This is a genomic window from Proteus sp. GOKU (assembly GCF_015475555.1).
Taxonomy (GTDB): Bacteria; Pseudomonadota; Gammaproteobacteria; order Enterobacterales; family Enterobacteriaceae; genus Proteus; species Proteus mirabilis_B.
Genome location: NZ_CP034105.1, coordinates 3,690,975 through 3,735,000, shown reverse-complemented (window position 1 = coordinate 3,735,000; position 44,026 = coordinate 3,690,975). Strand labels below are relative to the sequence as shown.

At 39.2% G+C, this 44,026-nt stretch carries 31 protein-coding genes, 2 rRNA genes and 2 pseudogenes (2 of these 35 only partly in view); 20 read left to right on the top strand and 15 right to left on the bottom strand.

All coding sequences use genetic code 11. From position 1 onward, the window contains the following. Window positions 1-1,029 (top strand): 23S ribosomal RNA (locus tag EHE21_RS17055) (it extends 1,874 nt beyond the left edge of the window). A 117-nt stretch (window positions 1,030-1,146) separates the two neighbouring features. Next, window positions 1,147-1,262 (top strand): 5S ribosomal RNA (gene rrf / locus EHE21_RS17050). Between the two features lie 116 nt (window positions 1,263-1,378). Here rrf and idi read toward each other — a convergent pair. Further along, window positions 1,379-1,915 (bottom strand): isopentenyl-diphosphate Delta-isomerase, encoded by a 537-nt coding sequence (gene idi / locus EHE21_RS17045; protein WP_088494403.1) that lies wholly within the window; start codon window positions 1,913-1,915, stop codon window positions 1,379-1,381. A 134-nt stretch (window positions 1,916-2,049) separates the two neighbouring features. After that, window positions 2,050-2,694 (bottom strand): epoxyqueuosine reductase QueH, encoded by a 645-nt coding sequence (locus EHE21_RS17040; protein WP_194951347.1) that lies wholly within the window; start codon window positions 2,692-2,694, stop codon window positions 2,050-2,052. A 252-nt stretch (window positions 2,695-2,946) separates the two neighbouring features. On the opposite strand from EHE21_RS17040, the gene EHE21_RS17035 reads away from it, so the two are divergent. Beyond that, window positions 2,947-4,050 (top strand): glycerol dehydrogenase, encoded by a 1,104-nt coding sequence (locus EHE21_RS17035; protein ID WP_194951346.1) that lies wholly within the window; start codon window positions 2,947-2,949, stop codon window positions 4,048-4,050. 56 nt (window positions 4,051-4,106) lie between these two features. On the opposite strand, the gene metA is transcribed toward EHE21_RS17035, so the two are convergent. After that, on the bottom strand, window positions 4,107-5,036 hold the full coding sequence (gene metA, locus EHE21_RS17030) for a homoserine O-acetyltransferase MetA (protein ID WP_194951345.1): 930 nt from the start codon (window positions 5,034-5,036) through the stop codon (window positions 4,107-4,109). Window positions 5,037-5,375: 339 nt separating this feature from the next. Between metA and aceB the strand changes: the two genes are divergently transcribed. The 3 genes from aceB (at window position 5,376) to aceK (ending at window position 10,128) form a co-directional block, all read left to right on the top strand. Then, window positions 5,376-6,968, top strand: a complete 1,593-nt coding sequence (aceB, locus tag EHE21_RS17025; protein ID WP_194951344.1) for a malate synthase A — start codon at window positions 5,376-5,378, stop codon at window positions 6,966-6,968. A gap of 72 nt (window positions 6,969-7,040) precedes the next feature. After that, window positions 7,041-8,348 (top strand): isocitrate lyase, encoded by a 1,308-nt coding sequence (gene aceA, locus EHE21_RS17020; RefSeq protein WP_072065199.1) that lies wholly within the window; start codon window positions 7,041-7,043, stop codon window positions 8,346-8,348. Window positions 8,349-8,418: 70 nt separating this feature from the next. Continuing rightward, window positions 8,419-10,128 (top strand): bifunctional isocitrate dehydrogenase kinase/phosphatase, encoded by a 1,710-nt coding sequence (gene aceK / locus EHE21_RS17015; RefSeq protein ID WP_416384070.1) that lies wholly within the window; start codon window positions 8,419-8,421, stop codon window positions 10,126-10,128. Window positions 10,129-10,217: 89 nt separating this feature from the next. Here aceK and EHE21_RS17010 read toward each other — a convergent pair whose 3' ends face one another. The 3 genes from EHE21_RS17010 to iclR form a co-directional block, all read right to left on the bottom strand. Continuing rightward, on the bottom strand, window positions 10,218-10,859 hold the full coding sequence (locus EHE21_RS17010) for a bifunctional 4-hydroxy-2-oxoglutarate aldolase/2-dehydro-3-deoxy-phosphogluconate aldolase (RefSeq protein ID WP_194951342.1): 642 nt from the start codon (window positions 10,857-10,859) through the stop codon (window positions 10,218-10,220). Window positions 10,860-10,936: 77 nt separating this feature from the next. Then, entirely contained in the window at window positions 10,937-12,793 is a 1,857-nt protein-coding gene (edd, locus tag EHE21_RS17005; protein ID WP_194951341.1) for a phosphogluconate dehydratase, read from the bottom strand. Between the two features lie 305 nt (window positions 12,794-13,098). Beyond that, window positions 13,099-13,935, bottom strand: coding sequence for a glyoxylate bypass operon transcriptional repressor IclR (iclR, locus tag EHE21_RS17000; protein ID WP_075673076.1), 837 nt, complete (start codon window positions 13,933-13,935; stop codon window positions 13,099-13,101). A gap of 255 nt (window positions 13,936-14,190) precedes the next feature. On the opposite strand from iclR, the gene metH reads away from it, so the two are divergent. Both metH and EHE21_RS16990 read left to right on the top strand, forming a co-directional pair. Further along, window positions 14,191-17,868, top strand: coding sequence for a methionine synthase (gene metH / locus EHE21_RS16995; RefSeq protein ID WP_194951340.1), 3,678 nt, complete (start codon window positions 14,191-14,193; stop codon window positions 17,866-17,868). Between the two features lie 132 nt (window positions 17,869-18,000). Next, window positions 18,001-18,579 (top strand): hypothetical protein, encoded by a 579-nt coding sequence (locus tag EHE21_RS16990; protein ID WP_228766708.1) that lies wholly within the window; start codon window positions 18,001-18,003, stop codon window positions 18,577-18,579. Window positions 18,580-18,646: 67 nt separating this feature from the next. Here the strand turns inward: EHE21_RS16990 and EHE21_RS16985 are convergent, their stop codons facing one another. Further along, entirely contained in the window at window positions 18,647-19,462 is an 816-nt protein-coding gene (locus EHE21_RS16985; protein ID WP_194951339.1) for a hypothetical protein, read from the bottom strand. Between the two features lie 150 nt (window positions 19,463-19,612). Continuing rightward, window positions 19,613-20,992 (bottom strand): lysine-sensitive aspartokinase 3, encoded by a 1,380-nt coding sequence (lysC, locus tag EHE21_RS16980; protein ID WP_194951338.1) that lies wholly within the window; start codon window positions 20,990-20,992, stop codon window positions 19,613-19,615. A 265-nt stretch (window positions 20,993-21,257) separates the two neighbouring features. Here lysC and pgi point away from each other — a divergent pair, with 265 nt between their 5' ends. The 3 genes from pgi to ubiA all read left to right on the top strand — a co-directional run bounded on the left by pgi (window position 21,258) and on the right by ubiA (window position 24,518). Next, entirely contained in the window at window positions 21,258-22,904 is a 1,647-nt protein-coding gene (pgi, locus tag EHE21_RS16975; protein ID WP_194951337.1) for a glucose-6-phosphate isomerase, read from the top strand. Between the two features lie 221 nt (window positions 22,905-23,125). Next, window positions 23,126-23,635, top strand: a complete 510-nt coding sequence (ubiC, locus tag EHE21_RS16970; RefSeq protein WP_165122233.1) for a chorismate lyase — start codon at window positions 23,126-23,128, stop codon at window positions 23,633-23,635. Window positions 23,636-23,663: 28 nt separating this feature from the next. Continuing rightward, the gene (gene ubiA, locus EHE21_RS16965; protein WP_194951336.1) at window positions 23,664-24,518 is read left to right on the top strand and encodes a 4-hydroxybenzoate octaprenyltransferase; all 855 of its coding nucleotides are present in this window, start codon (window positions 23,664-23,666) and stop codon (window positions 24,516-24,518) included. A 102-nt stretch (window positions 24,519-24,620) separates the two neighbouring features. Here the strand turns inward: ubiA and plsB are convergent, their stop codons facing one another. Beyond that, the gene (gene plsB / locus EHE21_RS16960) at window positions 24,621-27,104 is read right to left on the bottom strand and encodes a glycerol-3-phosphate 1-O-acyltransferase PlsB (protein ID WP_194951335.1); all 2,484 of its coding nucleotides are present in this window, start codon (window positions 27,102-27,104) and stop codon (window positions 24,621-24,623) included. Between the two features lie 130 nt (window positions 27,105-27,234). On the opposite strand from plsB, the gene EHE21_RS16955 reads away from it, so the two are divergent. The 4 genes and pseudogenes from EHE21_RS16955 (at window position 27,235) to EHE21_RS16940 (ending at window position 29,055) form a co-directional block, all read left to right on the top strand. Further along, complete coding sequence (locus EHE21_RS16955) at window positions 27,235-27,606, top strand: diacylglycerol kinase (RefSeq protein ID WP_006536373.1); 372 nt, start codon at window positions 27,235-27,237, stop codon at window positions 27,604-27,606. 127 nt (window positions 27,607-27,733) lie between these two features. Continuing rightward, complete coding sequence (lexA, locus tag EHE21_RS16950) at window positions 27,734-28,345, top strand: transcriptional repressor LexA (protein WP_023583074.1); 612 nt, start codon at window positions 27,734-27,736, stop codon at window positions 28,343-28,345. 160 nt (window positions 28,346-28,505) lie between these two features. After that, window positions 28,506-28,761: pseudogene (locus EHE21_RS16945) on the top strand (type II toxin-antitoxin system RelB/DinJ family antitoxin). Beyond that, window positions 28,751-29,055, top strand: a pseudogene (locus tag EHE21_RS16940) (type II toxin-antitoxin system RelE family toxin). Before EHE21_RS16945 ends, EHE21_RS16940 begins: the two co-directional pseudogenes overlap by 11 nt. Before the next feature lie 33 nt (window positions 29,056-29,088). Here the strand turns inward: EHE21_RS16940 and zur are convergent. Both zur and ssb1 read right to left on the bottom strand, forming a co-directional pair. Beyond that, window positions 29,089-29,619, bottom strand: coding sequence for a zinc uptake transcriptional repressor Zur (gene zur, locus EHE21_RS16935; RefSeq protein WP_088494416.1), 531 nt, complete (start codon window positions 29,617-29,619; stop codon window positions 29,089-29,091). A 361-nt stretch (window positions 29,620-29,980) separates the two neighbouring features. Further along, window positions 29,981-30,508, bottom strand: a complete 528-nt coding sequence (gene ssb1 / locus EHE21_RS16930) for a single-stranded DNA-binding protein SSB1 (protein WP_194951334.1) — start codon at window positions 30,506-30,508, stop codon at window positions 29,981-29,983. A gap of 252 nt (window positions 30,509-30,760) precedes the next feature. Between ssb1 and uvrA the strand changes: the two genes are divergently transcribed. The 3 genes from uvrA to EHE21_RS16915 all read left to right on the top strand — a co-directional run bounded on the left by uvrA (window position 30,761) and on the right by EHE21_RS16915 (window position 37,009). After that, window positions 30,761-33,595, top strand: a complete 2,835-nt coding sequence (uvrA, locus tag EHE21_RS16925) for an excinuclease ABC subunit UvrA (protein ID WP_088494418.1) — start codon at window positions 30,761-30,763, stop codon at window positions 33,593-33,595. A gap of 668 nt (window positions 33,596-34,263) precedes the next feature. Further along, window positions 34,264-35,595, top strand: a complete 1,332-nt coding sequence (locus EHE21_RS16920) for an amino acid permease (RefSeq protein WP_194951333.1) — start codon at window positions 34,264-34,266, stop codon at window positions 35,593-35,595. 64 nt (window positions 35,596-35,659) lie between these two features. Then, the gene (locus EHE21_RS16915) at window positions 35,660-37,009 is read left to right on the top strand and encodes a serine dehydratase subunit alpha family protein (RefSeq protein ID WP_088494420.1); all 1,350 of its coding nucleotides are present in this window, start codon (window positions 35,660-35,662) and stop codon (window positions 37,007-37,009) included. A gap of 105 nt (window positions 37,010-37,114) precedes the next feature. On the opposite strand, the gene EHE21_RS16910 is transcribed toward EHE21_RS16915, so the two are convergent. From EHE21_RS16910 to dnaB, 3 genes are read right to left on the bottom strand one after another with little or no spacing between them, the layout of a single operon-like run. Then, the gene (locus EHE21_RS16910) at window positions 37,115-38,311 is read right to left on the bottom strand and encodes an aromatic amino acid transaminase (protein ID WP_088494421.1); all 1,197 of its coding nucleotides are present in this window, start codon (window positions 38,309-38,311) and stop codon (window positions 37,115-37,117) included. A 53-nt stretch (window positions 38,312-38,364) separates the two neighbouring features. Beyond that, window positions 38,365-39,456, bottom strand: a complete 1,092-nt coding sequence (gene alr, locus EHE21_RS16905; protein ID WP_088494422.1) for an alanine racemase — start codon at window positions 39,454-39,456, stop codon at window positions 38,365-38,367. 40 nt (window positions 39,457-39,496) lie between these two features. Beyond that, a complete protein-coding gene (gene dnaB, locus EHE21_RS16900; RefSeq protein WP_036934568.1) occupies window positions 39,497-40,906 on the bottom strand; it encodes a replicative DNA helicase in 1,410 nt (469 codons plus the stop codon). Window positions 40,907-41,059: 153 nt separating this feature from the next. Here dnaB and EHE21_RS16895 point away from each other — a divergent pair, with 153 nt between their 5' ends. Next, the gene (locus tag EHE21_RS16895) at window positions 41,060-42,043 is read left to right on the top strand and encodes a quinone oxidoreductase (protein WP_194951332.1); all 984 of its coding nucleotides are present in this window, start codon (window positions 41,060-41,062) and stop codon (window positions 42,041-42,043) included. Between the two features lie 67 nt (window positions 42,044-42,110). Here EHE21_RS16895 and dusA read toward each other — a convergent pair whose 3' ends face one another. Next, a complete protein-coding gene (dusA, locus tag EHE21_RS16890) occupies window positions 42,111-43,049 on the bottom strand; it encodes a tRNA dihydrouridine(20/20a) synthase DusA (RefSeq protein WP_228766791.1) in 939 nt (312 codons plus the stop codon). Window positions 43,050-43,402: 353 nt separating this feature from the next. On the opposite strand from dusA, the gene EHE21_RS16885 reads away from it, so the two are divergent. Beyond that, window positions 43,403-44,026 carry the 5' portion of an AAA family ATPase gene (locus EHE21_RS16885; protein WP_194951330.1) on the top strand. 570 nt of this gene lie beyond the right edge of the window, so 624 of the gene's 1,194 nt are visible here — the first part of the coding sequence; it begins with the start codon at window positions 43,403-43,405; its stop codon lies beyond the right edge, outside the window.

The window sequence follows — 44,026 nt, the reverse complement described above, 5'->3', positions numbered from 1 at the left end:
AAGCTCTTGATCGAAGCCCCAGTAAACGGCGGCCGTAACTATAACGGTCCTAAGGTAGCGAAATTCCTTGTCGGGTAAGTTCCGACCTGCACGAATGGCGTAATGATGGCCAGGCTGTCTCCACCCGAGACTCAGTGAAATTGAACTCGCTGTGAAGATGCAGTGTACCCGCGGCAAGACGGAAAGACCCCGTGAACCTTTACTATAGCTTGACACTGAACATTGAGCCTTGATGTGTAGGATAGGTGGGAGACTATGAAGTGTGGACGCCAGTCTGCATGGAGTCAACCTTGAAATACCACCCTTTAACGTTTGATGTTCTAACCTAGGTCCATAATCTGGATCGGGGACCGTGTCTGGTGGGTAGTTTGACTGGGGCGGTCTCCTCCTAAAGAGTAACGGAGGAGCACGAAGGTTGGCTAAGCATGGTCGGACATCATGCGGTTAGTGCAAAGGCATAAGCCAGCTTGACTGTGAGAGTGACGGCTCGAGCAGGTACGAAAGTAGGTCTTAGTGATCCGGTGGTTCTGAATGGAAGGGCCATCGCTCAACGGATAAAAGGTACTCCGGGGATAACAGGCTGATACCGCCCAAGAGTTCATATCGACGGCGGTGTTTGGCACCTCGATGTCGGCTCATCACATCCTGGGGCTGAAGTAGGTCCCAAGGGTATGGCTGTTCGCCATTTAAAGTGGTACGCGAGCTGGGTTTAGAACGTCGTGAGACAGTTCGGTCCCTATCTGCCGTGGGCGTTGGAAGATTGAGAGGGGTTGCTCCTAGTACGAGAGGACCGGAGTGAACGCACCACTGGTGTTCGGGTTGTCATGCCAATGGCATTGCCCGGTAGCTAAGTGCGGAAGAGATAACCGCTGAAAGCATCTAAGCGGGAAACTTGCCTCGAGATGAGTCTTCCCTGTCACCTTGAGTGACCTAAAGGAACGTTTAAGACTAAGACGTTGATAGGCTGGGTGTGTAAGCGTAGCGATACGTTGAGCTAACCAGTACTAATGAACCGTGAGGCTTAACCTGACAACACCGAAGGTGTTTTGTCTGAGAGACGAACAGTAGATGAAGTAGGCTTGTTTAAGATTGAATATTGCTGGTTATGACGAGAAATCGATGTAACGGGTAATAAAACCGAATTTGCTTGGCGGCCATAGCGCAGCGGACCCACCTGAATCCATGCCGAACTCAGAAGTGAAACGTTGTAGCGCCGATGGTAGTGTGGGGTCTCCCCATGTGAGAGTAGGGAACTGCCAGGCATTAAATAAGACGAGAAAGCCAACCCAATGGGTTGGCTTTTTTGCGTTTGGTTTTTTTTATAGCTTAAAAAACACGAGTCGCTTGTTTTATATTTAGGCTGTTAATAAGATAATTGCTAAATAATACCTTGGCTCCAACGAGAAAATTGCTCAATTCCCATTCGATTTAATATATAACGAAACCAAACACTGTAATTTTGTGCATTCTCTTCAATATCTTGATAAAGAGAATCGAGAGAGATCCAGCGATAATTCATCACTTCATCTGGATTGCTATGTGGTAATTCGTTACTAAACCCAAGAAATAGGTGATCAAATTCATGCTCTATCAGATCATCTGTCACTTTTTCGTTATACAGAATGGTTCCAATAGATTGCATATCACATTTCATACCTAATTCTTCATCTAAACGACGATGAATGGCATCTGAAAGTAATTCGTTTGGAAGCGGGTGACTACAACATGTATTTGCCCATAACCCACCAGAGTGATATTTAGATATTGCACGTTGCTGAATAAGTAATTGCTGTTTTGAATTAAAAATAAATATTGAAAAGGCTCGATGTAAGGCGCCTACAATATGAGCTTCAAGCTTTGGCATTGTTCCCAGCTCATTATCATTTTTATCTACGAGAATGACAGCGTCTTCCACAAGAAATCACCTTAATAAAATAATATATTGTTATAGCGTGAATATAACATGACTGTATATCAAATAACGATTTATTGTGTTGTTCTTTTTATGGCATCACAGGAATGATGCCTAGAATAAAAGGAAAGGAAGATCTAAGGGGTATAATATTGAACACCAATCTTAATAAGTTCTCTACCTTGTGATTTGCGATGCTTATTTGTATCTCTTAATGAATAAATACAGCCGCAATATTCTTGTTGGTAAAATTGTTCGCGTTTACTTATTTCGATCATTCTGGCAGAGCCCCCTTTTTTACGCCAATTATAATCCCAATAAAGCATATTAGGATAAGGTGCTACGGCTCTTTCACCACAGCCATTTATCTGTTTCATATCTTTCCAACGAGAGATCCCAAGTGAACTGGAAATAACAGAAAAACCATTTTCAGCGGCATAAAGGGCTGTTCTTTCAAAGCGCATATCAAAACACATTGTGCATCGAATACCACGTTCAGGTTCTTTTTCCATTCCTTTCGCTCTTTCAAACCAATTATCAGTATCATAATCAGCATCAACAAAAGGAATATTATGTTTTTTAGCAAAACGAATATTCTCTTCCTTACGAATTAAATACTCTTTTTGGGGATGAATATTGGGGTTATAGAAAAAGATAGTGTAATCAATACCTGAAGCTTGTAATGCTTCCATGACCTCTCCAGAACAAGGGGCACAGCAAGAGTGTAGTAAAAGCTTATTTGCATTTGCAGGTAATGTGAGCTTTTCTCGTATAAGAGTCATCGATGATCCTAAATAGTATTATTTTAGTTGTAAAATGATGCCTTTATTATAGTAATAAATACGTAGATAATCTGCTTTTTTAAAATTATTTAAAAATAACTATTTGTTTTATATAAATTAAAAATAATAAACGAAAATGATTTAGGTAATGACTATCAGAGAGTTTACTAGATTCATATTATGATGAGAGGTAAGATGAAATACTAATTCTGCTACTGTTTGTAGCAAAATCTAAAATAAAGGAATTTAGTTATGTCATCTATATTACCTCGCTCTGTAACCTCGCCAAAAAAATTCTTTATTGGTAGCCAATTACTGTCTTCTGTCGGTAAATACGTAAAAGATTTTGGTGATAACGCATTTATTATTAGTGATGAGTTTTTTTTAGAAAAAGTAACTAAAGAAGCAGTTCCTTCTCTAAAAGAAAATGGCATTGTTTCACTGGTTGAAAAATTTAATTACGAATGTACTGAAGCGGAAGTTAATCGCCTAGGTAAAATTGCCGTTGAAAATAAAGCGAATGTTATTATTGGTATTGGGGGCGGTAAGACATTAGATGTGTCTAAAGCTGTTGCTTATTATCAGCACATTCCTGTTATTTTATTCCCAACTATCGCTTCAACTGATGCTCCTTGTACTGCATTGTCTGTGCTATATAAAGAAAATGGTGAGTTTGATAAATATTTATTCTTACCACAAAACCCTGATGTTGTTATCGCAGACACCGCGATTATCGCATCAGCACCACAACGCTTTTTCTCAGCAGGCGTTGGTGATGCACTAGCAACTTACTTTGAAGCACGTGCTTGTTATCAAGCTGACGGCTTAAATTTAGTCAATCAACGCCCATCGCGTACAGGTCTTGGTTTAGCACAACTTTGCTTTGAGATGTTAAGTGAAAATATTGATAAAGCTATGGATGCTATTCGCCATAAAATTACCACTCCTGCATTAGAGCAAACTATTGAAGCAACAATCTACTTAAGTGGTGTTGGCGCTGAAGCAGGTGGTTTAGCAGCTGCTCACGCAGTAAATAATGGTATGTCTGCAGTCGAGTCTTTACACCGTGTCCAACATGGTGAAAAAGTAGTATTCGGTTTATTAACTCAATTAGTGTTAGAAAATGCACCACAAGAAGAAATTGATGAAGTGATCCGTATTATTAAAGCGGCAGAATTACCACTGACACTTGAAGATATGGGCATGAAAGAATTCATTGAAAGCGAATGGCGTACTGTTGCTAAAATTGCCTGTGCTGAAGGTGACACTATGGGCAATATGCCAATGAAAGTGACTGAGGAAGATGTTTATAATGCAATGATTGCAGCTAACGCATTGGCTCATCGTTATAAATAATTCTTAGCTTGGCAAATGATTATCTTAAAACCCCAAATAGATTTTGGGGTTTTTCTTTAATCTAATGTTGGATTCATTTGGGCAAGATCGAACGGTGTTATCTGATAAACATAGTAGTTCAACCAATTAGCAAACAATAAATGCCCATGACTACGCCAAGAAGCGATAGGTTTTTTACTCGGATCATTATTAGGAAAATAGTTTTCTGGTAATTGAGGTTCTAGTCCTGCTTTAACATCACGATGATATTCATCTGCTAGTGTATTGGGATCGTATTCAGGGTGCCCCGTTGCAAAGACAACTCGCTTATCTTTTGATGCAAATAAATAAGCGCCAGCTTTTTCTGAAGTCGCAAGGATCTCCAAATCAGTATTATTTTGAATAAAGTCGATAGGAAAACCAGCATAACGAGAATGTGGAGCAAAGAAAGTCTCATCAAATCCGCGTGTTAACAGTGATAATGGTGAGCAAGTGTTATGACTATATACGCCTGAAATTTTTTGTTCTAGCGTATATTTAGGTAGGTCATATAAGATATTCAATCCAGCTTGAGCCGCCCAACAAATAAAGAGTGTAGAAGTAACATGCTCTTTAGCCCATGTAATCACTTCTTTTATTTCATCCCAATAAGCCACATCTTCAAATTCAACTAATCCTAAAGGTGCGCCAGTGACAATAAGACCATCGAAATTTTGCTCTTTAATTTGGTCAAAATCACAATAGAAAGTATCGAGATGCTCTACAGGCGTATTTTTAGGAATACGCGAGTCAATACGCAATAATTGAATATCAATTTGAAGAGGGCTATTCGAAAGCAATCGCAGAAATTGATTTTCTGTTTCTATTTTCTTTGGCATTAAATTAAGGATAAGCACTTTTAAAGGGCGAATGTCTTGAATACTCGCTCTACTGGATGTCATAACAAAGACATTCTCTTTTTGTAAACAACTGACTGCGGGTAGCTCATCGGGTACTCTAATTGGCATTTCAATAACCTCTAAAAACATCTAGACATCTAGAAGCCTAAATTTAGCTAATAACCTTTTGAATGTCGAGGTCTTCATGTTGTGTATGAAGAATATTCATATAAGAAAAAGCTATATAGCCAAAATCATCAAGCATTAACATTCCTTTTCTCTGTTTATTATCGATCTCTTCCAGATCCCTCGAGTTATTTTTGAAATTTTGATTTTTGTACAATAAAAAAACACCGATGTAATCACATTGTTAAAAATTATTTAAATAAAAATGGAATTCATTTTTGATTTTTGTAAAAACTGCATTAGTCTTAATCAGGTGTGCAAAAGCTTTTAGGGGAATGCAGAATGTCACAATCGTTAACTACAGAAGAATTAAATTTTACGCAATCTTTTGGTGAACAGGAAAAAGAGATATTAAATCATGATGTTAAATTGTTTTTGACTGATTTGGTAAATCACTTTTCAGATAGACGCCATGCTTTATTAGCTGAAAGGGATAGCTGGAAACACAGAGTTGATAATGGCGAGCTTCCTGATTTTATTTCGGAATCGGATTCCATTATAAAATCGGAATGGAAAGTTAATCCTATACCGAAAGATCTTCAAGACCGTCGTGTTGAAATAACGGGACCTGTTGATCGCAAAATGGTCATCAATGCATTAAATGCCAACGTAAAAGTCTTTATGGCAGATTTTGAAGATTCCTTAGCGCCTACATGGGATAAAGTGATCGATGGTCAAATCAATTTGCGTGATGCCGTAAAAGGCACTATTTCTTATACCAATGAACAAGGCAAATGTTATCAGCTTAAAGCGTCACCTGCGGTATTGATTGCCAGAGTAAGAGGTCTCCACCTTCCTGAAAAACATGTGTTATGGCAAGGCAAGCCTATCGCAGGGGGATTATTTGATTTTGCTCTGTATTTTTACCATAACCACAAAGCTTTATTAGAAAAAGGGAGTGGTCCTTATTTTTACATTCCTAAATTGCAAACATGGCAAGAGGCTAAATGGTGGAGTGATGTTTTTCATTTCACTGAAAAGCGCTTTGGTTTAGCAGTAGGAACCATTAAAGCCACGGTATTAATTGAAACTTTACCTGCTGTTTTCCAAATGGAAGAAATTCTATTCCATATGAAAGAGCATATTGTTGGACTTAACTGTGGTCGTTGGGATTATATTTTTAGTTATATCAAGACATTAAAAAATTATCCTGATCGTGTATTACCCGATAGACAAGGGATCACGATGACTCAACCTTTCTTAAGTGCTTATTCGCGTTTACTGATCCAGACTTGCCATAAACGTGGTGCTTTTGCGATGGGTGGAATGTCTGCGTTTATTCCAAGTCGAGATCCAGAGCAAAACGGCATTATTTTGAAAAAAGTATTTGATGATAAAGAGCTTGAAGCAACAAATGGCCATGATGGTACTTGGATTGCTCATCCTGGTCTTGCTGAAACAGTATTGTCTGCTTTTGATGCCGTATTAGGGGCTCGCTCAAATCAACTCGATGTACAACGTAATGAAAAAATAACAGCAGAAATGTTATTAGCACCTTGTACAGGTGAACGTACAGAAAAGGGCATGAGAGCTAATATCCGCGTTGCTGTGCAATATATCGAGGCTTGGATTTCGGGTAATGGTTGCGTACCTATCTATGGATTAATGGAAGATGCGGCAACAGCAGAAATATCGCGTACCTCTATTTGGCAATGGATCCGCCATCAGAAAACACTGTCTGATGGGCAAGTCGTGACTAAAGATCTCTTTCGTAACATGCTGAAAGAAGAGCTTGAAGTCATACGCCAAGAAGTCGGTGACACTCGTTTTGAAGAAGGTCGTTTTAAAGAAGCGGCTTCTTTGATGGATAAGATCACAACCCAAGATGAATTAGTCGATTTTCTAACTTTACCGGGTTACCAACTTTTAAATTAAAAAAGATACGTCAAAACGTATTTATAAACTGCAAACATCATCACTACTACCGTATTTATAGGAGCTGTTTTTATGACTATTAGTAGATCAGAGCAAATCGCCCAATTAGAGAAAGAGTGGGAACAACCTCGCTGGAAAGGCATTACCCGCCCTTATAGCGCTGAAGATGTCATTAAATTAAGAGGTTCGGTTAACCCAGAACATACCTTAGCAAGACGTGGCGCTCAAAGGCTTTGGTCATCATTAAATGGAAAATCGAAGAAAGGTTATGTTAATGCATTAGGTGCTTTAACGGGTGGACAAGCGTTGCAACAAGCAAAGGCAGGATTAGAGGCTGTTTATCTTTCAGGGTGGCAAGTGGCAGCTGATGCTAACACAGCAGCAAGTATGTACCCTGATCAATCTTTATATCCAGTCGATTCTGTTCCTAATGTTGTTCAGCGTATCAATAATACGTTTAGACGAGCTGATCAAATTCAGTGGTCAAATGGTATTGGTCCTCAACATAAAGATTATATTGATTTTTTCCTTCCCATTGTGGCTGATGCTGAAGCAGGTTTTGGTGGCGTATTAAATGCCTTTGAATTAATGAAAGCGATGATCGAAGCTGGAGCTGCGGGTGTTCACTTTGAAGATCAGCTAGCGGCAGTAAAAAAATGTGGGCATATGGGAGGAAAAGTATTAGTTCCAACCCAAGAAGCAGTACAAAAGCTGGTCGCTGCGCGTTTAGCGGCTGATGTGTCTGATGTGCCGACTCTGTTGGTTGCAAGAACAGATGCCGATGCTGCCGATCTTTTAACTTCAGATTGCGATCCTTATGATAGCTCGTTCTTAACTGGAGAACGTACACCTGAAGGTTTCTTCTGTACTCATGCGGGGATTGATCAAGCTATTAGTCGTGGTCTTGCTTATGCACCTTATGCCGATTTGGTGTGGTGTGAAACATCACTCCCGGATCTGAAAATGGCAGCGAAGTTTGCAGAAGCTATTCATGATAAATATCCCGGAAAAATGCTGGCTTATAACTGTTCGCCTTCCTTTAACTGGAAAAAGAATCTTGATGATCGCACGATTGCGCATTTCCAAGATGAGCTTTCTGCGATGGGCTATAAATTCCAGTTTATTACTTTGGCTGGCATTCACAGCATGTGGTTCAACATGTTCGATCTGGCACATGATTATGCCAAGGGCGAAGGTATGAAACATTATGTTGAGAAAGTACAAGAAAAAGAGTTTGCCGCACTTAATCAAGGCTATACCTTCTCATCGCATCAACAAGAGGTGGGAACTGGGTATTTCGATAAAGTAACGACGATCATTCAAGGTGGTATGTCTTCTGTAACAGCACTAACAGGCTCAACAGAAGAGCAACAATTCTAAGATCCCAAAATATCATTATCTGTTTTTGTGGTGATAATTCAGGAGCAGGATGCTCCTCTTTTTCGTGAGGTTGTTAATGACGCCAGAAGATTTGATTGCTCAAACAATTTTACAAGGCTTTGATGCCCAATATGGTCGCTTTCTGGAGATAACGTCAGGGGCACAATATCGTTTTGAGCAAGCAGATTGGCATGGTGTCCAAATAGCGATGAAAGAGCGCATCCGTTTATACGACAATCATGTTGGATTAGTGGTTGAGCAACTTAAATGTATTCGACATGATATTGATAAAGAAAGTCTTTTTCTACAACAGGTGAAAGAGAATTATACGCAATTATTGCCCAATTACCCTCGATTTGAGATTGCCGAAAGCTTTTTTAATTCTGTTTATTGCCGTCTGTTTTACCATCGTGAATTGAATAAAAAGAATCTTTTTGTTTTCTCATCACAACCGGCTTATCGCTTTACACAAGCGCCTCGACCGTTATCAAAGCAGTTTGTTATTCAAAGTGATTTACCGACATTACTGCAAGATATTTTGTCACGCTTACCTTTGCGACTACCGTGGCAAAATAAACAACGCGATATTCACTCTATTTGTAATGTACTTACTGCTCAGTTTTCTTCTGAACAATTGCACAATGCGGTATTTCATATCGCAAACGAACTTTTTTATCGTAATAAAGCGGCTTGGTTGATAGGCAAAATAGTGATTGATGATCAATATATTCCGTTCTTATTGCCCATTCATAATATTGAGCAGCAATTACTGATTGATACCTGCCTTATCTCTGCGGATGAAGCGAGTATTGTTTTTGGTTTTGCGCGTTCTTATTTTATGGTTTATGCCCCATTTCCTGCGGCATTAGTTGCTTGGTTAAGAGATATATTACCGGGTAAATCTATTGCTGAGCTTTATATGTCTATTGGATGCCAAAAGCACGGAAAAACAGAATATTACCGTGAATATCTTGCCTTTATGAATTTTTCATCAGAGCAATTTATTGAAGCGCCGGGTGTAAAAGGTATGGTGATGTTGGTATTTACGTTACCAACGTATGATCGTGTTTTTAAAGTAATCAAAGATAAGTTTGCACCCCAAAAAACGATCACTGCAGAGCGAGTAAAAGAGTGCTATCAGTTGGTTAAAGAACACGATCGTGTTGGACGAATGGCAGATACCCAAGAGTTTGAGAACTTTGTGATCGATAAGAAAAGAATTAGTCCTGAATTAATGACGATCCTTAAACAAGAGATCCCCAATAAGTTGGAAGATCTAGGTGATAAAATACTGATCCGCCATCTTTATATGGAACGTAGAATGATACCGCTCAATATCTATATGGAGCAGTGCGATGAAAATCAACTTAAAGCGGTTGTTGAAGATTATGGGCAAGCGTTGAAAGAGCTTATTGCGGCAAATATTTTTCCCGGCGATATGCTGTTTAAAAACTTTGGTGTGACTCGGCACCATCGTGTGATTTTCTATGACTACGATGAAATTAGTTATATGACAGATATGAATTTTCGCGCTATCCCGCCAGCTCGTTATCCTGAAGATGAATTAGCAAGTGAGCCTTGGTATAGCGTTGCCCTCAATGATGTATTTCCTGAAGAGTTTCGTTATTTTTTATGTAGTGATAAGCGAGTTTGCCACTATTTTGAAGCTCAACATAGTGAGCTTTTATCACCAGAATATTGGCAGCAACAACAGCAAAAAATTAAAGAAGGGTATATCGAAGATGTTTATGCCTATTCTCAATCGAAGCGATTTACTTAATAAATAGCCCTGAGAAAAGATAAAAATAAAGGTAGGTACAAGGGGATACCTACCTTTATTGGATAAAACCTATTTTTATACAGAGATAATTAACGTTGAGTACCAGCGACGGCTTCTTTAGCTAATTCAGTAATACGTTGGAAATCACCTGCTTTCACGGCATCATTAGGCACTAACCAAGAGCCACCAATACAAAGCACACTTTCAAGTGCGAGGTAATTACGGTAGTTTTCTGGTGAAATACCGCCAGTTGGGCAGAAGCGGACTTTTGAGAATGGACCTGCAATTGCTTTTAATGCCTTAACTCCACCATTAGCTTCCGCAGGGAAAAATTTAAATTCATTTAACCCGTAGCTCATTCCTAGCATTAATTCAGACACTGTTGAAATACCCGGAATTAAAGGAATAGTACCTGCAACGGCTGATTTGAGTAATGCTTCTGTTAATCCTGGGCTGATAGCAAATTGAGCACCAGCTTCAGTGACTTGCGCTAATTGTTGAGGGTTAATTACTGTACCTGCGCCCACAATGGCTTCAGGAACTTCTTTGGCAATACGGCGGATCGCCTCAATTGCACATTCTGTACGTAATGTCACTTCTAAAACTTTTACACCACCGGCGACTAAAGCTTTTGCAACAGGGACAGCATCATCAATATTGTTGATAACAATAACAGGAACAACAGGCCCTGATTTTAGTACAGACTCTGCACTTGTATTCCAATGATCCATGATTGTATTTCCTAATCAGAAAGTGGTGAGCAAATGAATTTGATCTGCTCCTCGTTAAGCCTCAAAACTTGCCTACATTAAAAATCAATGCAACAAGCACCTTGTTCAGCACCTGATAAATGACGGCGTAAATTAACGAATAACTCACGACCACAGCCTGTATTATTGGCACTTAAATCAGGAATTTCATCTTGGCGAGCATTTAATGTTTGCTCATCGACAAGCAACGTTAACTCACCTGTTTTACCATTAACGCGAATAATATCACCATCACGCACTTTGGATAGTAAACCACCATTTACAGCTTCAGGTGTAACATGAATTGCAGCGGGTACTTTACCTGAAGCCCCTGAAAGTCGGCCATCTGTAACTAATGCTACTTTATAGCCTTTATCCATTAATACACCCAAAGGTGGCATAAGTTTATGTAATTCAGGCATACCATTCGCTTGTGGTCCTTGATAACGTACAACAACCACACAATCTTTATTTAGCTCACCGGCTTCAAACTTAGCAGCAATATCATGTTGGCTATTAAACACAACAGCAGGAGCTTCGATAATTCTATTTTCATTAGGTACCGCAGAGGTTTTCATTACTGCTCTACCTAAATTACCTTGCATCACTTGTGTGCCACCATGTGATGAGAATGGGGTATTAATATCCGCAATCACATCTTTATCTAAAGAGCTTATAGCGCCTTCACGCCAATCAAGTTTACCGTTATTTAACCAAGGCTCTAGGGTATAACGCTCAATACCAAATCCTGCAACAGTGTTCACATCACGATGAATTAAGCCTTTTTTCAGTAGCTCGCGAATAATCAGTGCAATGCCACCGGCTGCTTGAAATTGGTTAATATCGGCAGGACCATTAGGATAAATGCGTGCAATAAGAGGAACAACTTGCGATAGTTCAGAAAAATCATCCCAATTAATAATAATACCTGCCGCGCGTGCCATTGCGACTAAATGCATGGTTAGATTAGTTGAACCACCGGTTGTTAGCAGCGCAATAATGCCGTTAACAATAACTTTTTCATCAACTAATTTGCCGATAGGAAGATAATTACCTGAGTTTTCTGTTAAGCGTACAATTTGATTTGCTGCCGCATCTGTTAATGCATCACGTAGTGGTGTATCTGGATGGACAAAAGAAGCGCCGGGTAAATGTAATCCCATCATTTCCATGACCATTTGATTAGAGTTTGCTGTACCGTAAAAAGTACAGGTTCCAATGCTATGATAAGACGCGGCTTCAGCTTCTAATAAAGCATTACGATCAACCTTACCTTCGGCATAAAGTTGGCGAATACGAACTTTTTCTTTGTTCGGCAAACCGCTAGTCATAGGACCTGCTGGAACAAAAATAGCAGGAAGATGACCAAAAGAGAGAGCCGCCATAGTCAGCCCGGGAACAATTTTATCGCAGATCCCTAAATAGAGCGCGCCATCAAACATATTATGGGACAAACCGACAGCCGCTGACATTGCAATAACATCACGGCTAAGGAGCGACAACTCCATACCATCTTGACCCTGAGTGACACCATCGCACATTGCAGGAACACCACCTGCCACTTGTCCTACTGCGCCAACAGCATGTAATGCCGCTTTAATTTTTTGAGGATAATCTTCATACGGCTTATGAGCCGACAACATATCATTGTAAGCAGTGATAATGGCGATATCATTATGAACCATATTTTTCAGGCGATTTTTATCTTCAGCCTGACAAGCAGCAAAACCATGAGCCAAATTACCGCAAGCCAATTGAGCACGATGCACGGTTTGGCTTTTTGCTGTTTCAATTTTTTTCAGATAAGCACGACGAGTCGCTTGTGAACGAGCAATAATGCGCTCAGTCACCTGTTTTACTGTCTCGTTAAGAGGGACAAAGTCGTTCTGAATTGGGTCATGATTTTTAGGGTTCATAATGATGCTTCCTTAATTCACACAAGGGTGATGAGCGTTACTATTAGCTTTAGAAAAAGAATATTTAAATTCGCCATAGTATTTGTTACCGGTAACATTGTTACGGGTAACAAGAAGAGTTGCAATACTCTTAATACGTCTTAAACAACATCTGTGATCGACATCAATTTTTTCAGGTGATAAATAACAGTTTTTTAATATTTGATGGGAATAGAGAGGGAAAAGTCGGTTTTTTACAAAGCTGAATCGTTTTATTTTGGAAAATACCTTCCTTGTTGTTGATGACAAGGAAGGCAAAAATAGGATTAACTTTTTACACCACCGTATTCACGGCTAATTTGTTTTGCTGCTTTGATAACCATCGCACCTAATTCAGTGATACGTGAATCTGTCATTCTGGAAACAGGTCCCGAAAGTGAAATAGCCGCAAAAGGTTGGTGGTGTTCATCATAAATACAAGCACCAATACAGCGAAGACCTAAAGCATGTTCTTCATCATCGAAAGAAAAACCTTGTTTACGAGCTTGCTCTAAATTTTCTTTTAGAGATGAAGGGAGTGTTCGAGTGTGAGGTGTATAAGCCATTAAGCCTTTTTTCTGGAGCAAAGGCAGTAATTTATTTTCTGGCAAAGTAGAAAGGAACGCTTTACCAGCACCAGATGCATGCATTGGTAATTTACCACCAATAGGTGCTGACATTCTCATTAGTGCATTACATTGCACTTGATCGACAATCACTGCATCAAATTCAATTTGGTCAAGAATAGCCAGATTAACGGTTTCGCCAGAGTCTTCCATCAATTGACGTAAAATAGGATGCACCATGACCAAAAGATTACGAGTTTGTAGAAAACTACTACCAACAATAAAGGCGTGTGTTCCTACAACCCATAAGCCTAAATCCCCGACTTGGCGGACAAAACCATGCTGTTGAAGTGTGGTGAGTAGGCGGTGTGTTGTGGAATTAGGTAATCCGGCTTGAAAGGCAAGATCTGTTAGGGCGATACCACCCGGAGATTCGGAAATATATTCCAATAATGTCAGTCCACGGCTTAATGACTGAACAGGGCCTCCTTGTGCGGTGCTTTGAGTGGCAGTTGTTTTCGTCTTACGCACTTTTTTATTTGTAGGGGAAACTGTCATGCATACACTCCAGAAATGCTATCCATATTAATATCTATTATGAACTATCTGGTGTAATAAAACTCCTCCGATCACTGCATTTTTCAAAACAAAATGTGTGATAAGAAATATTTATTAAAAGCATTTATCACTGAGTGAAAATCTCTCATCTTCGTCTTAGAAATCTTTGCAAAAAGATATGGTAGGATAAAAAAACAACGAAATAACAATAAAGAAAAACAAGCACAAAAGCATTCTCGATTAAGAGGAAACAACGTGGCAAACATAAAACAACAACTGGTGGAAGCATTAGGAAAACGTATCTTAGTACTTGATGGCGCAATGGGTACGATGATCCAGCAATATCAACTTACAGAAGCCGATTATCGAGGTGAGCGTTTTGCTGATTGGGATTGTGATGTTAAAGGGAATAATGACCTTTTAGTCTTAACACAACCTCAGATTATTGCAGATATACATGATGCTTATTTTCAAGCTGGTGCTGATATCGTTGAAACTAACACTTTTAACTCAACGTCCATTGCGATGGCTGATTATCACATGGAATCGCTCTGTTTTGAGCTGAACGAAGAGGCGGCAAAATTAGCGAAAGCCTGTGCAGATAAATGGAGTGATTTAACACCGAATAAACCTCGCTATGTAGCGGGTGTTTTGGGACCAACAAATAGAACAGCATCCATATCTCCTGACGTTAATGATCCCGCTTTTCGTAATGTTTCATTTGATAAGCTGGTGGAAGCTTATCGAGAAGCAACGCGCGGGTTAATTAAAGGCGGTGCTGATTTAATTATGGTCGAAACTATTTTCGACACACTAAATGCGAAAGCGGCTATTTTTGCGATAAAATGTGAGTTTGAATCGCTCAATATTGAATTGCCTGTGATGATCTCTGGCACCATTACAGATGCTTCAGGAAGAACCTTAACGGGTCAAACAACAGAAGCGTTTTACCACTCTTTACGCCATGCCGATGCGCTCTCATTTGGTTTAAACTGTGCGTTGGGTCCTAAAGAATTACGTCAATATATTCAAACGCTCTCACAAATTTCTGAAACTTATGTCAGTGCTCACCCTAATGCGGGGTTGCCTAACGCATTTGGAGGCTATGATTTAGATGCCCAAGAAATGGCTGAACAAATTAAGGAGTGGGCACTAGCTGGTTTTCTCAATATTGTGGGTGGGTGCTGCGGAACAACACCTGCGCATATTCTCGCCATTTCACAAGCGGTAGAAGGTATTACACCAAGAAAATTACCTTCCTTAAAAAAAGCCTGTCGCCTTTCAGGTCTTGAACCGTTAGTCATTGATGAAAATTCACTGTTTGTGAATGTGGGAGAGCGAACCAATGTCACAGGTTCTGCTAAATTTAAGCGCTTGATAAAGGAGGGTAATTATCAAGAAGCATTAGATGTTGCACGTCAGCAAGTTGAAAATGGTGCCCAAATCATCGATATCAACATGGACGAAGGCATGTTAGATGCTGTTGAAGCCATGACACGTTTTCTTAACCTTATTGCTGGTGAGCCTGATATTGCTAAAGTGCCAGTGATGATTGACTCCTCTAAATGGGAAGTGATTGAAGAAGGCTTAAAATGTATTCAAGGCAAAGGAATTGTTAACTCCATTTCGATGAAAGAAGGGGAAATACCGTTTCTTGAACATGCTAAATTGGTGCGTAAATACGGTGCGGCTGTTGTCGTTATGGCGTTTGATGAAGTCGGACAGGCAGATACTCGAGAGCGCAAAATCGAAATTTGCCGTCGAGCTTATCAGTTATTAACAGAGCAAGCAGGTTTTCCACCTGAAGATATTATTTTTGATCCTAATATATTTGCCGTCGCAACCGGAATTGCAGAGCATAATAATTATGCCGTTGATTTTATTGAAGTCTGTGCAGATATTAAATCTCAACTACCTTATGCCTTAATTTCTGGTGGGGTATCTAACGTTTCATTCTCATTTCGGGGTAACGATCCTGTTCGTGAAGCGATCCACTCTGTTTTTCTTTATTACGCCGTAAAAAATGGCATGGATATGGGGATTGTAAATGCAGGGCAACTTGCTATTTACTACTCATTACCTGATGAACTGCGTAATGCAGTTGAAGACGTTATTTTAAATCGCCACGAAGAAAGTACAGACAACTTATTGGCATTGGCAGAGCGTTATCGTGGCACCAAAAGTGATGAACAAAATCACCAGCTTGCTGAGTGGCGACAATGGAATGTAGAGAAACGGCTAGAGTACGCATTAGTTAAAGGGATCACCGAATTTATTGTTGAAGATACAGAAGCGTGTCGCCAACAAGCATCAAGCCCGATTGAAGTGATTGAAGGGCCATTGATGAATGGCATGAATACTGTGGGTGATCTGTTTGGTGAAGGTAAAATGTTTTTACCTCAAGTTGTGAAATCAGCAAGAGTGATGAAACAAGCTGTTGCTTATCTTGAGCCTTATATTCAGGCCTCCAAGCAAGCAGGCTCTTCCGCGGGTAAGGTCTTACTGGCTACGGTAAAAGGTGATGTTCACGATATTGGTAAAAATATCGTGGGTGTTGTTTTGCAGTGTAATAACTATGAGATCATCGATCTTGGTGTGATGGTGCCTTGTGACAAGATCCTACAAACCGCGATTGATGAAAAAGTCGATATTATTGGCCTTTCAGGGCTGATCACGCCATCACTTGATGAGATGGTGAATGTTGCTAAAGAGATGGAAAGACGCGGTTTTTCTTTACCCTTAATGATTGGTGGAGCAACAACCTCTAAAGCGCATACCGCAGTAAAAATAGAGCCGAATTACAGCCATCCTACCGTTTATGTACAAAATGCATCGAGAACCGTAGGTGTTGTTGCGGCACTATTATCTGAAACACAAAAAGCCGATTTTGTTGCTAAAACGCGTCGTGAATATGAAGTCGTGCGCCAGCAATACGCCAGAAAAAAACCTCGTACTCCACCTGTTTCTTTAGAGGTTGCACGAAAAAATGCCCTACACATTGATTGGCAAAATTACACACCGCCAAAGCCCAATCAATTAGGCGTGCAGGAAATTACCGCCAGCATCGAAATATTACGTGAATATATCGACTGGACGCCTTTCTTTATGACTTGGTCTCTAGCGGGTAAATATCCTCGTATTTTAGAAGATGACGTGGTTGGTGAAGAAGCAAAACGTGTATTTGCTGATGCAAATACAATGCTGGATAAATTAAGCCGTGAAAAATTATTAACACCTAAAGGAATTATGGGGATCTTCCCTGCCAATCGTCAGGGTGATGATATTGTGATTTATCAAGATGAAAGTCGTCAACAAGTGCTTTTGCAAAGCTGTCATTTACGCCAACAAACTGAGAAAAATGATTTTCCTAATTACTGTTTAGCCGATTTTATTGCACCTGTTGAAAGTGGTATTGCTGATTATTTTGGGGCTTTTGCCGTCACAGGCGGATTAGAAGAAGATGCTCTCGCCAATACTTATGATAATGCCCATGATGATTACAATAAAATTATGGTAAAAGCGTTATCAGATAGACTAGCAGAAGCATTTGCGGAATACCTTCATCAACAAGTGAGAACAAATATTTGGGGTTATAGCCCTGATGAAAAACTCTCTAATGACGAACTTATTCGAGAAAAATATCAAGGAACACGACCTGCACCGGGATATCCTGCCTGTCCAGAGCACACAGAAAAAGCAAAAATTTGGCAATTACTCGATGTTGAAAATCGCATTGGCATGAAACTGACAGATGCTTATGCCATGTGGCCCGGTGCTTCAGTATCGGGTTGGTATTTTAGTCATCCTGAAAGTAAATATTTCGCGGTTGCTCAAATTCAAAAAGATCAGGTTGAAGATTATGCTAAACGCCGAGGAATGAGTGTAAGTGAGGTTGAACGTTGGTTAGCGCCGAATTTAGGATATGAGTCTTAGTTTATTGTCATTTCAGATCTCAATAATGTAATAAATAGTGAGGGGATAGCAATATCCCCTTGTTATTTTCACTGGTCGATCCCATTAAAGATGTTTAAGCTGTGAACCTGTATCAGAAAAAAGGATATTACAATGAACTATACTTTGTACCTTCAGAAAACCCCACCTGCTGGCGTTGAAGTGCCATTTCCTTCTTTAGCAAAAGGAAATTATCCATTAAGTGAAGTTTTAATTAATGCTTTTTTAAATCTGATGCAACTCACAGGAAGCTTAGATACGGATGCTATTTTAGATGAAAAAGCATTCGATAAAGTTTGGTTGAAAGCCGAAATGACACCAGCACGAATTGAAGAGGTTGGTGACTATATTTATCATAAAATTCCTACTTCTCCTGAACCGGTTGAGGAAGAAATCATTTTATTTAAACAGGCGATGAAAGAAGAAGAAGCATTATTAGCCAAAGAGAGTGAGAAAGAAGGAAATCTTCCTATTCATAAATTTGCTACAAATGATGGTTGGATAGTGACGCCAAAAGAGTGTGAAATAATCGCTTCTACATTGACAAAAAAACTACTTGAAGAAAATCATGTATTTGTTGAACAGCTTGCAAAAATGTCACATCTTGCACATCGTTCTTTAGAAATTGCTTTGATTGATTTTGGTAAATTTAATCAATTTGCTAAGAAATATGGCGGTTATCGGGTTTATTAAATTATTAAAAAATAGGCTTCTAAAAAGAAGCCTATTAGAAAAATTTAGTTTGGATTTATTTAAAAGATTAATTAATTTTTGAGTTCACTTCTTTTAATTTATCTAGATGATAGTTTAACATATTTAAAATTTTATCATCAGATAATTTAAAATGGCGATCACTAAGTATGTCTAATTCTTTTCCATATCTGTGAGTAATATTCTTCATGTCTTCAATAAATTTATTTAGATTATTGTCATATTTTTGAAGTTCTTCTATATATTTTCTGATTTCAGTAAGGTTCGTTAAATCTTCATTTTTAATTTCATGGCTATTTATTTTGTCAAGAATTTCGGATTTGTGTTTATTATATTCATTTGTTTTTTTAAGGATGTTTTCATCATCAATGCTTTTAAGTTTTTTTGTTATTCCTTGAAAATATTGATAATGCAAATTAATAGACTCTTTTAATATTTTATTAGCCTCTTTTATTCTATTAAATAACTCGTCTTTAATTGTCAAAAGGGTTTCTTTTTTATTTATTTCACTTTCTTGGCTTATTTTTTTTATATTTTCTTTTTCAAGTTTATTTAGTAGTGTGTTGTATTGTCCTATTGCAAAAATATTTTTATTCTTACACATGTTATTTATTTTCATTATTGATTCAATACATTGTTGATCTAATAAAGAACTATCTTTTATATCATTAGACGAAGTCTTATTTAACTCAATATTTTTTAAAATAGAGAGTGTGTTTTTCTCTGCTATTGTATAACTTTGATTTGAGTTTTCGACCGAGGAAAGCTGATTTTTTATTTTTTTTAAAGTATCATCTGCGTTAGAGTACGTTACTTTTTCTGCATTGTTTTTTATAGAATTACAAAGATTATCATAAATTTTCATTTTTTATTACTCCATTAATAAAGTTAGATTTTGATTCTAATTATTATTAAATGAAGTTCTTTAAAGCTTACACCTTTTCAGTAATAAAGGTTGAATTTTGAGAGAGATAAAATTTTATCTCTCTTCTATATATTGATAATTAGTTATTAATTAAAACAAAGTATCATGCAATTTACGCACAATATTATCCGCATCTTTGCCATCAACTAATAAACATAAATTATGAGTACTTGCACCGTGGCTAATCATACGAATATTGTAATTTTCTAATGTGCCGAAAATCTTAATACCTAAACCATTTACCTGTGAAAGAGAGTTACCAATCACGGCAACTAACGCCAGATCTTCTTCTACTTCAACACGGCATAATGCAGAAAGCTCGGTTAATAAGGCATTCGTTAATAAACTGCCTGATGAATTTGTTGTACCCGTTGTATCGAGGGTTAAAGCAATACTGACTTCAGATGTTGTTATCACATCAACCGAAATATGATGGCGCGATAAAATGGTGAAAATTTCAGCCAAGAAACCACGCGCATGAAGCATTTTCAGGCTATGTAACGTGAGCAATGTTTGCTTTCTACGCAGTGCGATCGCACGGAATACAGGTGGATTTTCTGTTTGTGCACAAACTAAAGTACCGCCTTCTTCGGGAGCTTTGCTTGAGCCAACAAACACCGGAATGCCACTACGAACTGCAGGCAATAATGTCGCAGGGTGTAATATTTTAGCGCCAAAGGTTGCCATTTCAGCTGCTTCATTAAAGGCGATCTGATCGATACGATGTGCTTCTGGCACTATTCTTGGATCAGTGCTGTAAATGCCGGGTACATCCGTCCAGATATCGACACGAGACATTCCCAGTGCTTCACCAATCAAGGCGGCTGTATAGTCGCTACCGCCACGACCTAGTGTTGTGGTTCTGCCTTTTGGCTCTTGACCAATAAAACCTTGCGTTACAATAACTGTTTCTTCTAGGCGAGGTTGAATAAGGCTTTTTGTGAGCTCAGTGAGTTGTGCCATATCAGGTTCAGCGTGACAAAATAGATCATTCGTTTTCATCACTTTTCTAACATCAAACCAATCTGCCTGTATGCCTTTTTCACGCAATAATTCAACGAAAAGTAAAGTTGACATTAATTCGCCATGACTGACAAGCTCATCAGTTAATGCGTCAGAAGTTGCTAATGCTGCTGCTTCAGAAAGCATCTCAATATTTTCAAGTAGGCGATTTATTTCTTGGGAAATAATTTCTGGCTGAGAAAGCTGGTTGATAATCGCGTATTCAATATCACGAACTTGTGAGAGTAAAGCTTCTCGTTGTGAAGGTTCAGTACCTGCTGCAAGTTCAATCAATAAATTAGTAATTCCCGCAGATGCCGAAAGAACGACGACACGAACTGACTTTTGTTTAAGAATAATATCTGCACATTTTTCCATTGCTGAAAAGTTAGCAACACTCGTGCCACCAAATTTAGCGATAGTGTATGGCGATGATGAAGATGAAGGCGTAGCAGTATTATCAGTCATTGTCGTATTCCTTTAGGCAAAAATGAGATGTTGGACACACTTAGGAATATCGGTTATTAAGTAGAGAGTCAATGCAGAGTGAAGAATAATCAATTTAATTAATAATCAGCTCCGCATTATCGGTTTTACCTATGTAAGTAATTAGTACTAGATTTGTTGAATGGTTTTGACCAATATCATCAAATGAGAAAGAATTGACTGTAACTATTAAATGTCAGGCTACAATCTGAGAATATTGGATTGTAATCTTAAGAGAGTATTGTGAATGAAAAATGTAAACCCAACCCAAACCTTAGCCTGGAAGGCATTAGAAAACCATTTTTCGGTTATCAAAGATACCGAGATGAAAACACTGTTTGCTCAGGAATCATCACGCTTTGAGCAATTTTCAAAGACGTTTTCAGACCAAATTCTAGTGGATTTTTCAAAAAACCGTATTACGAAAGAAACATTAGAGAAATTGCAGGCTTTGGCTAAGGAATGTGACGTTGAAGGTGCGATAAATAGCATGTTTACGGGTGAAAAAATCAACCGTACTGAAGATCGTGCTGTATTGCATACCGCATTACGTAATCGTAGCAATGCTCCCGTTATCGTTGATGGCAAGGATGTCATGCCAGAAGTTAACGCAGTACTGAATAAAATGAAAAAATTCAGTGAGCGTATTATTAGTGGTGAGTGGAAAGGTTATACTGGTAAGGCGATTACTGATGTTGTAAATATTGGCATCGGTGGTTCCGATCTTGGTCCTTATATGGTGACAGAAGCATTACGCCCGTATAAAAATCATCTTACTATGCATTTTGTTTCTAATGTCGATGGTACACATATCGCAGAAACATTGAAAAAATGTGATCCTGAAACAACGCTATTCCTTATCGCATCAAAAACATTTACCACACAAGAAACCATGACAAATGCACATTCAGCAAGAGATTGGTTCTTAGCCTCTGCGAAAGAGAGTGTTTTTGTTGCGAAACACTTTGTCGCGTTATCTACTAACAGCACCGAAGTGGCAAAATTTGGTATTGATACTGCCAATATGTTTGAATTCTGGGATTGGGTTGGTGGCCGTTATTCATTATGGTCAGCAATTGGTTTGTCTATCGCATTATCTGTTGGTTATGACAACTTTGAGCAATTGCTGGAAGGCGCTCATGCTATGGATAACCACTTTAGAACCGCAGATGCCGAAAATAACATTCCAATGATCCTCGCGCTGATTGGCATTTGGTATAACAATTTTTTTGGCACAGAAACTGAAGCGATTCTGCCATACGATCAATACATGCATCGTTTTGCTGCTTACTTCCAACAAGGTAATATGGAATCTAATGGTAAGTATATTGATCGTGATGGAAACAAAGTGAATTATCAAACGGGTCCTATCATTTGGGGTGAGCCGGGTACAAATGGTCAACATGCGTTTTACCAATTAATCCACCAAGGAACCAAAATCATTCCTTGTGATTTTATTGCGCCAGCGATTAGCCATAATCCCTTGTCAGATCATCATGCAAAACTGATGTCTAACTTCTTTGCTCAAACAGAAGCACTCGCTTTTGGTAAAAACCGTGAACAAGTTGATGCTGAGTTTGCCGCAGCAGGAAAAGATCCTAAAGCGATGGGATATGTTGCACCTTTCAAAGTGTTCGAAGGTAATCGCCCAACGAACTCTATTCTGTTAAAAGAAATTACGCCTTATTCATTAGGTGCATTGATTGCAATGTATGAACATAAGATCTTTGTACAAGGTGTTATTTTCAACATCTTCACCTTTGACCAATGGGGTGTTGAATTAGGTAAACAACTGGCTAATCGTATCCTTCCTGAATTAAAAGGTAAGGAAAGTGTTAATAGCCATGATAGCTCAACAAATAATCTGATTAACCGTTACAAAGCATGGCGTTAATCGAATAAACTGAATATAAGTAGTTGGTTAGATAAAAAGGAGGTTTTTATAACCTCCTTTGTTTTTTGATTGTTTTGTACCCAATTTGATTTTCTTTTAACGCTTTTTTAGATTATTTATGCGAAATGTTATCAGCTTTTAACTTCCATTAGTCACATCATGATATCCTTATGTATCATGACTCACACAAGCTAGGATCATCAACGCGTGATGATGAATAAATGTTCAAAAAATCAATAATTACCCCTGCACCTATCCATTGGCTACCCAGTGAGGAACATGCAACTATTCAAGAAAGTACATTAAGTTGGTTAATGGAATTAGGCTCAATGACACGGCGATTTGAACAACATTGCCAAAAAGTCACTGTAATGCCTTATCAAGAAGGATTTATTGACCTTATTGAACCCGCTGACGAAAGCGCGTGTTTACCCAAAAGTCAGCGTTATTGGTTAAGAGAAGTGGTATTGTGTGGTGACGATATTCCTTGGTTATTAGGGCGAACGTTAGTACCAGAAGAGACTCTAACAGGCGAAGACAGAAAACTGGTCAATCTAAGAACCGTTCCACTTGGGCGTTATCTGTTTCAGGAAACAACCTTAAGTCGCGATTTTATTCATATCGGGCAACAAAATGGGTATTGGCTACGCCGTTCTCGTTTCCAGCTTTCAGATAAACCTTTATTATTAACCGAGATGTTTCTACCTGCATCACCAGTGTATAAGAAGTAATTAGGGGGAGCTAAAATTGGAGGGAAGTATGACGCAAAGTAAATGGCAAGCATATAGCCGTTTAATGCGTATAGATAAACCTATCGGAGCGCTATTATTACTTTGGCCAACTTATTGGGCTTTATGGATTGCCGCGAAAGGCTTTCCTGATTGGCATATTCTGATTGTCTTTACTATTGGCGTGTTCTCTATGCGTGCCGCTGGGTGTGTAATAAACGACTTTGCTGACCGGAAAATTGATGGCAGTGTTGAACGAACTAAAAATCGACCATTACCTAGTGGGGCTGTGACAGAAAAAGAGAGCAAAATTTTATTTATCGTTTTGGTACTCTTGTCCTTTGCACTAGTTCTAACACTCAATACCATGACTATTTGGCTCTCTGTTGCAGGGCTTGCGTTGGCATGGTTTTATCCTTTCGTTAAACGGTTTAGTAATCTACCTCAGCTTATTTTAGGTATGGCTTTTGGCTGGTCAATTCCTATGGGATTTGCTGCTGTTTCTGAAAGCTTACCGTTAGTATGTTGGCTATTATTTCTTGTCAACATTGTCTGGTCTATTGTTTACGATACGCAATATGCAATGGTTGACCGTAATGATGATATAAAAATTGGGGTTAAATCTACCGCTATTCTATTCGGTCGTTATGACAAAATTATTATCGGTATTTTACAACTGGTGATGTTGGCATTATTGGTGGGTATCGGTATTTTGCTGAATCTGAAAGGTATCTACTACTGGTCGCTATTGTTAGTAACAGCGCTGTTTATTTATCAGCAGAAGCTTATTGCAGAGCGTGAAAGAGCACCGTGTTTCCAAGCTTTTATGAATAATAACTATGTTGGCTTTGTTTTATTTGCGGGTATTTTATTTAGTTATTTTTAAGATAAGTAAGCGCTGAAGTATTCTCTACTATTGAGTAGAAACAAAAAGGGATAAGCAATGAGCTTATCCCTTTTCTATTTCAGTAATCACACAGTTTACTGATTATTCATCAGCTTCAGACTTACTTTTTTCATCAACAGCTTGTACTGAATTGTTATCTTCAGTGATCCCCACGCTTTCAATGGTTAAGCGAATTTCTGGTGACATTAATTTTGCAATCACTTGGTAAAGGGCAGATGCATCTGCTTTTAGGATATCTTCATTATCATTGAGATAACCTTCTTCACGTAGTGTTGAAACTAAGGTAGAGAATACCGCTTTATCAAAGAATTCAGGTGCGTTGATACCATGTAAGACAGAAAGACGTTGTGCCAAGATACGGCTCTCTTTTTCCAATAATGCACGGCTAATTTCAGGAGCAAAATTGAGTAAGGAAAGCGTAATTCCATAGCGTTGCAATGTTTCTCTAACACTGGCAGCTAAAAGTTGTAATGGACGAATACGCGCTGGATTAATACGCAGTAAGCCATCACTATCACAACAAATCAGGCGCTGACGGCACAGTTCTGTAATCAAAGTATTAATGACTTCAGGGAGCTCTTCTTTCTCATAACGAATAAATAGTTCCGCTTTAATAAGAGGGAAGATTAGCTCAACTTGTTTCATTAAATCATCACGATGAATTTTTTCATGATGTAAGACGATGCTTGCAATTAATGATGGAGTAATCATTAAGTGGATTGTGTTGTTGCGATAATAAGTCATTAATACCGCACTTTCACGAGGGAGCACCACAATATCACCCAGACTGTCTTTTTCGACTTGGAACTTATCTGTTTGCAACGCGTGTTCTAATAAGGCTTCAGCATTTTTATCAGACACAATCATATCTGTCGAATAAGGCACATTGCGTAATAATTGCAGATAACAATCGACTTGCTCTAACAGTTGCTCTCTAGTGAGAGCACGCTGGCGAGATGCCAACAAGGCCGTTGAAACAAGGTTAATCGCATTAATAGATGCTGCATTATTAATATGAACCATAATGTTGTCTGCCAGTGTGCTTACTGTTGGGTTTAACCAACTTGGGCGTTGTGGCTCAATGGGATCAATATCATCACGCCATTGCGGAACAGCTTGATTTAAGTATTGGACAACAGAAATCGGTTCACCAAAGTTCACATAGCCTTGACCAAGGTTACGTAATTTACGTAATCCTCTGACCATCTGCATAAAGCCTTCTTTCTCTTTTGTTGCGCCACGTAATTCTTTGGCATAGGTTGCCACTTCCATAACGTGTTCATATCCAATGTAAATTGGAACAACAGAGATAGGGCGTGTTTCACCGCGTAACATGGCTTGTACCGTCATTGAAAGTGTTCCTGTTTTAGGATCTAACAATCGACCTGTACGAGAGCGTCCACCTTCAACGAAATATTCAATCGAGTAACCGCGTGTAAATAGCTCACCTAAATATTCGCGGAAAATGGTGGAGTAAAGCTTGTTACCTTTAAAGGTTCTTCTGATAAAGAAAGCCCCTAAACGGCGGAAAATAGGCCCTGCTGGCCAGAAATTGAGGTTAATACCTGCCGCAATATGTGGCGGTACTAAACCTTGATGATAAAGCACATAGGAAAGCAGTAAGTAGTCCATGTGGCTACGGTGACAAGGAACATAAACGATTTCATGCCCATCTTGTGCGAGTTTACGTACTCGCTCGGCATTATAAACGTTGATACCTTGGTAGAGCTTATTCCATGTCCAACTTAATACGCGATCACTAATACGCACCGCTTCATATGAGAAATTAGCTGCAATTTCTTCCATGATATCTGTGGCATTTTTACGCGCTTTATCAAGTGAGATTTTCTTCGCTTTTGATTCATCTTCAATCGCTTTTTCAATGGCTTTCGATGAGAGCAATTTATTGAAGAGATCTTGGCGTGCTGGCAATTTTGGACCAACAGCTGCTAAACGCTGACGTGAAAAGTGGATACGCGCAACACGCGCAAGTTTTCGAGCTATACTGGTGTCAGTACCGTGTTCGTTCGCCATTTCACGCATTGAAACAGTGGGTGAAAAACGAACAAAGCTATCACGACCCAACCAGAGGATAGCGATAAATTTTTGGATACCGTTAAGCACACGTAAATGTGGAACGCCATTATGGCCTTCACGACCTGGAGAGCGTCCAAACATCACGGAAACCGGCAACATCTCGATATCAAGATGTGGGTTATTACGATGTGCATCAAGATAAGCGTGGAATGTCTTCACGGAATCTTTACGAGGATCAGGCGAGTAGTAACGGAATACTCTTGGGCCGTCATCAATAAAGACATACGCAGGAAGCTTAATTCCACCGATCTCAATAGGTTGCAGCGGATCAGGCAACCCTAATGAAAGACACTGCTGTCGTAATGTCAGTAAGTCCGCCTTTGAATGATAAGGCAGAACGTAAAGGAAAGATCGCGACGTATCTAACCCTAATTCAGTGATAGGATCAGTCGGAACTCGTTTGCTTTTTACCAGTAATTTTAGTGGTAAATTCAATGTGTTATAATATAGTTTACGCCAAGCTGACATAAATAGTTGTAGCCTCTTATTAGCAATACTTCGAAAGCATAACAGAAAGTCTTTCGTAGATCTGTGGTGCTGTGACAATATTAATAGAGAAAAGTGGCAAAATAATCGTTTGTTTTCGATAGAGTTTATTATGGCTAATCAAAATAAAGGTCTTACCCGAATCATCAAAGCTGGTGGCTATTCATACAAGGGCATTCGTGCCGCTTGGATTAATGAAGCCGCTTTTAGACAAGAAGCAATTGTGACCTTGGTTGCAATTATCCTTTCATTTTTCATCGATGTCAGTGGTCTAGAGCGCATTTTACTCATTGGTTCCGTTGTATTGGTTGTGATCTTGGAACTGGTAAATAGTGCAATAGAAGCCGTTGTCGATCGAATTGGATCTGAATACCACGAATTATCCGGACGTGCAAAAGATATGGGTTCTGCCGCCGTTCTGATTGCTATTATATTGGGATTATTTACTTGGGTAACCATTCTTTGGGGGCATTTCTTCGCATAAAGTTAAAAAATTCGATTTTTGTCGAAAAATAATCCAAAGATGCGTGTTTTATATTCATTTAAGGTTTCAAATCGTCATATACCTGTATATACTCACAGTCTGACTGTATAAACAAACAGGGGGCGGAATGAAAGCATTAACTGCAAGGCAGCAGCAGGTTTACGATTTGGTTCGTGATCACATTTCGCAAACGGGTATGCCACCAACACGGGCTGAAATAGCTTCCCAACTTGGGTTTCGCTCACCAAATGCGGCAGAAGAGCACTTGAAAGCTCTTGCTCGTAAAGGCGTGATAGAAATTGTCTCTGGTGCATCCAGAGGTATCCGTTTGCTAATGGAAGAAGAGCCAGAAGGACTGCCATTAATTGGGCGAGTCGCTGCTGGTGAACCACTTTTAGCACAAGAGCATATTGAAAGCCACTATCAAGTTGACCCAATGCTATTTAAACCAAGTGCAGATTTTTTATTGCGCGTTAATGGTATGTCGATGAAAGATATTGGTATTATGGATGGCGATTTACTTGCTGTGCATAAAACGCAAGATGTTCACAACGGGCAAGTTATTGTGGCTCGTATTGAAGATGAAGTGACAGTAAAGCGCTTTAAGAAAAGCGGTAATAAAATTGAACTTCATGCAGAAAACCCAGAGTTTTCACCTATTATCGTCGATTTACGCGAACAAAGCTTTACTGTGGAAGGTTTAGCAGTAGGGGTTATTCGTAACGGCGAATGGCTGTAATTTATACCAAAATAAGTCAATACAACTTATTTTAAAAAGATGCAGATGATGTGTAAAACCACAAAATCATCTGCATTTTTTATTTCTGATTTGTATAAAAAAACACCATCGCACTACAAATGTAATTACAATATGATGTGTTTTAATTACGGAGGTGCTTATGACAACGATACAAGTTAGAGTAGACGATGAGCTCAAAAAAAGAAGCTTATCAAGTATTTGAAAAAATGAACCTGTCTCCTTCAGATGCCATAAGGTTATTTCTACGTTATGTTTCTGAAAATGAAAAATTACCTTTCTCAGAAGTTTCTGTCGTTGTTGGGGAGCTGGATGAAGATGAGGATATTTTAGCTGTTGTACGTGAACGTTTGAAAAAACCAAGTAAACGTATAAGCGTAAATATTGATGATCTTTAATCGTGAGTTTGATAATCGTGCCTTGAAAGAATGGCAGAAACTCGATCAAAGCATTAAAGAGCAGTTTAAAAAGAAATTAAAAAATTGCAGGAAAACCCTTATATAGAGTCAGCTCGCTTAAAAGGTGATCTCGCGGGTTGCTATAAGATTAAATTACGAGCATCTAGTTTTCGATTGATTTACCAAGTTATTGATTCTGAAGTTGTGATTTTAGTTATTGCTGTTGGTAAATGTGAAGAGAGTAAAGCTTATTCATTAGCTGAAGTGAGAATTCAAAAGAACAACATGTATTAGCCAGCATTTAGCTGGCTTTTTGTTTTTATAAGCTCAACGAGGCTTATAGTCGCCGGTTTTTTTCTGTTTAAGATTATCATCCATACTGTGATCATGATGACAACCTTCAGGATGTGTACACTCTTGTGCTTCGTGGCACTGTGAACATAATCCATGAATTTCAATGACACTATGTCGTAAATGAAATCCACTCTCTTTTGCTAGTAATGAAATTGCATCTTCGATTTTATGGCTATTCTTTTCAGTGACAGATAAACAGCGGTCACAAATTAGCATTACTGACGTATGTTCAACATCATCAAAATGATGGCAAAGCACATAGCTGTTAGTGGATTCTATTTTATGGATAAATCCTTGCTCAAGTAAAAACTCTAACCCACGATAGACAGTAGGTGGTTTTGCTTGTGGCTCAACTTGGCGTAATAAATCCAATAAATCGTATGCGCTGATAGCAGAAGGCTGCTGCATAATCAGACGTAATACTGCCAGACGTTGTGAAGTCAGGCGAACACCTCGTTTCTGGCAGATCTTTTCTGCCTGAGCGAGCAATTTCTCTTCATTCATGGGGATAAGATGCTCTCAGACGTTGTTAATGACACAGATCCTATCATATTTTTCAAGAGTAAACCTTTGTGTAAAGTGGGGTTTTATGAAAATAACTGTGGGATTACGTCCTTTTTTAAAAGTATCTGTTGTTAGATAAAAGAACATGTTTTCTTTCAATATAAAGAATGAGTCTTTAGAAAGAGAGATAAACACATGAAAAGTTTATTGTGTAGAGCGAATTTATTCTATGTAAACTAGATTGTGTTATATGGAGAAATGGTTTTTCATGATGATAAGTACTGATAGCCAGCAACAAAAAACCCAGCCTAAGCTGGGTTAATTTTTTAGATAATTTTAGATAAATTGTTCCGAAATACGATCAGAACGGGATATCGTCATCAAAATCCATTGGTGGTTCATTATTTGGCACTGGTGCCGCAGCAGGTTGTTGTGCTGGGCGAGATTGTGCACCACCGCTAAATTGTTGTGATGCTTGTGGCTGTTGTGGTTGACCCCAACCGCCTTGACCACCTTGAGAAGGTGCGCCATCTTGACCGCCACGGCCGCCTAACATCTGCATTGAGCCGCCAACGTTAACAACAACTTCAGTGCTATATCTGTCTTGACCGCTCTGGTCTTGCCATTTACGTGTTTGTAATTGACCTTCGATATACACTTGTGAACCTTTACGCAGATATTCGCCTGCAATTTCCGCTAATTTGCCGAAAATTACCACACGGTGCCACTCGGTTTTTTCTTTCATTTCACCGGTTTGTTTATCGCGCCAGCTTTCTGATGTTGCCAGTGTTAAGTTGGCAACTGCACCGCCACTTGGCATATAACGGATTTCTGGATCCTGCCCTAAATTACCGATAAGAATAACTTTGTTTACGCCTCTGCTCGCCATGTGAGGTACTCCTGCGAAAGTAAATTTTTTGAAATCATAAGCGAATAAGTTTATCACGTACGCTAAAATTTGAATATGACGTGTGATGAATTTCTCAATTGTGAACATTGTCGAAATTTTTCTGTCTCAAAATGACAGAGTTACATCACCATTCAATTTCACTATATATACTGTATATCCATTCAGTTAACTTTGTGTCATAATTATCCGATTCTTTCTTTTTCGGCGACTCTCTCAATCCGGGATATATTCATGGATAAAATCGAAGTACGGGGCGCTCGCACCCATAATCTAAAAAATATCAACTTGATCATTCCTCGCGATAAACTGATTGTTATTACGGGGCTTTCTGGTTCAGGTAAATCTTCTTTAGCCTTTGATACGCTTTATGCAGAAGGGCAGCGACGCTATGTAGAATCGCTTTCTGCTTATGCTCGTCAGTTTCTTTCGTTGATGGAAAAACCTGACGTTGACCATATTGAAGGTTTATCTCCCGCTATTTCGATTGAGCAGAAATCTACGTCGCACAACCCACGTTCGACGGTGGGAACGATTACAGAAATTCACGACTACCTACGTCTCTTATTTGCACGTGTTGGTGAACCTCGTTGTCCTGATCATGACATTCCGCTCGCCGCTCAGACGGTCAGCCAAATGGTTGATAATGTACTTGAGCAACCTGAAGGCAAGCGCTTAATGCTTTTAGCACCAGTGGTGAAAGAGCGTAAAGGCGAGCATATTAAGTTACTTAATAATCTTGCCGCTCAAGGTTATATTCGTGCTCGTATTGATGGTGAAGTGTGCGATCTCTCTGATCCACCAACATTAGAATTACAGAAAAAACATACCATTGAAGTGGTTATTGACCGCTTTAAGGTTCGTGACGATCTAGCTCAACGTTTAGCTGAATCTTTTGAAACCGCATTAGAGCTTTCTGGTGGTACCGCCGTTATCTCTGATATGGATGATAGCAATGCAGATGATATTGTTTTTTCTGCAAACTTTGCTTGCCCGATTTGTGGTTACAGCATGAGTGAGCTAGAGCCTCGTTTATTCTCCTTTAATAACCCCGCTGGTGCTTGTCCAACTTGTGATGGCTTAGGTGTTCAGCAATTTTTTGATCCTGAATTAGTGATCCAAAATAGAGAGATTTCTCTTGCTGGTGGCGCAATTAAAGGATGGGATCGTCGTAATTTCTACTATTTCCAGATGCTTCGCTCATTGGGTGAACATTATCATTTTGATGTTGAAGCGCCATTTGATTCGTTACCAGATAATATCCAGAAAGTCATTTTAACGGGTTCAGGCAAAGAGAATATTGAATTTAAATACACAAACGATCGTGGCGATGTTGTTGTTCGTCATCATCCTTTTGAAGGTGTATTAAATAATATGGAACGCCGTTACCGCGAGACAGAATCTAGTGCGGTGCGTGAAGAACTTTCTAAATATATTAGTAATCGCTCATGTGCCTCTTGTGGTGGTACACGTTTACGCCGAGAAGCACGTCATGTGTATGTTGAAAATACAACATTGCCAGAAATAGCCGATTACAGCATTGGTCATGCAATGACCTTTTTCCAAAATCTGAAATTGAGCGGTCAACGCGCGAAGATTGCAGAAAAAGTCTTAAAAGAGATTAGTGACCGACTAAAATTCTTGGTAAATGTGGGATTAAATTACCTCACACTTTCTCGTTCAGCTGAAACATTATCAGGTGGTGAAGCACAACGTATTCGTTTAGCGAGCCAGATTGGTGCGGGATTAGTTGGTGTTATGTATGTGCTGGATGAACCTTCAATTGGCTTGCATCAACGAGATAACGATCGCTTACTTGAAACGCTGATCCACTTACGTAATTTGGGTAACACTGTGATCGTTGTTGAGCATGACGAAGATGCTATCCGTGCCGCTGATCATGTTATTGATATTGGACCTGGTGCGGGTGTTCATGGTGGTGAAATTGTCGCTCAAGGGACTCTTGAAGATATCATTAATAACCCGAATTCATTAACGGGGAAATTCTTAAGTGGTGAGCGCCGTATCGCAATTCCAGAGCAACGTGTACCTGTTGATCGCGAAAAAATGCTGACTATCCTTGGCGCAAAAGGCAATAACTTAAAGAATGTAAATCTGAAATTACCAGTAGGTTTATTTACCTGTATTACAGGTGTTTCAGGATCAGGTAAGTCAACGCTTATCAACGATACGTTATTCCCTATTGCCCAACGCCAATTAAATGGGGCTACAAATAGTGTACCAGCGCCTTATTTAGATGTTGAAGGGCTAGAGTATTTCGATAAAGTTATTGATATCAACCAAAGCCCAATTGGTCGTACTCCTCGTTCAAACCCTGCAACTTACACCGGTGTCTTTACACCTATTCGTGAGTTATTTGCGGGTGTACCTGAATCTCGTACTCGTGGTTATACGCCGGGTCGTTTCAGTTTCAACGTCAAAGGTGGTCGTTGTGAGGCTTGCCAAGGCGACGGTGTCTTAAAAGTTGAAATGCATTTCTTACCTGATGTGTATGTACCTTGTGATCAATGTAAAGGTCAGCGTTATAACCGTGAAACCCTTGAAGTTAAATACAAAGGAAAAAATATTCACGAAACGTTGGATATGACCATTGAAGAGGCGAGAGAGTTTTTTGATGCCGTACCTGCATTAGCTCGTAAACTACAAACATTGATTGATGTTGGTCTTTCTTATATTCGTTTAGGACAATCAGCTACGACTTTATCGGGTGGTGAAGCTCAGCGGGTTAAGTTAGCAAAAGAGTTGTCAAAACGTGGAACGGGACAGACTCTTTATATTCTCGATGAGCCTACAACAGGGCTTCACTTTGCTGATATTGAATTGTTGCTTGAAGTTCTTCATCAGTTACGTGACCAAGGTAATACCATTGTTGTTATTGAGCATAATCTTGATGTGATCAAAACCGCGGACTGGATTGTCGATCTGGGTCCTGAAGGCGGAAGTGGTGGTGGTCAAATTTTAGTATCAGGCACACCAGAGCAAGTTGCAGAGTTTGAAGGTTCACATACTGCAAGATTCTTAAAACCAATCTTAGAGCGTGGTTATTAAGATTACATCACTTATTCCCTTATGATCTAAGCGCTACAGACAATAAACGCTTTACTGTTTGTAGCGCGCTTTCTTCAAGAAAAGTAAATCCGTGAAGGATGATAGAATTTAATTCTATCGAAAAAAGCATTCTCTTTTAGTTATACACTTCCTTATCTATTTTTATCTTATTAATCGCTCTTTTTGATAAAAAGCAGATTAAATGGTTAATTATGCTGTTTTGTAACAGTATTTTAACTAAATACGAGATAACAAAGCTAAATAGAAAGGATTATCATAGTATATCGTGATGGACAGCACAGTTTATTTGGTGATTTGTTTCAATTGTTATACTTGACTATTATTGTATAACAATGGGTCTTTTCCATTATTAATCAATATGTTGTGTATTTATAAAGGTTACAACAGAGGGAAGGTTATTATTTACTGTGCTCTTTGAACAGATAATCCTACTTTTCTCCTTACGATAGAATTTTTTTCCAAATCATTTCGGGCTATCACGATTTATAACAACTTTTTTCTCCGTAATATTCCCTATCATTTACCCCATAATAAATAATACCTGCAAAGAGTAAGGCTATTTCGACATCGCAATGTTAGATAGACTTTTTTACCCCCAAAAATTCGTTTTGCTATTAACAATTACAATATAAAAAGTGAGTACTAATATGGAAACGGCTTCCTCAAAAACAGAGACCACAAGCTATCCCGCAACTAGTGCTGGCGCTCGCCGCGCAGGTATGACTGAACAAGAATGGCGTGCGGCAATTAAATTCGACGGCAATGATGTGGGCTGGGTTATCATGAGTATCGGTATGGCTATCGGTGCAGGTATTGTGTTTTTACCTGTGCAGGTGGGTCTGATGGGATTATGGGTTTTCCTACTATCCTCGATCATTGGTTATCCGGCTATGTACCTTTTCCAACGTCTATTTATTAATACGTTGGCTGAATCTCCAGAGTGTAAAGACTACCCAAGCGTTATCACCGGTTATCTCGGTAAAAACTGGGGTATCTTATTAGGTGCGCTCTACTTTGTGATGTTAGTCATTTGGATGTTTGTTTACTCAACAGCAATCACTAATGACAGTGCTTCTTACTTACAAACATTTGGTGTTACTGAAGGTTTACTGTCAGAAAACCCATTCTATGGTTTGATCCTGATTTGTGCGTTAGTGGCTATCTCCTCTCGTGGTGAACAATTACTGTTTAAAGTATCAAGCTTTATGGTACTGACTAAACTGTTTGTTGTTGCAGCGTTAGGGATCTCCATGATTGGTATGTGGCATCTTTATAACGTAGGTGCATTACCACCAGTTGGACGTTTAATCAAAGAAGCAATCATTACATTACCTTTTACACTGACTTCAATTCTGTTTATCCAAACATTAAGCCCAATGGTTATCTCTTACCGTGGTCGTAATAAAAACCGTGAAGTTGCTCGTCATAAAGCGCTACGTGCAATGAACATTGCTTTCGGTGTGTTGTTCTGTACTGTTTTCTTCTATGCAATCTCATTCACATTAGCAATGGGTCATGATGAAGCAGTTAAAGCGTATGAGCAAAATATCTCTGCATTAGCGATTGCTGCGAAATTCTTCCCTGGTGGTTGGGTAACGGTTGTAAGCGTAATGCTGAACATCTTCGCCGTAATGACTGCGTTCTTTGGTGTCTACTTAGGTTTCCGTGAAGCGACACAAGGGATTGTGATGAACATCCTGCAACGTTATATCCCAGCAGAGAAAATCAATCAAAAATGGGTACAAAACGGCATTATGATTTTTGCTGTGTTACTGGCATGGGGTGCAATTATCCTTAATGCGCCAGTGCTGAGCTTCACTTCAATTTGTAGCCCAATCTTCGGTATGGTGGGTTGTCTTATCCCTGCATACTTAGTGTACAAAGTACCGATGTTACATAAATACAAAGGTGCGTCACTTTACCTGATTATCTTTACCGGTTTACTGCTCGTTATCTCTCCGTTCTTGGCATTCTCATAGTCGCCAACTTCGGTTCTAGTTAGGAGTTGTTTTTAAAAACTAAATTAATCCAAGGTGTTAGATTATGAGCCAGAACAAAAATTCTCATTTATGGTCACAGTTTGTTCGTCAGTTACGTGAAGGTGTTAAACCCGCTGTAGGTTGTACTGAGCCGATTTCATTAGCATTGGCAGCCGCGAAAGCAACCGCACTTTTAGGCGAGCCTGTTGTTCGTGTCGAAGCTTGGGTTTCACCAAACTTGATGAAAAACGGAATGGGCGTAACAGTGCCGGGAACGGGAATGGCTGGGCTACCTATTGCAGCAGCATTGGGTGCGACAGGAGGAGATCCTGATGCAGGGCTGGAAGTCTTGTTAAAAGCATCCGCTGATGCAGTTGCTCAAGCTAAGACACTGGTTGCTCAAGGTAAAGTCACAGTGGGTGTAAAAGCACCTTGTGAAGATGTTCTTTACTCTGAAGCGAAAGTGTATAGCCAATCTGGTTATGCCATCGTCAGTATCGCAAGAGAACATACACACGTTGTTCGTTGTGAATGTAACGGTAACGTTGTTTTTGAGGAAGATAAATCAGCGCTTACCAACAATTGCGAATGTACTGATGAAAAACCTTTTACTGATGTTTGTGCTGAAGATATTTATAACTTTGCACTTAATGTGCCAGTGAGTGAAATTGAGTTTATGCTCAATGCCGCCCGTTTAAATGGTGCTTTATCAGAAGAGGGGCTACAAAACACCTATGGATTAGCCATTGGTCGTACCTTAATTCTGCAACAAGAGAAAGGTTTGTTAGGTAAAGACTTACTTAATGAAATCATGATCAGAGCATCAGCCGCATCCGATGCTCGCATGGGTGGAGCGGTATTACCGGCAATGAGTAATTCAGGCTCAGGCAATCAAGGGATTGCTGCAACATTGCCTGTGATGGTTGTTGCTGAATTTATCAAAGCTGATGATGAAACCTTACTGCGTGCGTTGGTTTTATCTCACTTAATGGCAATCTATGTTCATAGCCATTTTCCACCTCTTTCCGCCCTTTGCGCTGCAACAACCGCTTCAATGGGGGCTGCTGCAGGGATGGCATGGTTACTCACAAAAGATTTCACCACGGTCAGTATGTCTATCAACAGTATGATTGGTGATATCAGTGGCATTATCTGTGATGGCGCATCGAATAGCTGTGCAATGAAAGTATCAAGTAGTGCAGCGAGTGCTTATAAAGCGGTATTAATGGCGATGCAAAATCAAAGTGTTGCGGGTACTGATGGTATTGTCAGTGACGATGTCGATAGCTCAATAGCGAATCTCTGTGCATTAGCCAGTCGTGCAATGCAACATACAGATATTCAAATCATTGAGATTATGGAAGAAAAAGCGCGTCGTAATGCTGGGGAAAAGAAGCAAGCTGTCAATATATAAAAGGCGAAAACCTAAAGCGACAGTGATGTTGTTATGTAGTAAAAAGAAATACCTGCTTATGAGAATAGGCAGGTATTTTTTTATCATGAAATCACGTTGATTAGCTTAGATACTTACAGCGGCAAAGGCTTGAGCAATGCGTTGAACATTACCTGTATTAACACCTGCCATACAAACACGACCTGTACCGACAAGATAAATACCAAATTCATCACGTAATCTATCAACTTGTGCTTGTGTAAAGCCGGTATAGCTAAACATACCGCGTTGAGTTAATAGATGATCAAAATTCTTTTCAGGCAGGGCAACTTTTAAAGCTTCGACTAAAGTCACGCGCATCTCTTTAATACGGTCACGCATATGTGCGACTTCTTTTTGCCATTGTGCAGTTAAAACTTGGTCTGATAGCACTTTATTGACAATTTGTGCACCATAGTTTGCAGGGCTTGAATAGATACGGCGTACACCTGCTTTTAGCTGACCCAGTACGTGTTCGCATTCAGTGGCATTCTCACAAACAATGGATAATCCGCCTGCGCGTTCACCGTAGATCCCAAATATTTTTGAAAAAGAGTTACTGATAAGTATCGGTAATCCTGCTTTTGCCATAGTACGAATAGCATAAGCATCTTCATCTAAATTTTCGGCAAAGCCTTGATAAGCAATATCTAAGAATGGAATTGCTTGGCGAGCTTTTAATACTTCAGTGACTTGATCCCATTGATCTTTAGTCAGATCGGAGCCAGTTGGGTTATGGCAACAAGGGTGCATCAATACAATGCTTTTTTCAGGCAGTTTTTTAAAGCAATCTAACAGAGCTTCAAATTTTACGCCTTTGGTTTCAGGATCAAAGTAAGGGTAGTGATTCACTTTGAAACCTGAGCCCGCAAAAATAGAACCATGATTATCCCAAGTTGGATCACTTATCCACACTTCTGATCCTGGGAAATAGCGATGCAGAAAATCAGCACCCACTTTTAATGCACCTGATCCACCTAATGTTTGGATTGTGGCAATTTTCTTTTCTGCAATTAGAGGATTATCTGCACCGAAAAGAAGATCTTGAATTTCGCTACGATAAGGTGCGAGCCCTTCCATTGGTAAATAAAGTGTTGCGGTGGGTGTCATGGCATTGAGTTGCTGACGTGCAACTGAAACTGTTCCTAAAATAGGGGTCTTGCCTTCTTCGTCATAATAAAGACCAATGCTTAAATTAATTTTATCCTGACGCGGGTCTTTGTTATAAACATCCATCAATGAGAGAATCGGATCTCCCGGAAACGCTTCAACCTGTTGAAACACGGCTTCTTCTCCAATCACTTTTAGTGTGTCATAGGGATACAATATCGTGTGTATTATTGTTCGTCTAGGTATTCCATGATGACGCGCGAGGTTAATTTGGTAATCAACTCATAGGCGCTAATACCACTATATTTGGCAATTTCTTCTACGGGCAACACATCTCCCCATAAAATAGCTTCATCACCAACACTATCAATTAGTTCAGTCCCCAAATCGACGCTGATCATATCCATCGAAACACGACCAACAATAGGCACTTTTCGACCATTGATCCACACAGGAGTACCTGAAGGTGCACTGCGAGGATAGCCATCGCCATAGCCAATCGCGATCACACCAAGATAAGTGTCTTTTTCACTTATCCATGTGCCACCATAACCAACAGGCTCACCGGCTTTATGCTTACGAACAGCAATCAGGCTTGTTTTTAGCGTCATTGCGGGGGTTAAACCAAAGTCTTTACCCGTTCTTTCATCACCCGTAGGAGAAATACCATAAGTGATAATGCCGGGACGAACCCACTGATAATGGACTTGAGGCCAAAATAAAATACCCGCGGAAGCTGCGATAGACTTATCACCGGCTTTATCTTGAATAAAATCTTGAAATAGTGAGATTTGTTTTTGTGTCGCCTCAGGAACATCGGGTTCATCTGCACGACTAAAATGGCTCACAATATTGACAGGTTGTTGTACATTTTTACAGGCGGAAAGCCGTAAATAAAAGGCTTGTGCGTCTTCAGGACGTACTCCTAAACGATGCATACCCGTATCGATTTTCATCCATACTTTAACGGGTTCATCTAAATCAGCCTGTTCTAATGCTTCTAATTGTTCTTGACTATGAACAACGGTTTCAATGTGGTTGACGACTAAAATAGGTAGGTCAACGACATCAAAAAAGCCTTCTAACAGAAGAATGGGTTTTACAATACCCCCACTTCGTAAGGTTAATGCTTCACCAATACGTGCAACACCAAAACAATCAGCATTATCCATTAAGGTATATGCTGTTTCTAATAACCCATGACCATAAGCGTTTGCTTTCACGACAGCTATCAGGTGGCTATGTGGGGCATAGTCTCTCACATGCTGAAAATTGTGACGCAGAGCGCGGCGATCTATCACTGCGGTTGCCGCTTTCATATTATTCCAATACTTCCTTTAATTAAGTCAAGGTTAGTGATTATTCATCGTCGTAAGCAGGGCCAGCATAGTTATCAAAGCGTGACCATTGACCGTTAAAGGTAAGCCTTACCGTACCAATTGGGCCGTTACGTTGTTTACCGATGATGATTTCTGCAACACCTTTTAAATCGCTACTTTCGTGATAAACCTCGTCACGGTAAATAAACATGATAAGGTCAGCATCTTGCTCAATAGAGCCTGATTCACGTAAGTCGGAGTTAACAGGGCGTTTATCAGCACGTTGTTCCAAACTACGGTTTAACTGTGATAGAGCAACCACGGGAACTTGTAATTCTTTAGCTAACGCTTTTAAAGAACGAGAAATTTCAGCAATTTCTAGTGTTCTGTTTTCAGATAATGAAGGTACTCTCATTAGCTGCAAGTAGTCAATCATGATAAGGCTTAAACCGCCATGTTCACGATAAATTCGACGAGCACGAGAGCGTACTTCTGTTGGTGTTAAACCTGATGAGTCATCAATATACATATTACGTTTTTCAAGCAAAATACCCATGGTGCTTGAAATACGAGCCCAATCCTCATCATCAAGCTGGCCTGTACGAATTCTTGTCTGATCGACACGAGATAATGATGCCAACATACGCATCATGATTTGGTTGCCGGGCATCTCTAAGCTGAAGATAAGTACAGGTTTTTCTTCTGTCATTGCCGCATTTTCACATAAGTTCATGGCAAATGTGGTTTTACCCATAGAAGGACGTGCCGCGACAATAATTAAATCTGATTTCTGTAATCCTGCGGTTTTTTTATCAAGATCTTGATAACCACTTGAAACCCCTGTGACACCATCATGAGGTTTTTGATAGAGCTGTTCTATTTTTTCAACGGTTTCTTCTAAAATTGCTTCTATTGCTTTTGGGCCTTCGTCTTTATTGGCACGAGTTTCAGCAATTTGAAACACTCTTGATTCAGCGAAGTCGAGTAGATCTTCACTGGTGCGACCTTGAGGATCAAAACCCGCATCTGCAATTTCGTTGGCGACTTTTATCATATCGCGAACAACGGCACGCTCTCGGACGATATCCGCATAAGCATTGATGTTTGCTGCACTTGGCGTATTTTTTGAAAGCTCAGCTAAATAAGCAAAACCACCCACACTGTCTAGTTCGGCATTTTGTTCTAATGCTTCTGATAGTGTAATAAGGTCGATAGGTTTACCTAATTCCAGCAAGCGTTGCATTTGCGAGAAAATAGTACGATGAGGTCGACTATAAAAGTCTTCTGCGGTGACACGTTCAGAAACATTATCCCAACGTTCATTATCTATCATCAGACCGCCTAACACGGACTGCTCTGCTTCCAGCGAATGGGGAGGTAGCTTTAATCCCTCCATTTGTCGGTCTTTGATATCAGACATCAGCTTGTCAGTGGTCTTATTTCTGGCCATAAATCCTGCATAAAAATCGAAAAAGTGTCAGTACGCTCTAGTATACGCTAACCCAATTATCTGTGCCTTGTAGAAATAGCTATCCTTTGTCATTATCTCTAAAGGTATTTAGAGCTCGCTTATTTAACCCCTCATCCTATAAAGGAGATAGCAATGGCTAAACGCATTCAATTTGCAGCTCATGGCAGTGCTGATGTTCTCGAACTAGCAACATTTACACCGGCTCCTCTTGGTGATCACGAAGTTCAGGTTGCCAATAAGGCAATTGGTATTAACTATATTGATACTTATGTACGTAGCGGCTTATACCCTGTAAGCCAACTCCCTAGTGGATTAGGCACTGAAGCCGCAGGCATTGTTATCAAAACAGGCGCTAAAGTGACTTCACTAAAAGAAGGGGACAGAGTTGTGTATGCGCAATCTCCGCTAGGGGCTTATAGTGATACGCATAATGTACCAGAAAATAAAGTGGCACGTCTGCCTGATAATATCTCTTTTGAACAAGCCGCAGCCTCTTTCTTAAAAGGATTAACGGTTTATTATCTCTTCAATGAAACCTATAAATTACAAGCAGGTGAAACCTTCTTATTCCACGCAGCTGCTGGTGGCGTTGGTTTAATTGCAAGCCAATGGGCGAAAGCAATTGGTGCTAAAATGATTGGTACAGCAGGTAGTGATGAAAAGGTCGCCAAAGCAAAAGCTGCAGGCGCATGGGAAGTGATTAATTACCAGACTGAGTCGATTGTGGAACGTGTTTTGGCACTGACGAATAACCAAAAAGTACCTGTTGTTTATGATTCTGTTGGTAAAGCAACTTGGTTAGATTCATTAGACTGTTTGCAGCATCGTGGCTTAATGGTGAGTTTTGGTAACGCATCAGGTGCAGTAACTGGTGTTGATTTAGGTATTCTCAATAAAAAAGGCTCTTTGTATGTCACGCGCCCATCTATTTCGGGTTATATCACAACACGTGAAGAGCTAGATGCTGCAAGTGAAGCGTTATTTGCGTTAATTGGTAGTGGTAAAATTGATGTCAGTGTGCCAGATAATCAGAAATTTGCGTTAGCAGATGCGAAAGATGCACACCGTTATCTTGAAAGTAGACAATCTCAAGGATCAAGCTTACTTATTCCTTAATGATTGTTTGTAAGATTTAAAACCTGTTTGAAATCCATTAAACAGGTTTTAAATACTTATGTATCAATTATTTTTCAGTCACAAATTTAAGTGCATTTTCTAAAACAGATAAATCAGCGCCTTGTTTGTGTGCATTTTCACTTAAATGACGACGCCATTGTCTAGCACCCGGAATACCTTGAAAAATTCCCAACATATGACGAGTTACATGACCTAAATAAGTGCCTTGTGAAAGCTCTTTTTCAATATAAGGATACATTGCTCTTACTGCCGCGACTGCATCAGCAATAGGTAACTGATTATCAAAAAGCTCATGATCGACATGTGCTAGAATTGACGGGTTTTGATAAGCCTCACGACCAACCATAACACCATCCATATATTTTAAGTGTTCCTTCGCTTCTTCTAATGACTTAATGCCACCATTAATTGCCATGGTAAGATGCGAGAAATCACGTTTTAATTGATAAACACGAGGATAATCTAAAGGTGGAACCTCACGATTCTCTTTGGGGCTTAAACCCGATAGCCATGCTTTACGTGCATGAATAATAAAGGTATCGCAGTTATTATCTCGGCTAACAGTATCAATAAAATCACAGAGAAATTCATAGCTATCTTGGTCGTCGATCCCGATACGTGTTTTTACTGTAACAGGAATATCAACGACATCGCGCATGGCTTTCACACAGTCAGCGACGAGTTGTGCATCTCCCATTAAACAAGCCCCAAAGCGCCCATTTTGTACGCGATCTGAAGGACAACCCACATTTAAATTAATTTCATCATAGCCACGCTCTTGTGCCAATTTTGCACATTGCGCTAACGCTTGAGGATCGCTTCCACCTAACTGTAAAGAGACTGGATGTTCTTCTTCACTGTATTTTAGATAGTCACCTTTACCATGAATAATGGCACCTGTTGTAACCATTTCAGTATAGAGCAATGTATTTTTACTTAATTGACGAAAGAAATAACGACAATGACGATCAGTCCAGTCGAGCATCGGCGCAACAGAGAAGCGGTTCAAATTATATTCTTTTGAATTGCTATTAACATCATGATTTTCTGTTGATTTATTGAGTTCTATATTTTCTGACATGTTGTAATTCTTTCGTCTATTTAGGCGGTGATTATCTCTAAATTGTTAAGGAGATAAAATGAGCGCGCATTATAGCATAGAGGATAGCTTACACATGCTGGATCTGATGCTAGATATGTACTTAAAGAAGTATGGTTGTTAAGAGAATAAATAATTCAATTGGCTACTTTTGACAAAAATGACAAAAAAAGTATATTTGATCGGTCTATTTATTGTACAATCCTCAGATATTTGATAGAGAATGGATGATTTAAATAATGATTAGACGCTTTGGTTTTAAAAATTTCTCAAGTTTCAAACAAGGCGCTGAAATTAGCTTTGAATATGATGGTAATACGCCAATAAGTATTTCTCATGGTAAACATATTGGTACTGTTATCGGTATTAAAGGCGCTAATGGTTCAGGTAAAACCAATATTCTCAAAGCGCTTTCTTTTCTATTTTGTTTCGTTACAAAAAGAATGACTACAAAGCATTTTAATACACTAGAAAACAGTGAGGAAGTGCGCATACCCATAGAATCATTTTTCTTTTCTAAAGAGAATATCGAGTTTTATATCGAGCTGGAAATAGAAGGTATGATTTATTATTATGGTTTAGAAATAACAAAAGAAGGAATTAAAAAAGAAATTTTAATTAGAAATAAAAATGAAGATGGAAGTAAAGATATTCTCTTTATTGAACGGCATGAAAATAAAATTGTTTCTTGTATATCAGAGTATCAAGAGTTAAAAAGAATAAAATTAAAAGAAGATCAATCTATAATTAGCTTAACCTCTGATTTTAGTTTTAATAAAAAAGTGGCAGATCTAATTAATATAAAAAATTTCTTTGATTTGTTTATTTTTAATGTTGGCTATGACGGATTAAAAAAAGATTTT

Coding starts and splice junctions, on each gene's coding strand:
- EHE21_RS17040 (WP_194951347.1), bottom strand. CDS start 2,694: ATGACTCTTATACGAGAAAAGCTCACATTACCTGCAAATGCAAATAAG.
- EHE21_RS17035 (WP_194951346.1), top strand. CDS start 2,947: ATGTCATCTATATTACCTCGCTCTGTAACCTCGCCAAAAAAATTCTTT.
- metA (WP_194951345.1), bottom strand. CDS start 5,036: ATGCCAATTAGAGTACCCGATGAGCTACCCGCAGTCAGTTGTTTACAA.
- aceB (WP_194951344.1), top strand. CDS start 5,376: ATGTCACAATCGTTAACTACAGAAGAATTAAATTTTACGCAATCTTTT.
- aceA (WP_072065199.1), top strand. CDS start 7,041: ATGACTATTAGTAGATCAGAGCAAATCGCCCAATTAGAGAAAGAGTGG.
- EHE21_RS17010 (WP_194951342.1), bottom strand. CDS start 10,859: ATGGATCATTGGAATACAAGTGCAGAGTCTGTACTAAAATCAGGGCCT.
- edd (WP_194951341.1), bottom strand. CDS start 12,793: ATGAACCCTAAAAATCATGACCCAATTCAGAACGACTTTGTCCCTCTT.
- iclR (WP_075673076.1), bottom strand. CDS start 13,935: ATGACAGTTTCCCCTACAAATAAAAAAGTGCGTAAGACGAAAACAACT.
- EHE21_RS16990 (WP_228766708.1), top strand. CDS start 18,001: ATGAACTATACTTTGTACCTTCAGAAAACCCCACCTGCTGGCGTTGAA.
- EHE21_RS16985 (WP_194951339.1), bottom strand. CDS start 19,462: ATGAAAATTTATGATAATCTTTGTAATTCTATAAAAAACAATGCAGAA.
- lysC (WP_194951338.1), bottom strand. CDS start 20,992: ATGACTGATAATACTGCTACGCCTTCATCTTCATCATCGCCATACACT.
- pgi (WP_194951337.1), top strand. CDS start 21,258: ATGAAAAATGTAAACCCAACCCAAACCTTAGCCTGGAAGGCATTAGAA.
- ubiC (WP_165122233.1), top strand. CDS start 23,126: ATGTTCAAAAAATCAATAATTACCCCTGCACCTATCCATTGGCTACCC.
- ubiA (WP_194951336.1), top strand. CDS start 23,664: ATGACGCAAAGTAAATGGCAAGCATATAGCCGTTTAATGCGTATAGAT.
- plsB (WP_194951335.1), bottom strand. CDS start 27,104: ATGTCAGCTTGGCGTAAACTATATTATAACACATTGAATTTACCACTA.
- EHE21_RS16955 (WP_006536373.1), top strand. CDS start 27,235: ATGGCTAATCAAAATAAAGGTCTTACCCGAATCATCAAAGCTGGTGGC.
- lexA (WP_023583074.1), top strand. CDS start 27,734: ATGAAAGCATTAACTGCAAGGCAGCAGCAGGTTTACGATTTGGTTCGT.
- zur (WP_088494416.1), bottom strand. CDS start 29,619: ATGAATGAAGAGAAATTGCTCGCTCAGGCAGAAAAGATCTGCCAGAAA.
- ssb1 (WP_194951334.1), bottom strand. CDS start 30,508: ATGGCGAGCAGAGGCGTAAACAAAGTTATTCTTATCGGTAATTTAGGG.
- uvrA (WP_088494418.1), top strand. CDS start 30,761: ATGGATAAAATCGAAGTACGGGGCGCTCGCACCCATAATCTAAAAAAT.
- EHE21_RS16920 (WP_194951333.1), top strand. CDS start 34,264: ATGGAAACGGCTTCCTCAAAAACAGAGACCACAAGCTATCCCGCAACT.
- EHE21_RS16915 (WP_088494420.1), top strand. CDS start 35,660: ATGAGCCAGAACAAAAATTCTCATTTATGGTCACAGTTTGTTCGTCAG.
- alr (WP_088494422.1), bottom strand. CDS start 39,456: ATGAAAGCGGCAACCGCAGTGATAGATCGCCGCGCTCTGCGTCACAAT.
- dnaB (WP_036934568.1), bottom strand. CDS start 40,906: ATGGCCAGAAATAAGACCACTGACAAGCTGATGTCTGATATCAAAGAC.
- EHE21_RS16895 (WP_194951332.1), top strand. CDS start 41,060: ATGGCTAAACGCATTCAATTTGCAGCTCATGGCAGTGCTGATGTTCTC.
- dusA (WP_228766791.1), bottom strand. CDS start 43,049: ATGCTCGACTGGACTGATCGTCATTGTCGTTATTTCTTTCGTCAATTA.